Origin of the sequence: uncultured Microbacterium sp. (genome assembly GCF_947489255.1) — a bacterium.
GTDB classification, from domain to species: domain Bacteria; phylum Actinomycetota; class Actinomycetes; order Actinomycetales; family Microbacteriaceae; genus Microbacterium; species Microbacterium phycohabitans.
The window spans coordinates 620,085-665,198 of record NZ_CANLCY010000003.1 but is presented as its reverse complement, the minus strand read 5'-3'; the positions used below and the strand labels follow the sequence as shown (position 1 = coordinate 665,198).

Here is a 45,114-nt window from a genome sequence, read left to right as displayed (position 1 = left end):
ACCCTGTGGGAGAGTAGGACACCGCCGGACTTCCTTTAACGAAATGGCCACCCAACGCTGGGTGGCCATTTCGCATTTATGGGCAGTTTTTCCGGGGAGGACGATCATGTCGACGGACGATTCCAACGAGCGCAGGAGCAACGAGGGGCGTTCGGGCGACCGTGCGTTCGACCGTGGCCGGCCGTCGCGCGGTGATGGTTCTTCGTCGCGCGCAGATCGGCCTGCCCGCCGCGACGGCGAGAACGCCGGACGTCCTCGGCGCGATGGGGATCGTCCGTTCCGCCGCGATGGTGACCGCCCGGTTCGTCGCGATGGGGATCGCCCGGTTCGTCGGGACGGGGACCGCCCGGTTCGTCGGGATGGGGATTCGCGTCCCTTCCGTCAGGATGGTGATCGTCCGTTCCGCCGCGATGGTGACCGCCCGGTTCGTCGCGATGGTGAGCGCCCGGTTCGTCGGGACGGGGACCGTCCCGTGCGTCGGGATGGGGATTCGCGTCCGTACCGTCAGGATGGTGATCGTCCGTTCCGTCGCGATGGTGACCGTCCGGTTCGTCGGGATGGGGACCGTCCCGTGCGTCGGGATGGGGAGTCGCGTCCGTACCGTCAGGATGGCGATCGCCCGTTCCGTCGGGACGGAGACCGCCCCGTGCGTCGGGACGGGGAGTCGCGTCCGTACCGTAAGGGCGGTGACCGCCCGGCGCGTCGTGATGGTGAGCGCCCCGTGCGTCGGGACGGGGAATCGCGTCCCTACCGTCAGGACGGGGACCGCCCGTTCCGTCGCGACGGCGACCGTCCGTCGTACCGGGGTGGCGATAGCCGCCCGGAGCGTCGCGACGGCGGAGAACGTGGTTTCACCGGCAGCGATCGGCGTCCCTCGCGGGACAGTCGTCCCGGCGCCGGCGCTCCGCGCCGCTTCGACCGGGACGACGCGCGTGCGACGCGTCCGCCGCAGGATCGGCGCGAGCGGGGACCGGAGTTGCCCGAAGACGTCACCGCCTTCGACCTGCCCGGCGCGGCACGTAACGAGCTCAAGACCCTGAGCAAGGACAACGCCGACAACGTCGCCCGGCACCTGGCCATGGCGGCTCGCGTGATCGATGAGGACCCCGCCCTCGCCCACCAGCACGCTCTGGCCGCCTCACGCAGCGCTGGCCGCGTCGGCGTCGTGCGCGAGACCGTCGCGATCACCGCCTATGCGGTCGGTGATTTCGCGCTCGCGCTGCGCGAGCTGCGCACGCATCGCCGCATCACGGGATCCGACGAGCAGCTGCCGTTGATCGTCGACAGCGAGCGCGGGGTTGGTCGCCCCGACCGCGCCCTCGAGGAAGGCCGTGCGGTCGACCGCTCGACCCTGTCGGTGCCCGTGCGCGTCCAGCTCGCCATCGCCATGTCGGGCGCGCGTCTCGACCTCGGTCAGACCGACCGTGCCCTGCAGGAGCTGGAGATCCCCGAGGCGGATCCCGACCGTGCGTTCGAGTGGAGCCCGGCGCTCTTCTCGGCGCGCGCGGCTGTGCTGGAGGAGCTGGGACGCGACGCGGAGGCCGCCGAATGGCAGCGCCGCGCGGACATCGCCGCGGAGGCGCTCGACGCTGCCGCAGGTGTCGCCGACCGGGAGGTGATCGTCGTCGAGGAGATCGACCTGATCGACGACGAGGGCGGGGTGGATGTGGCATCCGGTGTCATTCCCGTCGACGACGTCGACGAGGACGACGTCGCGGACGAATCCGACGAACCGGTCGACGACGCGGGCGATGGGGATGTCGATCCGGCGGAGCCGGACGCGGGCGCGGATCTCTCGGACGAAGAGGCCTCCGTCTCGGACGAGGACGCGGCTGACCCGGACGCACGTGAGACGGCGTCGGACGACGAAGTCGAGGGGTCGCGATGATCTTCCGTCGGACGGCGGCGCAGCCGACGCCGCTGGACGGGGTGGACGTCGTGCTCTCCGACCTCGACGGGGTGGTCTACGCGGGTCCGGGGGCGCTTCCGCACGCGGTCGACAGCCTCAACCGGGCGCAGTCCGAGGGCCGGCGCCTCGGGTACATCACCAACAACGCCTCTCGCACCGACGCATCGGTGGCCGAACACCTGAGCTCGCTCGGACTGACGGTGGCGGCGGACGACGTGACCACGAGTCCGCAAGCCGCGATGCGGTTGATGAAGGATCTCGTCCCGGCGGGCTCCAAGCTCCTCGTGATCGGTGGCGAGGGCCTCGTCGTCGAGGTCGAGAAGGCCGGCTTCGTCGTCACCCGCAGTGCCGACGACTCCCCGGCCGCGGTCGTGCAGGGTTTCGCACCGGACGTGGGTTGGAAGCATCTCGCTGAGGCCGCCTACGCTCTGGCGACCCCGATCGAGGAGGGTGGCATCCCCTGGGTCGCCACGAACACCGACTGGACCATTCCCCAGGCGCGGGGCATCGCCCCGGGCAACGGCACGCTCGTCTCGGCCGTCCACACGGCGGTGGGGCGCCTCGCGACCATCGCCGGGAAGCCGGAGCGGCCCATCTTCGACGAGGCTGTGACGCGCACGGGTGCGAGCTCGCCGTTGTTCATCGGCGATCGGCTCGACACCGACATCCAGGGTGCGCGCACCGCCGAGATGCCGTCGGTGCTCGTGCTCACCGGCATCGACCGGCCGAAGCAGGTGCTCGCGGCGCCGCCGTCGCAGCGTCCCGACTACATCGTCGAGGATCTGCGTCAGCTGTTCGAGCCGTACCCCGCGACCGTCGTCAAGGGCGACCGCACGCGGGTCGGCGACGCGATCGTCGAGATCGACGGTGTCGACCTGCGCATCGTGGCCGCCGGCGACCGGCAGATCGACCTCTTGCGTGCCGGCGCCGCCGCGATCTGGAACTCGGGCCGCGCCATCTTCGGCTTCCGCGTGCCGGAGCGTCTGTACGCGGACCCGTTCCGAGTGCGCTGACGTCGGTAGCATGGCATCCATGTCGGACAGTGCCGCCCCGGATGCCCCGACCGATCTGATCGATCGGCTGCGCCTCATCGAGGAGCAGCCCCTCGACGCGCGCGCGGATGCCTACGCCGCCGTGCACGAAGAACTGGCGCAGCGCCTCGCGTCGGCCCCGACCGATCCGTCGCCGACCTCGCGCCCGTGACGACCCGCCTCGATGCCGAGCTCGCCGCCCGCGGACTCGCCCGCTCCCGCTCGCACGCCTCGCAGCTGATCGCCTCGGGCGTCGTGAGCGTCGACGGCCGGCCGGTGGTCAAACCGTCGACGCCGGTCGCAGCGGAGAGCGAGATCTCGGTGGCCGGCGCCGACCACTACGTCAGCCGGGCGGCGCACAAGCTGATCGCGGGCCTCGACGCCTTCCAGATCGGGGTGGAGGGGCGCACCGCCCTCGACCTCGGGGCGTCGACGGGAGGATTCACGCAGGTGCTGCGCGAACGCGGTGCCCGACCCGTCATGGCGGTCGACGTGGGGCACGGTCAGTTGTCCACCGTTGTGGCGACCGACCCCGGCGTGGTGTCGGTCGAGGGGTATAACGTGCGGTTCATGACCGCCGACTCCCTCGCCGCCGCGACGGGTGTCGACGAGCGCCCGCGCGTGGTGACCGGTGATCTGTCGTTCATCTCGCTGCACCACGTGATCCCGGCTATCGCCGAGACCGCGGCAGCCGACGCCGACGTCGTTCTGCTGATCAAACCGCAGTTCGAGGTGGGTCGTACCGCGGTGAAGGGTGGTCTGGTGACCGATCCCGCGCTGCGCTCGGACGCCGTGCACGGTGTCCTCTGGGCGGCGTGGGACACGGGGCTGCGCACGGCCGGACTCATCGCCTCGCCCCTCGTCGGAACGCACGGCAACCAGGAGTATGTCGCGTGGTTCTCGGCCGTCCGGGGCGGTGACCCCTCAGAATGGGAGAGCACCGTGACCGAATTGACCGGAAGCCGATGACCCCCAGCGATCGCCGAATCCTCCTCGTCGTGCACGCACGCCGTGACGACACCGTCCACGCCGCCGAACGCATCCTCACCGCGGTCCGCGCGGCGGGAGCGACGCCCGTGGTGTCGGCCGAGGATCGTCCGGAGCTCGCCGAGCGGCTGTCGCTCGAGGGGGTTGGGACCTTGGGCGTCGACGTCGACGTCGCCGACGTCGAGCTCGCGATCGTCCTCGGTGGCGACGGGACGATCCTGCGCGCGGCCGAGACCGTGCGCGGGGGGACGGCGCCCATCCTCGGCATCAACATGGGCCACGTCGGCTTCCTCGCGGAGATCGAACGCGACGACATGGACGACGCGGTGCGCCGCGTGATCGCCCGCGACTACACCGTCGAGGAGCGTCTCGCCCTCGCCGTGCGGGTCTTGGACGCCGATGACAGCGTCATCTTCGAGACCTGGGCCCTGAACGAGGCGACCGTCGAGAAGGCCAGTCGCGAGCGCATGCTCGAGGTGGTCATGGAGGTCGACGGACGCCCGCTGTCGTCGTTCGGATGCGACGGCGTCGTCGTCGCCTCGCCCACCGGCTCGACGGCGTACAACTTCTCGGCCGGCGGGCCGGTGATCTGGCCCACCGTCGAGGCGATCGCGGTGGTGCCGCTGTCGGCGCACGCCCTCTTCGCGCGCCCCCTCGTGGTGAGCCCCGACGCCACGGTCGCCGTCGAGGTGCTCGAGCGCACGAGCGGGAGCGGCATCCTGTGGTGCGACGGTCGCCGTTCGCACGAGCTGCCGCCCGGAGCGAGGGTCGTGGTGCGCCGTTCGTCGCGGCCGGTGCGCCTCGCCCGCCTGCACCCGGCGGCGTTCACGGATCGGCTGGTGCGCAAGTTCCGCCTCCCCGTGACCGGATGGCGCGGGGCGACGGGAGGTGCCGTGTGATCGAGGAGATGCGGCTCAAGGACCTCGGCGTGATCGCCGACGCGACCCTGCCCATCGGGCGGGGATTCACCGCGATCACCGGCGAGACCGGCGCCGGCAAGACGATGGTCGTGACCGGTCTGGGACTGCTCCTCGGGCAGCGGGCGGACTCGGGCGCCGTGCGCTCGGGAGCCGCGCAGGCGGCGGTCGAGGGCGTGTGGCTCGTGCCGGAGGACGGACCCGTCGCCGCGCGCGTGCGCGAGGCGGGCGGCGACGTCGAGCCCGTCGGCGAGGGGGCGGCGGAGTTGTACCTCGCCCGCACCGTGTCGAGCGAGGGACGCGGTCGCGCCACGGTGGGCGGCCGCACCGCTCCCGCGGGAGTCCTCGCCGATCTCGCCGACGATCTCGTGGTCGTTCACGGGCAGTCCGACCAGTTGCGTCTGCGTTCGGCGTCGGCGCAGCGCGATGCGCTCGACCGCTTCGGCGGCGACGCGGTGTCCACGGCCCGGACGACGTATCGCGCCGCGTGGGACGCCTGGCGCGCCCTCGACGGCGAGCTGTCGACACTCACCGGTGACCGCGACGAACGGGCCCGCGAAGCCGAGCAGCTGCGCGCAGCGATCGCCGAGATCGAGGCGGCCGCACCCCTCGCCGGCGAGGAGGACGAGCTCGCGCGGCGCGCGGAGCGTCTGGCGAACGCCGAGGAACTGCGCGTCGCCGCGGTGACCGCGCACGCGGCCCTGTCGGACGAGGACGGGGGCCCCGATGTCGTGTCGCTCCTGGCCGAGGCCCGGCGCGCCCTGGAACGCATCTCGGGCAGCGACGCCGCCCTCGCCGCCATCGGCGAGCAGGTCGCCGACCTGGGCTACCGCGCGACCGACGTCTCTGTCGCGCTCTCGGGCTACCTGGCCGACCTCGACGAGTCCGGCCCCCACGAGCTGGCCGCCGTCGACGAGCGTCGGGGCGTCCTCGCCGCCCTGGCCCGCACGCACGGCTCGGTGGACGCCGCCCTCGACCTGCTGGCGACCGGATCGGCGCGCCTCGTCGAGCTGGACGACGACGACGATCGCGTCGAACGCCTCACCGCTGAACGCGACGACGCGGCGCGCGCGCTCGACGCGGCCGCCGACGCCCTGACCGCGGCCCGTCGCGATGCGGCGGAGCGGCTCGGAGCCGCGGTCACCGAGGAGCTGCACGCCCTCGCCCTCCTCGACGCGCGGCTGACGGTCGACGTGGCCCCCGCCCCTGCCGCCGCGCACGGGCGCGACGACGTGTCGATCCTGCTCGCCCCCCACCCCGGGGCCGACCCGCGGCCGGTCTCGCGCGGTGCGTCGGGCGGAGAGCTCAGCCGCGTGATGCTCGCCATCGAGGTGGTCATCGCCGGCGTCGACCCGGTGCCGACGTTCGTCTTCGACGAGGTGGATGCCGGGATCGGCGGCGCCGCGGCCATCGAGGTCGGCCGACGCCTGGCACGCCTCGCCGAGTCGTCGCAGGTGATCGCGGTCACGCACCTCGCGCAGGTCGCCGCTTTCGCGGGGAACCATCTCACGGTCGTCAAGGGCAACGACGGCTCGGTCACGGCATCCAGCGTCCGCCGGCTCGACGGAGCGGAGCGCGAGGCGGAGATGGCGCGGCTGCTGTCGGGACTGAGCGATTCGGATGCCGCTCTCACGCACGCGCGAGAGCTGCTCGAGACCGGCCGGGCGCGCTGACGCGACCGCTCGGACCCTGTTCGACACGCGGGCGTGACGTGGATGTCGGACGGGGCTGTCAGACTCTGAGGCGAACCCCCACACCCGACTGATAGGATCGAAGCCCGTGATGCAGACTTCGGACGCGGGACATTCAGACAGCACGACCTTCACGACGAAGCACATCTTCGTGACCGGAGGAGTCGTCTCCTCCCTGGGCAAAGGCCTGACGGCGGCAAGCCTCGGCAACCTCCTCACGGCCCGCGGACTCCGCGTGGTCATGCAGAAGCTCGATCCCTACCTCAACGTGGATCCGGGCACCATGAACCCGTTCCAGCACGGTGAGGTCTTCGTGACCGACGACGGCGCCGAGACCGACCTCGACATCGGTCACTACGAGCGCTTCCTCGACATCGAGCTCAGCCAGGCCGCCAATGTCACCACGGGCCAGATCTACTCGCAGGTCATCGCGCGCGAGCGTCGCGGCGAGTACCTCGGCGACACCGTGCAGGTCATCCCGCACATCACCGACGAGATCAAGCGCCGCATGCGCCTGCAGGCGAGCGAGAGCCCGCAGCCCGACGTCATCATCACCGAGATCGGCGGAACGGTCGGCGACATCGAGTCGCAGCCCTTCATCGAGTCGGCGCGTCAGATCCGTCACGAACTCGGACGCAAGAACGTCTTCTTCGTTCACGTGTCGCTCGTGCCCTTCATGGGCGCCTCGGGCGAGCAGAAGACCAAGCCCACGCAGCACTCCGTCGCGACGCTGCGCTCCATCGGCATCCAGCCCGACGCCCTCGTGCTGCGCAGCGACCGGCCCGTCACCGAGTCGAACAAGCGCAAGATCGCGCTCATGTGCGACGTCGACGAGGACGCGGTCGTCAACGCCATCGACGTGCCGAGCATCTACGACATCCCCTCGATGATGCACGACCAGGGTCTCGACGCCTACATCGTCGACGCGCTCGAGATCAGCAAGGCCGCAGACGTCGACTGGACGCGCTGGAACCGCGTGCTTCAGGCGGTGCACAACCCCAAGCACGAGGTCACGATCGGACTCGTCGGCAAGTACATCGACCTCCCCGACGCCTACCTGTCGGTCACCGAGGCCATCAAGGCCGGTGGCTTCGGTCAGGAGACGCACGTCACGATCACCTGGATCCCCTCCGACCTGTGCGAGACGCCCGAGGGGGCGGCCAAGGCCCTCGGAGCGGTCGACGGCATCATCGTGCCCGGCGGGTTCGGCATCCGCGGTATCGAGGGCAAGCTCGGCGCGCTGCGCTTCGCCCGCGAGCAGGGTATCCCCACCCTCGGCATCTGCCTCGGCCTGCAGTGCATGGTCATCGAGTACGCGCGCACCGTCGCCGGGCTCGAGGGCGCGTCGTCGAGCGAGTTCGACCCCGACACGGCGCACCCGGTCGTGGCGACGATGGCCGAGCAGGTCGACATCCTCGAAAGCGGCGACCTGGGCGGAACGATGCGTCTGGGGCTGTACCCGGCCGCACTCGCGGAGGGCTCTCTCGCGGCGGAGGTGTACGGCGCGAACAGCATCTCGGAGCGCCACCGTCACCGCTACGAGGTCAACAACGCCTACCGCCAGCAGCTCAGCGATGCAGGGCTCGTGTTCTCGGGGCTGAACCCCGACCTCGACCTGGTCGAGTTCGTCGAACTGCCGCGCGACGTGCACCCGTACTACATCGCCACGCAGGCGCACCCCGAGCTGCGCTCGCGTCCGACCGAGCCGCACCCCCTGTTCCGCGGGCTCGTCGGCGCGGCCCTCGAGCGGCACCGTTCGAGCGAGCTGTTCGACGTCGAGGAGGACTGAGGTGGAGCAGCTGCGCGACGAGCCGGTCGACCTCGAGGTCGTCTCCACCGAGGTGGTCTACGAGGGCGCCGTCTGGGACGTCCGCAGCGACACCGTCCGCTACGGCGACGGTGAGATGACGCGCCAGTACGTCGAGCACCCGGGGGCGGCGGCCGTCGTGGCGATCGACGACGACGAGCGGGTGGTGCTCATCCAGCAGTACCGCCACCCCATCAAGGAGCGCGACTGGGAGATCCCGGCGGGGCTGCTCGACGTCGCGGGCGAGCCACCGCTGGAGACTGCGAAGCGCGAGCTGACCGAGGAGGTCGACCTCGAAGCCGACCGCTGGCAGCACCTCCTGTCGATGCGCACCACGCCGGGGGGCAACGACGAGATCGTGCACCTCTTCCTCGCGCGCGGTCTGCGCGCGGTCGAGACCGACTACGAGCGCGAGCACGAGGAGTCCGACATGCGGGTGGAGCGCGTCGCGCTCGCCGAGGTGATCGACGGGGTCATCGCCGGGCGCCTGCGCAACGGCATCCTGGCAGTGGGAGCGCTCGCCGCCGCCGAGGTGCTGCGCCGCGAGGCCGCGTCGGCCTGACGTGGAGCTCGAGCGCGCCGTCGAGACGTATCTGCGCCACGTCGCGCTCGAGCGGGGCCTCTCGGAGCACACCGTCGCCGCGTACCGCCGCGATCTCGACGTGTACGTCGAGTGGCTGCGCGCGCGGGGGATCGTGGATGCCGAGGCGGTGACGCCCGAACTGGTCGCCGACTTCGGGGCGGAGCGCGCCTCGGCCGAGCCTCCTCCCGCGGCGTCGTCCCTGGCGCGGATGCAGTCGTCCGTGCGGGGGCTCCACCGCTTCCTCGTGCGTGAAGGGCGGGCCGAGACCGACCCGAGCGGGCGCCTGCGTCCGCCGAAGACGCCCCGCCGTCTGCCGAAGGCACTGACGATCGCCCAGGTCGACGACCTCCTCGATGCCGCGGGGCCGGCGCCGGGGTCCGAAGACGCGTCGGCGGCGGAACCGGCATCCGTTCGCGATCGGGCGCTGCTCGAGCTGCTCTACGCCACGGGGGCACGCGTATCGGAGATCGTGCAGCTCGACGTCGACGACGTCGCGCAGGGCGATCTGCTGCGGGTCCGCGGCAAGGGCGACAAGGAACGCGTCGTGCCCGTGGGCTCGTACGCCCGAGCCGCCCTCGATGCGTACCTGACGCGCGTGCGCCCGGCCCTCGCGGCGAAGGGACGCGCCACGCCGCGGCTCTTCCTCGGCGTGCGCGGTGCCCCGCTTTCGCGGCAGAGCACCTGGCTCATCATCCAGGCCGCGGCCGAGGGTGCGGGGCTCACCGCCCACGTCTCGCCGCACACCCTGCGGCACTCGTTCGCGACGCATCTGCTGCAGGGCGGTGCCGACGTGCGCGTCGTGCAGGAACTCCTGGGCCACGCCTCGGTCGCGACGACCCAGATCTATACGCACGTCTCGGTCGACGCCTTGCGCGACGTCTACGCGACCTCTCATCCGCGCGCGCGGTGAGGCGCGGAGCGACAGAACGGACGATCGTCCGGCGATCGGCCTGAGAAACTAGGGGGATGACCGCCACCCTCGTCGCTCAGAACCTCGCCGGGGGCTACGGCCACCGCACGCTCTTCGAGGGCGTCGACCTCACGGTCGCGCCGGGCGACGTCGTCGGGCTCGTCGGCGCCAACGGCGCCGGGAAGTCGACCCTGCTGCGACTGCTCGCCGGGGCCGACGAGCCCCTGTCCGGGACCGTCAACCTGGCGCCCGCGGACGCGTTCGTGGGGTGGCTGCCGCAGGAGCACGAGCGCGTGGCGGGAGAGACCGTCGCGCAGTACATCGCGCGGCGGACGGGGTGCGCCGACGCGACCCGCGAGATGGATGCCACGGCCGCGGCCCTCGGCGACCCCACGGCCGTGGGCGCCGACGACGCCTATGCCACGGCCCTAGAACGGTGGCTCGCGAGCGGCGCAGCCGACCTCGACGAGCGGATGCCGCAGGTGCTGGCCGACCTCGGGCTCGAGGTGGGACCGGATGCCGAGATGACCGGACTCTCGGGGGGCCAGGCGGCCCGCGTGGGGCTCGCGGCGCTGCTGCTGTCGCGGTTCGACATCGCCCTGCTGGACGAGCCGACGAACGATCTGGATCTGGACGGTCTCGAGCGGCTCGAGACCTTCGTGCGGGGTCTTCGCGGTGGGGTGGTGCTGGTCAGCCACGATCGCGAGTTCCTCGCGCGCGCGGTGACCCGGGTGCTCGAGCTCGACCTGGCGCAGAACACGCATCGCGTCTACGGCGGCGGGTACGACGCCTACCTCGAGGAGCGCGCGACGCTGCGGCGTCAGGCGCGGGAGAAGTACGAGGAATACGCGGACACCAAGGCCGATCTCGTGTCGCGCGCGCGGACCCAGCGCGAGTGGTCGAGCCAGGGCGTGCGCAACGCGATGAAGAAGTCGCCCGACAACGACAAGATCCGCCGCAAGGCCGCCACCGAGTCGAGCGAGAAGCAGGCGCAGAAGGTCCGGCAGATGGAGAGCCGCATCGCGCGCCTCGAGGAGGTCGAGGAGCCCCGCAAGGAGTGGCAGCTCGAATTCACGATCGGCTCGGCGCCGCGGTCGAGCTCCGTCGTGTCGACTCTGTCCGGCGCCGTGTTCCGGCAGGGCGGTTTCGCGCTGGGTCCGGTCTCGCTGCAGGTCAATGCGGGCGAGCGCATCGGCATCACGGGTCCGAACGGTGCCGGGAAGTCGACGCTGCTGCGCGGCATCCTGGGCCGTCAGGCGCCGGACGAGGGCACCGCTTCGCTCGGGACGAGCGTCGCGATCGGCGAGATCGATCAGGCCCGGTCGCTGTTGGTGGGGGAGCGCCCGCTGGCCGAGACGTTCGAGGGCTTCGTGCCGGAGATGAACGCGGGCGAGGTGCGCACGCTGCTGGCCAAGTTCGGTCTCAAGGCCGACCACGTCACGCGCGCGGTGGACGCGCTGTCGCCGGGGGAGCGGACGCGCGCGGGGCTCGCATTGCTGCAGGCGCGCGGGGTCAACGTGCTCGTGCTCGACGAGCCGACGAACCACCTCGATCTTCCCGCGATCGAGCAGCTCGAGCAGGCGCTGGGCTCGTACACCGGGACGCTGCTGCTGGTCACCCACGACCGGCGCATGCTCGCGGCCGTGGAGACCGACCGGCGCTGGCAGGTCGAGGCCGGGGTCGTGACCGAGCTGTAGCCGCAGCGCTGTAGCCGCAGCGCTCGAGGGCGCGCCGCGCGGACGCGCTCAGGTGCGAGAAACGCTGATCCTGCCGAGACTCGCTCCGGTGCAGCGAGTTTCGGCACGATGAGCGTTTATCGCGGGGCAGGGAGACCGCATCGGGGTACGGGTCAGCGCCCCTGGCGCTTCTTGTAGGGCTTCGGCTCGCCCTTCACGATCGGGGCGCGCCCCTTGCCCTTGTTGGCCTTCGCCTTGCCGCCGCCGGGGGCCTTCTGCCGGGGTGCGGGCGGGGGCGCGTCCGCGATGCGGTGGTGCGCCTCTTCGAGCAGCAGGCGACCTGCCGGGGTGAGGTGCGTCGGCGGGGTCCGCGAGATCAGCGACTGCCCCACCTCCTCCTCGAGCTTGTCGACGGTGGTGTACAACGACGCGAGGGGGATGCGCAGCTTCTCGGCCGAGCGCGGGAAATGCAGCTCCTCGGCGAGGACGGCGAACCGGCGGAGATGCTCGAGCTTCATGGCATCCATTCTCCCGTGTCGAGCGGCATCCGGTTGAGTGTCCACGACACGCCGCCGCGCGCGGGGTGCGAACGGTATGTCGTGGACACTCGACGGAGAGGGGGACCGCGGTGAGGTCGCCTCGCCCGGAAGGTCAGTACTCCTGAGCGGGGAGCAACTCGGCCTGCCACACCTGGAAAGCGGGCACGGTCGTGTTCCCACCGATCTGCGTGTCGTAGGAGAAGCTGCCGAGCACGGTGACCCAGAGCTTCACGTGATCGCCCTGGACGAGCGGGTCGAACACGGGACAGGTCGATGCCGCATCCCCTGACGTGGCGAAGGAGTTCTGCTCGTAGTCGTACGAATTCTCCTTCTGGTCGTTCGCGATCGAGATGAGCGCGTTGCACGGCCCCGTTGCGGAGTCGAGCTGCGAGATGCTGCCGAACACGATGAGGTTCTGTCCGACGTTGTTGTCGGGTTCTTTTGCGATCAGCGCGAGAGTTCGCTCGTCGACCGTCCCGAAGCTCGACAGATCGGGGGCCGTGGGCGGCTCAGGCGTTGCGGTCACCGCGGCCTGCGGCGACGGCGACACGGGGGACGGAAGTGCTTCCGCGGTGTCGGCCGCAGGCCCCTCGGCCGTCGTGCTGACGACCGGAACCGGCCGTGCGCTCGTCGGCGAGTTGAGGAACGCGATGAGACCGATGGAGGAGATCAGCCCGGCGAGCAGGGCGAGCGATCCCGCGACGATGGCCACGATTCCCACCCATGCCGGCCTCTTGCGAACCAGGGCGACAATGCCGAGGACGACCGCGGCGACGCCCAGCGCGACCCCGAGGAAAGGAACAAGCCCGAGGAGGAAGGCGATGCAGCCGACCCCCAACGCCACCCAGCCGAGGACACCGATCGGCGTCCCGCGGCGAGCGGTGGAGCGCTCTCCAAGGGGTGGAGAATCCATCGTCGGACTTTCAGGAGATTCATAGGACACCTCGCGATGGTACAGCGGAGGCGGCCAGGTCGAACTACGACACGGTCTCGCCCTCCCGGGATGCTGACGTGGCGAGGCCCGCGCTCGGCCGGGCGGGAGAGCGCGGCCGAGCGGCGCGGTCAGGCGGCGGCGGAGGCCAGGAAGCGGTCGGCGGTGCGGAGCGAGAGCGCCATGATCGTCAGCGCCGGGTTCGCGGCGATCGCCGAGGGGAAGACGGAGTTGTCGCAGATCCACAGGTTGGGGATCTCGTGGGAGCGGCCGTCGGCGTCCACCACGCCGTCCGAGGGGTCGGTCGACATGCGGCAGGTTCCGATCGTGTGGGCCGTGCGGGCCAAGACGATCGTCTCCCGCGCACCGGCCGCCTCCATCACCCGCAGCATGAACGCCGTCGCGTGCTTGTCGATCGCCTTCTCGTTCTCGCCGGCGGTGAAGGTGACGCGCGCCCGGGCGATGCCGAACTCGTCGGTCTCGTCGCTCAGCACGAGCCGGTTGTCGTCGGAGGGGAGGCAGTCGGCGTTGATGCCGATTCCCGCCATGAACCGCGCCTGATCGAGGCGCTGCATGAGCTCGGGGCCCCAGAGGCCTCCGCCGCGCACGAGCGTCGTCGAGTAGGTGAGGGGCATGACGCCGAGGCTCTGGAGGAGGTATCCGCCGGCGAAGTCCGCGTCGGCGGGGCGCATCATGTCTTCGGAGATCAGCGACGAGGGGTAGCCGCGGTGCCCGCGCACCGGCTCGTCGAAGCGACCCCATACCTGCGTCGCCCCGTGAGCGAGGAAGTTGCGACCCACCTGGCCGCTGTCGTTCGCCAGACCCGTGTGCAGGAGCAGGCGGGGCGTCTCGACGCCCCCGCCGGCGAGCACGAGAGCGCGGCAGCGCTGTCGGCGGTCCACGCCGTCCTTGCGGTAGACGACGGCGGCGACGTGGCCGCGATCGTCGAGCTCGATGCCGTGCACCATCGACTCGCTGCGGATCTCGGCACCGGCCGCGACCGCCGCCGGCAGATAGGTGTTGGCGGTGGAGGCCTTGGCATCCACTCGGCACCCCTGGTGGCATTCGCCGCAGTTGACGCACGCGCCGCGCTCGCCGTGGTGATCCTGCAGGCGGGCACGCGTAAGCACCGCGGCCGGGGCGTCGGCCCAGCGCACGCCGAGGGCGTCGCAGCCCTTGGCCACGAGGTTCGCCGGAGCGTTGCGCTTCGCCGGGGCGTAGGCGTAGGTGCGGGTGGGATCCCACGGGTAGGGGGTCGGGCCCGAGACGCCGATGTCGCCCTCGACGCGCTCGACGTACGACAGCAGTTCGTCGGGATCGACCGGCCAGTCGCGGCCCACGCCCGACTCCGTGCGGATGGCGAGGTCGCGGCGATCGGGGCGCGGCGTGAAGGCGCCCCAGTGCAGCATCGAACCGCCGACGCCGCGTCCGCTGTTGTTCGGCCCGAACGCCGTGGGGTCGTCGCCGCCGCTCAGGCGCTCCGACATCCAGTTGATCTCGACCGCCTCGGTCTCGTCGGGGGTCAGGTCGTCGAGGGCGAAGTGGCGCCCGGCCTCGAGGGCGACGACGCTGAGACCCTTGCGGGCGAGTTCGGCCGTCAGCGGCGCCCCTCCGGCTCCGGTTCCGACGACGACGACGTCGACCGTCTCGTCGTCGGCGAAGGTGCGCATGGCTTCGAGGTTCATGCGGCGTCTCCCGTCGCGATTGTGCCGCCGACTCCGGACGGCTCCCAGTCTTCTCGGCGCCCCAGCCGCAGTTCCACGTAGCCCCGCATGGGCGATCCGCCGGTGGCGAACCCGTCGTAGCCGACGCGCGCCATGCTCGCGGGGTGCGCGAGCCACTGGCGAACGAGGTCGTTGCGGACGTCTTCCAGCCAGGCCTTCATCCGCTCGGCGTCGAACGCCCCCTCGGCGGTGCTCTCACCCTCGATCGCCGCGCGCAGGATGCGGTCGCGATCAGCGGGATCGGTCGCCCAGACGCCGGCGAGGGTGTCGAGCCCGGCGCGATAGGCCTCGGGATCGGGCGGAAGATCGGCGTTTCGCCATCCGTCGCCCTCGCCGCGGGCCAACTGCGCGTCGACGCGGGCGGCGATGTCGATCGCGCGTCCCTCCTGCGGAACCACCAGGTCCGCGATCTCGCGCAGCAGGGTCAGCTGGGCCAGGTCGAGCGCCGCGGGCGCATAGCCGCGGTCGTCGGGCAGCGCACGACGGGCCAGGATGCCGCGCACCCGGTCGTCGACGCGATCGCCCGCGATGAGGCGCGCCCACTCGTCGGGGACGACGGGTCCCACCCGCACCTCCTCGTCGACGAAGCGGGCGATCGCCTCCGCGGCCTCCGCGTCGCGCTCGAGCGGAATGAGGTGCCCCGTGTCGGGCAGGGCGACGAAGCGGGCGCGCGGGTACACCGCGGCCAGCAGGCCCGGCTGAGCCGCCGCGCCGAGGTCGGCATCGTCTTCGCCGGCCAGCACGAGCGCGGGCAGATCGAGCAGGCCCACCTCGGCCGTGGCGTCGACCGTGCTGCCCGTCTCGAGCCAGGCGCGCCAGACCGCGGGCGACGTGCGGCGCAGGCCGTCGAGCGCCACCGCATGCGCCTCGGCGTCGAGCGGCTCCGCCACGTTCTGGGCGACGAAGGTCTCGGCATCCTCGTCGGAGAGCGGACCATCGGCCACCCACGACAGCATGCGCTCGCGGCGCTCTTCGTCCATCGGCTCGGGTCTCGGCGGCGAGGGCGCCATGAGCACGACCCCTGCCAGACCGAACAGGGCTGCCTCGCCACGGAGGACACGGGATGCCACGAGCGCGGTGACCTTGCCGCCCATGCTGTGACCGCCGAGCAGCCACGGTCCGCCGTCGTGCGCGGCGAGGACGCGCTCGACATGCGCGACGGTGCGGGTCAGGTCGGTCTCGGTGGCGTCGGCCTCGGACCCGAACCCGGGGAGGTCGATGCCCACGACACGGACGCGTCCGGCCAGCCGATCCGCCAGGCGGTCGAACGACCGGGCGCTCGCGCCGAGCGCGTGCAGCAGGTATAGGGTGAGGGGCGCCTCGTCGGGAACGGAGGCGGTGTCTTCGGACATGTCCTCACCGTTTCGCACCGCGCGCTCGAGAGAGGGTCGGTTGCGGATCGGGGCGATTTACGCAAGCGAGCACGGCGCGCGGTGAACACGACGCAGGGGGCGTGCGCGACGAACGCCCCGACCCGAGGGACGGGGCGTTCGCGGAGCAGGGGTCAGGGGGTGACCATGCCGCCGTTGACGTTGAGCGTCTCGCCCGAGACGTAGCTGGATTCGGCGGAGGCCAGGAAGACGAACGCCGGCGCGATCTCGGCGGGCTGCCCCGCGCGCTGATAGGTGCTCTCGTCGTCGAAGTGCTCCATCTGGTCGTCGGAGACCCCCTGGCTCACCTGCAGAGCCGACCAGGTGGGTCCGGGCGCCACGACGTTGACGCGGATGCCACGGGAGGCGAGCTGCTGGGCGAGGCCCTTCGACAGGTTGTTGATGGCCGCCTTCGTCGCGGCGTAGTCGAGACGGTCGGGCGCCGGCACGTAGGCCTCGAGGGAGGCGGTGTTGATGATCGTGCCGCCCTCCGGAAGGTGGGCCAGCGCGGCTTTGGTGATCCAGAACGGCGCGAAGACGTTGGTGCGGAACGTCTGCTCGAACTGCTCGTCGGACAGGTCGTCGACCTTTTCGACCATGACCTGCTTCCCGGCGTTGTTCACGACGATGTCCAGGCCGCCGAGGGCCTCGGCCGCGTGGGCGACGAGGTCGCGGCACGCGCCCGGGTCGGTGATGTCGGTCGCGATCGAGACGCCGGTGCGGCCGGCATCCCGGATCTGGTCGAGGATGTGGTCGGCGTCGCGCTGCTCGTCGGGGAGGTGCACGATCGCGACGTCGGCGCCCTCGCGCGCGAAGGCGATCGCGACGGCCCCGCCGATCCCCGAGTCGCCGCCGGTGATGAGGGCCTTGCGGCCCGTGAGGCGTCCGAGACCGCGGTACGTCTTCTCGCCGAGGTCGGGCACGGGGGTCATGTCGGCCTGCACGCCCGGCTCGGGCTGGTGCTGGAGGGGCGGTTCGACGCGGGCGTAGCGCGTGACCGGGTTGTCGAAAGTGAACTGGTCGCGATCGTGGCTCATGCAGCGACGGTAGACACGCGCGTCGCCGGACGACCGAGCCTTGACGGCGAGGCCATCGTCCCGCAGGGTGCGTCACCCGCCGTTTCGCCGAGCGGATCGGACATGACGACCTCTCCGCTCGGCTCTACCTTCTCGGGGTGTCTGCATCGAACGGTTCCTCTCGCCCTCCTCGTGTCGTGCTCCACCTCGTCGACCGCAGTACCGGCGGCGTCCCCGTCGCCGTCCGGGGATACATCGCGAACACGCCGCCGGGGTTCTCGCACGTCGTCGCTTCGCCGCACGTCGGCGGCACTCCCGCTCCCGTCTGGCGGGAGGGCGACGGAAAGGCGGAGATCCATCATGTCGCCTGGGAGGTCTCGACTCCGCTGCGCGCCGTGCGGTCGCTGCGCGGGATTCTTCGACAGGTGGACCCCGATGTCGTGCACGCTCACTCGAGCTTCCCCGGCGCCTATGCTCGGCTCCTCGGCGCGGGAGACGCGCGTCTGGTGTACACGCCCCACTGCTTCGCGTTCGAGCGACGGGATATCGGTGCGGCGCCCCGGGCGGTCTATCGGGCGATCGAGCGGGCCCTTCGAGGTCGTGCCGATGTGCTGGCGTCGGGCGGGCCGGGCGAAGCGGTCGCCGCTCGCGGGCTGGGGTACCCGGAAGACCGGCTCCGCGTCATCCCCAACGTGCCGTCGGTGCATCGACCGGCGTCCGCTCGACGCCCCGCCGTGCGCCCCACGAGAACCCTGACCGTGGGGATGCTGGGGCGTTGGGCCCCTCAGAAGGATCCGGCCGCGTTCATCTCCCTGGTCCGGCGACTGCGCAGCGAGCTCCCGGGGGTGACCGTGCGGGCTAAGTGGATCGGTGGGGGCGATGGCGCCGAGGGGGCGCCGGACGACATCGACGTCACCGGATGGCAGACGCCGGATGGCGTCGCCACCGAACTCGCGAGCCTTGACGTCTACCTGCACACGGCGGCGTGGGAAGCGGCGGTGGCGATCGCCATCCTCGACGCGTGGGAATGCGGCATCCCCATCCTCGCGCGCCCCATTCCGGCGATGCCCGGGCTGCCGCCGATGGTCGGCGTGGACGATGGGCTGAGCGGACTCGTCGAGGCCGTGCGCTCGGGTCGTCTGCAGGACTGGGCCGACGACAACCGGGCGCGATGGGGCGGCTACCTGGACGGGCGGTTCACCCCGCAGTCGCAGCGCACCGCCCTGGGCCGCGTGTGGGGGTGAGGTGGGGATCTCAGCTCGGGGCCGCCGAGACCCGATCGATGAGATCGGAGATCCGCTCAGCGGATGTCTGCCAGGAGAATCGGGCCTCGTTCTCGCGTCCACGGCGGGTGAGGTCGGCGCGGAGGGCGGGATCGCGGTCGAGTTCCTCGAGGCCGCGGCGGATGTCGTCGACGTCGGCCGGGTCGATCCAGTGTGCGCTGTCGCCCAGGACTTCGGGAAGTGCGCTCGATCGGGCCGCCAGGACCGGTGCGCCCATGCGTTGGGCTTCGAGCGGGGGGATGCCGAATCCCTCGTACAGCGAAGGGAAGACGAATGCCGTGGCCCCACGGTAGAGCCGCATCAGCTCGTCGTCGTCGACGCGCCCGAGCGCGCGCGTACGAGGGGACGCCGTCGTCGATCGGGAATGGAACGCCCGGGCTTGATGGCCCACGATGAGCAGCCGCTGGATGTGGTTGAGGTCGGCGGCCTCGAACGCGGCGACGAGGGCGTCGAAGTTCTTGTGGCGATTGGGAGAGGAAACGGCCAGCGCATAGGGAACGCCCTCGTCGTGAGCAGGGCCGTCGGCCGCGAAAGCGGATGAGACGGCGTTGGAGACCACGGTGATGCGTGCGGGGTCCACTCCGAACTCGTGGGCGATCTCGCGAGCGGAGAAGCTGCTCACCGTGAGCACGCCGACGCTGCGCCGTAGCAGGATCGGCGTCATCGCCGCGTAGAGCAGACGGAACGATCGGGCGAAGCTCTCCGGGTGACGCACCCAGATGATGTCGTGACACGTCACGAGTTGAGGTCCGTAGGAGACGGGACCGGTGTTCGCCCACCCCAACAGCAGGGGAGAACCCGAACGACGCAGGTGGCGGGGGAGGCTGACCTGTTCCCAGGCGTGGCCGCCCAGCCGACCTACTTGCACGATGTCGGCGCCGATGTCGGTGTCGATGAGGTCTCCGGGTGGTGCGACGACCGTGAGGGGCCGGATCTGCGCGAGCGCTCGCGTGATCTCTCGCGCGAAGCGTTGGACTCCCGTGGGCGTGTGCGTCAGGAATCGCCCGTTGACGACGACGGCGCGGTTCGCGTTCATGATGTCTTCTTCCTCTGGATCGAACCGAGCCGACCGGCGGGTGATCGGCGGGGTCGAGCGGCTGTGCACGGGCGGTCGAGAGGGAGTCACGAGATCGCCGACGGCGGCGTTCGGGTTCACGATCCCGCTTCGTCGCGTTCGACACCGGCGCGGGAAGGTAAGCTCCGCGCGACGTCGCGGAACCCCCTTTTCAGGCGTCGGAAACGGGCGCGGAGGGCGTTCGTCGTCGGGTCTCCCCATCGCCGCGCAGAGGCGAGCGCGACGTCGTCGGGTGCCCAGATGGAGCGCATCGCGCAGCGCAGCAGCACGAGCGGAGGTTCGTCGCGCAGAGCGACCCAGTACGCGCGAGCCCGAGTCGGCTGACTCCGCCACTCCCAGTCCCTCGGCGTGCCGAGGGCGTCTTCGGAGAAGTCCGCATGAGGATCGACTTCCTGCAGCACCTCGAGCAGGGCGGGCACGGCACCCATCTCGCGGGCCATGTCGACCGATCCCGCCGCGCGGGAGAGGAGATCGACGGCTGCGGCCCGCCCGGCATCCGTGAGCGGCGGCCGTCCGATCTCGGGGCGGACGGCGTGCAGTGCCGCCAGAACGGCATGTGCATCGGCGCGCGGCACGAGCGCATCGAAGCCGGCGAACCGCGCGGGCGCGGCGTGTTCGTACAGGGAGGCGAAGGCGGCGGCATCGTCGAAGGTCAGCCCGGGCATGCGACGGTGGACGTCGATCTCGCAGCCCCAACCCGTCGGTTTCATCGTGATGGTGTGGTGAGCTTGCGCGCCCTGCCACGGATGAGGTTCACGACTCCATCCCCACTCGCGCAGCGCCTCTGCGAGATGCTCCCATCGATCGGGTGCGCACCACAGGTCCACGTCGCCGGAATGCTCGCGATTCCGCAGGCCCTGCTGGAAGAGCGTCGGACCCTTGATGAACACGCACGCGATGTCGTTCTGCGCGGCTACGTGGGCGACCAGCGCGTAGACCAGCTCATGAAAGGGAGACGAGAGCGTCGGCCGTTCGATCCGATGGACGCGGGCACGATGACCCGCATCGCGGGCGACGATCGCGCTCTGCTCCATCTCTGTCAGCAGCTCTCGCTCCGCCGGGGTCACTCGGTGGTCTTCGAGAGGTCCATCCCTTACGAGGCGTCGCCACAACGAGGCGCCGATCGACGTGAGGCACAACGCCTCCGCGGGCCGCGCGGGTAGGACCATGATTTCGGCCGCGGGCTCGAAGAACGGCAGACCGTGGACGTCGAGCACCCCGGCGGCGATCGCCGTCCAGGTGATGGCGGGTGGGGCGACGGACGGCATGCTGCTCCGGGGAAGGGACGGGAAACACCACTGTGGCGTCGTCGACGCGTCGTCCGACGCGCGGAGGCGGCGGGGCAGGCGTCATACGGGAGCAACTTCACCCGTCATGTGGCCCGGCGCTCGACGACGATCAGCTGCGCCTCTCGCGGCGTCGGAGCCCTTCGGTGATGGTGCGGAGATCGTGTCGTGCGGTGAGCAGCGCCAGTGATGTCACGACGATCGACCAGAGGGCGGTGATCGCCACCAGCCGGAGGACGGGGATCAGTGGGGCGAAGAACGCGGCGTCGGCGGTAACCGCGACCCCCAACGCGGCGGCGAAGATCGCGACGGGGCGGAGCCCGGCGCGAACGAGCGGCCACGACGGGACCCCCGTGCGCGGCAGGAAGACGACGGCGGCGGCGAGCCACAGCAGGAACTGCCCCACCGCGACAGCGGCGGCCACCGCGAGAGGGCCGAGCGGTGCGAGTCCGATCGCGAGCGCGATCATCGCGACGCGTCCCACCGCCTCGGAGGCCAGAAGCATCGCGGAGCGTCCGGTGGATACGAAGGCCCAGTACTGGGGGTAGCCGAGTGTCTGGAAGAGCGCGCCCAGGGCCAGGACCGGGACGAAGGCGGCCGCCGGGGCCCAGGCTTCCCCCAACACCACCTCGAGAGCCGGGCGCGCGGCGGCGACGAAGAGGCTGAGGTAGGCGAACGCGGGGTAGCAGAGCACGACCTGGAATCGAGACAAGCGCGCGCTCAGGTCGGACGCCGACGCGGCGACCGCCAGGTGGGGGATGACGACGCGCGTGAGAGGGGTGATGAGCTGATCGATGGGAAGATTCACGAGCTGGGTCGCCCTGTTGTAAAGACCGACCACCTGATCCGAGGCGGCTCGGGCGATCATGAGGGTGCCGACGTTGGTGGAGGCGTAATTCAAGGCGTGGACGACGAAGGTGTTCCCGCCGAAGGTCAGCAGGCTGCGCAGGTGCGAGCCGCGGCGGGGGAGTCCGGGGCGCCAGGAGGCGCACGCGAAAGCGATGACCAGTGTGACAGCGGCGGACAGCGTGCCCTGGATCGCGAGCGCGAGATAGCCGCCCCCCAGCGCTGCCAGCACGATGGCGCCGATGAGCCCCGACACGTCGCCGGCGAGCTCCGACCCCGCCAGTCGTCCCAGGCGTCCCGACCGGTTGAGCTCGACTCGCAACTGCGCGCTCGCTGAGCGCAGGAGGAAAGCGGGCGCCAGCAGCAGCAAGACCACGATCAGCCGCGCGTCGTCGAACGCGGTGGCCATAGCCGGGGCGATGCCCGCGACGATCCCCGCGGCCGCCGTCCCCACGCCGGTGTTGATCCAGAACAGATTCGTCTGCTGCTGATCGGTCAGCGAGGGCGCGCGCAGCGCGGCCATGCTGAGACCGAAATCCCCCAGCACCGCCGCCAGTCCGGCGACCGATGCGCCCAGCGCGACGATGCCGAAGTCGGCGGGGCCGACGAGCCGGGCCAGGATGACGATGCCGAGCACCTGGGAGACGTACCGGCCCCACTGCGCCCCGAGCAGCAGAAGGGCCCCTTTCCTTCGGGGGGCGACGACGTCGGTGGTGGTCACGGGGGTCTCCTTGCGCAGTACGGTGACGGCTGTGAGCACGCTAGACACGCCGCGGACATCTTCGCGGGGCACTGATTCTCCGCCGCGCGGGTTAGCCGGCTCCACCGGGGTGCGCCGGACGATGGTGATCGTGGTGTGGATCTACTCCATCGCCTCGCCCATCGTCGAGACGCTCCTGAGCGACCGACGGCACTACATGGAGGGAAAGACCACGACGGTTCCGTTGGCGGAGGCCCTCAATGATCTGGGCGCCGTCGTCGTGCCCGCGGTCGCCATCGCGGCGACCTTCTTCGTCATGCTGTACTGGAGAGTTCCGGGGCCGAGCGTGATGATCGCGGTGCTGCCGGGGATAGTGCTCGCGGCGAACGAGTTCGCACACGGCCGTCCGCCGACGCTCGGCCTCCTCCTCACCTCGGCGGTAGGGGCACTGCTGGTGAGCGTGCGGGTGAAGATGTCGGAATTGACCATCCTCGCCTACCTCGGCGCAGCCGTGGCCGGTGCGTCCCTGCTCGCGTTCTTCTTCGAACCGTCGAAGGTGCTCGTCTCCGGCGGAATCGGAACGTTCGACAAGTCCCTCACCGGCGCCCCCCTGCTGGCCGGGATCTTCTCGCACTCGAACACCTTCGGTATGTTCCTGGCGCTCTCGCTGCCCTGCGCGTTCCTCGTCCGTCGGTGGTTCGTCCGGTTGCTCCTCGTGGCGGTGCTGTGTGCGGCGCTCGTTCTCTCGTCGTCGCGGACCGCGCTCGCCGGGGCGGCTGCGGTGCTGGCCGTCATGATCTTGGCGCGGCTGCTCCCCCGACCGGCGTTCCTCTCCGTGGCCGTGGCCGGCTTCATCGCGTCGATCGTCGCGCTCTTCTGGCTCCCTCTCACGGAGACCGACCCCGAGGCCTACACGTTCCGTGGCGCGATCTGGATCTTCGACCGCGAGCAGCTCGGCGGGCACTGGATGTTCGGTCTCGGTGCGCACTGGTTCGCCGACAACTACGCGTTGTTGCGCGACGCGCTCTCGAGCGCCGCCAGCCACGCCCACAATCTCGCGCTGACGACCCTGGTGCAGGGCGGTGCCGTGGTGCTCGCCGCCGTGGGAGCGCTGGTCGTCGCCGGCTTCGTCTCGGCCCTGCGGCATCCATCGGCTCGGGAGCGTGCGGTCGGCATCGCCTTCGTCATCGGGCTTCTGGTGATCGGCGCGACGGAGACGCCGATCTCCCTGGTCGGGTGGTCTCCGTTGTCTGCGTCGGTGATGATCCCGCTCGTGGCTCTGGCCGGTCGGCCGTGGATCGAACGGGAGGAAGAGATGTTCGCACGGGCCACGGCGAATGATGCACCGGTCGTCCCGCTGACCCGCGCGGCGCTCCGGCAGCGCACCCGCTGAGCGGACTCGCGCCGAGCCGACCCTCGGCGGTTCTCAGCGCACGCCGCCGCGGTCGACCAGGTGCGTCGGCACGAGATGAGTGTGCGAGCCGGTCGCGGGGGCGTTCCGGCGCGCGAGCAGTGTTTCGGCGGCGAGGCGGCCGAGGCCGGCGATGTCGTAGTCGACGATACGGATGCGCCGCGGAAGCAGGTGGGACAGCTCGAAGTCGTCGAACCCCGCGAGGGCGATGTCGGCGCCACGCGGGAGGATGGCCTCGAGAACGCCGATGGTGACGCGGTTGTTGGCGCAGAACACGGCGGTCGGCGGGGCGTCGGACTCGAGCAGGCGCAGCATGGCGTCGCGGGCCACGGCCGGGGTGTGGAGTCCGTCGACCACCAGGGCGGGATCGGGTTCGCGCCCGGCGGCGGCGAAGGCCTCTTCGACGCCGGCCCAGCGCTCGGCCATCGTGTAGATGCTCCGCGCGTCGAGAAGCACCGCGATGCGACGGTGCCCCGCCTCGAGCAGCTCGGCGACCGCCGCTCGGGCGCCGCCGCGGTTGTCGAGGAGGATCGCATCGGCGGGGATGCCGCTGCCGGGGCGGTCGAGGAACACCACGGGAGTGCCGAGCTCGACCTCGCGCTGCAGGTAGGAGTGGTCGTCGGCGGTCGGGACCACGACGAGTCCGCCGACCTGGCGCTGGCACAGGTCGAGGGTGAGGGCGCGTTCGGTCGCGGCATCCTCCTCGCTGGATGCCATGACCAGGTGCATGCGCTCGCGGGAGACCGCCGACGACACGGCGGCGGCGATGGCCATGTAGAACGTGTTCGACAGGTCGGCGGCGATGAATCCGATCGTGTCGCGATCGCCGGAGCGCAAGCTCGCGGCAAGGGCGTTGCGGTGATAGCCGAGGCGATCGACCGCCGCGAGGACGCGCTCCGCCATCGCGGGGTCGACGTTCGGCTGGCCGTTGATGACGCGCGAGACGGTCTTGAAGCTGACGCCCGCCTCGGCGGCGACGTCGACCATCGTCGGTCGGCCGGACTTGCGCATGCGTCTCCTCGGGTGATGCCGTCGGGGGCGGCATCCTTCGAGCATAGGGATCGGCGGGGACGCGGTGCCATCCGGGCACGGGACGCGCGCGGCGGCCCGCGCGTCGATCGCTGCGTCCCGGCCGGCTCCCGGAACGACGAGTGTCCACGACACCCCGCGTCCCGCGAAGAGGAGGCGGCGTGTCGTGGACACTCGAGAGGGGTCAGACGGCGGGGGCGACCAGCGTGCCCGTCTCGTGCGAGGCGATGGCCGCGGCGAACAGGCGGTGGGTCAGAGCCGCCTCCTCGGGGCGCACGCAGCCGAACCCGTCACCGAGCTCGCCCAGGTACTCGGCGAGGAAGGCCGCCCACATCTGGAGGATGGCATCCGAGAATCCCGACTCGAAGTTGGGGCCGGTCACCGTCGGCCAGACCGACTGGCTGCCCGCATCGATGCTCTGCCAGCTCTGCTCGCGGCCCACCCCGGGAACGTCGATGACGGCGAACACCTCGACCTGCTTGGGGTTCTTCGTGCTGAAGCGGACGCCGCCCGACATGCCCACGGCCTCGAACTCCCACGTGTTCTTCTGCCCCGGCGCGATCCGCTTGGTCTCGGTCGTGAGAGGGAAGGGCGCGCCGTCGTGCCGCGCCCAGGAGTGGATCACGGCATTGTCCCACGTGTCGCACGGCTGAGGCGAGCCGTCGGGGCCGGGGCGCTCGGTGACGATGTCCTGCAGGATGCCGACGACCTTCTCCGGCGTCCAGCCCAGGCGCAGCGGCACGTGCCAGGTGTGCATACCGAGGTCGTTGAGGACTCCCGCGTCGCCGCAGAACTGCTTCTGCCGCTTCCAGTTCAGCGGCTTGTGCACGTCGATGTCACTGGAGTGCAGGAAGGTGCATTTCGCCTCGACGATGCGGCCGAGGGCGCCGGATCGCACGTAGTCGACGGCCCACTGCGCGCCGGGGAAGAACGGCATCTCGCTCGAGACGCGCACGAACGACCCGGTCGTCTCGTCGATGGCGGCGACGACCGCGTCGGCGGCGGCGCGGTCGATGCCGAACGGCTTCTCGGCCAGGAGGGCCTTTCCGGCGCGGATGGTGTCGACGTACAGGCGCTCGTGCAGGTCGTGGCGCACGGCGATGTAGACGACGTCGACGCGCGGATCGGCGAGAAGCTCGTGGTGGTCGGTCGTGGTCAGCTGCACCGTGTCGATGCGCTCGAAGAATTCCAGAGCCGCCGGGTTGATGTCGCACACGGCGACGAGCTCGGGCTCGGCGGGGTGGTCGATGAGCGCGGGCCAGCGGCGCAGGGCCGCCGCGATCTCGCGACCCATGAGGCCGCCGCCGATGATGCCGACGCCGATCTTCTTGCCGGTCATGCCTGGTCTCCTTCGCGGGAGGCGGGGGTCGTGGTGGGCGCGTCGGCGAGGACGCTGCGGGGTTCCGCGGCCGCGAGCGCGGTCATTCCGCACCGCCGATCAGGGCGAGGGCCTCGTCGACCGACGCGTTCTCGTGCACGACGGCCATGAGGGCGGCGGTGATACCGGCCGGGTCGCGGTGCTGGATGACGTTGCGGCCGTAGACGATGCCGCGGGCGCCCTGCTCGAGCACCGCCTGGGTGCGCTCCAGGAGCGTGCGGTCGTCGACGCGTCCGCCCCCGCGAACGAGCACCGGGGTGTCGCCGGCGGCCTGGATGACGCGGTGGTAGTCGCCGATGTCGTCGGTGGGGTCGGCCTTGATGAGGTCGGCGCCGAGCTCGCGCGCCTGCCGCACGAGGGTCACGACCTTGGCGGTGTCGCCGTCGACGCCGTAGCCGCCGCTGCCGGGCTTGGTCTGCATGACGAGGGGCTCGATCATGAGCGGCATCCCGTACTTCTCGGCGTCGGTGCGCAGCGCCAGGATCGAGCGGATGCACTGCTCGCGCACCTGCGACTCGCCGGGGAGGTCGAGGAGGTTCACGCACACCGCCACCGCGTCGAGGCGGACGGCGACCTCGATGGCATCCGGGACGTGGATGCTGTGCAGGTGCGACTCGAGCGGGTCGTTGTAGACGTTCGCGATGTCGGTGCGCAGCACCAGGCCGGGCTTCTGCTTGCCCGGGACGGACTGCAGTAGCGGGGCCTGGCCGAGCGTGAGCTGAACGGCGTCGGGGCCGGCGTCGACGAGGGTGGCGACGGTCTTCGCCATGTCTTCGATGCCGGTGAGGAACGAGGGCTCGTGGAACGCGCCGTGGTCGACGGCGACGTCGAACGCGCGACCGGAGCGCGCGTTGAAGAGGCGGTTGAGGCGGGGTTTCGACATGGGGTGTGGGTCTCCGAAGCGTCGTGTCGGGGCGCGGCTCTGCGCTCGACGGTCAGTATGCGGGCGCAAGACAACGTTGTCAATCGCTGCTACCGTGAGGCACACCACGGCGAGGAAGGCGGGGCTCATGGGCGAGCTGTACGGACGATCGATCGACGAAGCGCGCCGACGCGCGGGCTCGATGGCGCAGATCGCGACGGTGGAGCAATCGCTGCGCACCGACGGACCGGATGCCGGCACTCGACGACTGCGGATCGTCGCCGGAGACCTCGACGTCGAGCTGCTGCCCGACCGCGGGCTCGATTTCGGCCAGGTGCGCCATCGCGGCGTCCCTCTCGCGTGGGTGTCGCCCACGGGGTGGCCCCGGCCCGGGGTGAGCGGATTCGGGGCGGCGTTCGGGGGAGGGCTTGTCACCACGTGCGGCCTGCTCTCGTTCGGTCCGCCGTCGTCGGACGCCGAGGGCGACCACCCGCAGCACGGCCGTTACAGCGGGCTCGCGGCATCCGTCCGTCGGGCGGAGGTCGAGGATGACGCCGTCGTCGTCGAGGCGACGGTGGTGGAGGCGACCGTGCTCGGAGCGCACCTCGAGCTGCGGCGGCGGGTTCGCGTGCCCCTCGGTGACGCGCGCATCGAGGTGCGCGACGAGATCGTCAACCGTGGCCCGCGTCCCGTGGAGCCCATGGTGCTGTATCACGTGAACCTCGGGTGGCCGCTGGTCGACTCCGGCACGACGCTGCACTCGCCGGCGGTCCGCGCGCAGCCGCGCGACGCCGCCGCCGAGGCCGGGGCGGCGACCTGGGCGGAGTTCCCCGCGCCGGTGGCCGACTACCCCGAGCAGGTGTTCCGGCACGAGCTGCCGACGGATCGGCGCGTGAGCGCGGAGGTCGTCGCGACGTCGGGCCTCGGCATCCGCCTCTCGTTCGACACCGCGGTGCTGCCCGCGATGTTCCAGTGGCGGGTGGCGCAGGACGACGGTCTGGTGCTGGGGGTGGAGCCGGCGACGGCCGCGACGATCCTCGGTCGTGCCGACGCGCGCGACGCGGGGCTGCTGCGGGCGCTGGCTCCCGGGGCCTCATGGGAGCTCGGGCTCGACATCGATGTCATCCGTGATTGATCCGATACTTGACAACGTTGTCCGCGGGTCGCAGGATGACTCCATCGAAGCCCGAGCCCGGGCTTCACCGCCAGATGACAACGATGTCGGAGACGCGATGACGCACGACGAGACGATGACCGCCCGCGCGGTCGGCGAGGTCGCCGCGGCCCGCCCGCGCGCTCGCCTCATCGACGTCGCCACCGCCGCGGGGGTGAGCCCCAAGACCGTGTCGCGCGTCATCAACGACGAGCCGGGCGTCCTGCCGCAGACCCGCGACCGCGTGCTGCAGACGGTGCGCGCGCTCGGGTTCGTCCCCGACCGCAGCGCCCGGGAGCTCAAGCGGCGCGCGGCCGACACCATCGGCATCCTGATCGATGCGATCTCCGACCCGTTCTTCGCCGCCTTCGTCAGCGTCGTCGAGGAGCTCGCGGTCGCCGAGGGCCTGAGCGTCATCTTCGCCAGCACCGGGTACGACGCGGCGCGCGAGCGCACGCAGCTGGACCGTCTGACCGGTCATCGCCTGGCGGGTCTCATCGTCGCCCCGGTGGCGGTGGAGGCCTCGACGCTCGCGGGGCTCGGCGCGCGCTTCCCCGTCGTGACGATAGACCGCGCGAGAGAGGGCATCGACGCGGTCGTCATCGACGACTTCGGAGCGGCCGTGGACGCTACCGCCGCCCTCCTCGCGCACGGACACCGTCGCGTGGCCTTCATGGGGGAGGACGTGCCCTACCCCACGGTGAGCGACCGGCTCGCCGGCTATCGCGCGGCGCTGGAGACCGCGGGTGTCGCCTTCGACCCCTCGCTCGTGGTGACGCACGAGCGCTTCGGCGCCGGTGAAGCCGTCGCCGCCCCGCTGCTTCTCGAGCGCGACGACGCCCCGACCGCGCTGCTGTGCGCGACGAGCCTCGCGGCCATCGGCACGGTGCGCGCGATCCGCGCGCGAGGCCTGCGCATGCCGGCGCTCGTCTCGTTCGGCGACTTCACCCTCGCCGAGGTGCTCGAGCCCGGCATCACCTACGTCGACCACGACCCGCGCCTGCTCGGGGCGGCCGCCTTCCGGCGTCTGCGCGAGCGGGCGGAGCGGCCCGGCGAGGGTCCCGTGCGGATCGTCGTCCCGACGCGGCTCGTGCCGCGGGGATCGGGCGAGGTCGCACCGGCGGCCGGGGCCGCGGTGGACCCTTCGACAGGCTCAGGGGCCGCCGCTGGCGCCGTGGTGGGGTCGGCGGGTACGGGGGGCGGCGCTGTCGGAGCCGCTCCCGCCCTGGTCGAACCCGTCGCCGCCCTCGCTGCGACCGCCCTCGCCCTCGTCCACACCCCGCCCACCGACGCCGCCGAGGTGTCGGCCACCGTCCTCTCCCGCACCCGCCCCGAGCCCAGCGGCGACGCCGCCGCTGCGGCCTCCGAACCGATCGGAGCCCCGTGATGAAGCCCGTCCTCCTGCCGCCCAACCCCGTGCAGCACTTCTACCGCGGCGGCGATCGCATCGCCGCCCTCCGCGGCATCGTGCCCGAGACCGATCGACAGCCCGAGGAGTGGCTCGCATCGACCGTGTCGCGCTTCGGCTCCGACGAGATCGGTCTCGCCGTGACCGACGAGGGCGATTTCCTGCGCGACCTCGTCACGGGCGATCGCGCCGCGTGGGTGGGGGCGCGCGGGGGACGGGATGCCGGGGATCTCGGCATCCTGGTCAAGCTCCTCGATGCGCGTCAGCGCCTTCCCGTGCACGTGCACCCCGACCGCGGCTTCGCCGGCGCGCACCTCGACTGCCCGTACGGCAAGACCGAGGCCTGGTACGTGCTCGAGACCGAGGACGACTGCGCCGTGCACGTCGGCTGGAACGAGGACGTCGACCGCGACGAGCTCGACCGCCGCCGCGACGCGCAGGACAGCGATTGGATGCTGTCGCGCATGAACCGCGTGGTCGTGCGCCCCGGCATGGGAGTTCTCGTTCCCGCCGGGACCGTGCACGCCATCGACGGCGGCATCTTCGTCGCCGAGGTGCAGGAGCCCACCGACTTCTCGATCCTGCTGGAGTGGTCGGTGACCACCTCCACCCGCGAGGAGTCGCACCTCGACCTCGGATTCGACGCCGTCATGCCCGCGGTCTCGACCGCGAAGCTGGATGCCGAGGCCCTCGCCGCCCTGATCAGCACGGCCGGGACGACCCCGGCGGGGGCGGACTTCCGCTCGCTGCTCCCGGCCGCCGCCGATCCGTACTTCCGCCTGTTCGACGCCGCGGGCGAGACCGCGGCGCGCGAGGCCGGGTTCGCGGTCGTGCTGGTGCGGGAGGGGTCCGGGGCGCTGGTGTCTGACGCGGGGTCGATCGACGTCGAGCGCGGTCAGGTCTACGCCGTTCCGCACGCCTTCGGTGCCTGGCGTCTCGCCGGGTCCGCCGAGGTGCTCGTGGCCGCGCCCGGCGCCGGCTGGCCCGGAACCCTGCGCGGGGGTGGAGTGCGATGAGCGAGTACGTCGTCGGCGTCGACATGGGCTCGACCAGCACCAAGCTGCTGGTCGCCACCCCAGACGGACGTCAGGTGCTCGTGCTGAGCCGCCGGTCGCCGTGGACGAACCTCGACCACGGGCAGGCCGAGATGACCGCCGCCCAGGCGATCGCCGTGGTGCGCGAGCTCGCGGCCGAGGCCGACCGGCGCCTCGACGCGGGGTACCGCATCGTCGCCCTGGGGGTGTCGGGCATGGCCGAGGCGGGCGTGCTGCTGGATGCCGAGGGCACCGCGCTCGCACCGATCATGGCCTGGTTCGACCCGCGTGGAGGCGCGCAGATCGGGGCGACGCCCGACGCGTTCCGCGCCGAGTTCCTCGGCCGTACCGGGTTGCCGGTGGGGCCGTTGGCATCCGTCTCGAAGCTCCTGTACCTGCGCGACCAGGGGATCGCGCTCGGGGGCACGACGTTCCTGAACGTGCCCGAGTACGTCGTGCACGCTCTCGGCGGGCCGCGGGTGGCGGAGTATTCGCTCGTCTCGCGCACCGGTCTCATCGACCAGGACGACAGCACGCCGTGGCAGGCGGCCCTGGACGTGCTGGGCGTCGACGAGTCGATCCTCGGAACGCTTGTGAGCGCGGGCGAGGCGGTCGGGACGATCGCCGATCCGCTGCTGCCCGCGGGCTTCCAGGGCGCGGCGCTCACCGTCGCGGGCCACGACCACCTCGTCTCCGCCGTCGCCGTCGGCGCCACCCACACGGGGCAGCTCTACGACTCGATGGGCACCGCCGAAGCCCTCGTGCGCGTGCTCGACGACACCCTCCCCTTCGACGCCCGCGAGCGTCTCGCGCTGGCGGGCATCAACTGCGTGCGCCACGTCATCCCGGGCAAGTTCGTGCTGCTGGCCGGCACCAAGTCCGGATTGCTCATGCGCCGCGTGCTGCAGCTTCTCGGGATCGCGGATGCCGTGGGGCGTGCGCGCATCGACGAGGAGACCATGGCGTTCCCCGTCGAGGGGAACGTGTCGGATGCGGGACTCGCCGTCTCGGGCGCCCGCAACGACGACGGCGTGCTGAAGATCGTCGCGCAGAGCGACGGGCTCAGCCCCGCCGAGCTATTCGCGGCCTCGCTCCGTCACGGGAACGACATGCTCGCCGAATGCATGGCCGTGATGGACCGCGAGGTGCCCCCGCCCACCTCGACCGTGCTCACCGGCGGCTGGTCGTCGATGGCATCCGTGGTGCGCTCCCGCTCCGCGCTGCTGCCCGCGGTCACGGTCTCCACTCACGACGAGGGCACCGCGTACGGTGCCGCCCTCTTCGCCGCCTTCGCGGTGGACTCCCGTTCTTTCGAGGACGTCGCCGAGACGTTCCTGTCCTCCCCTCTTCTCACCACGGAAAGGAGCTGACGATGTCGTCAGTCACCACGGCGGTCCCGGTGCTCCAAGCACGCGGCCTGTCGCGTCAGTTCGGTCATGTCCGCGCCCTCAGCAACGTCGATTTCGAGGTCTATCCCGGAGAGGTCACGGCTCTCATCGGTGACAACGGCGCCGGCAAGTCGACCCTCGTGAAGGCCCTCTCGGGCAACCTCGCGGTCGACGAGGGCGAGATCCTCTTCGACGGCAAGCCGATCGAGATGTCGAACCCCCAGGTCGCGTCATCGCTCGGCATCGAGACGGTGTACCAGGACCTCGCGCTGGCACCGCACCTCGACCCGGTGCAGAACATGTACCTGGGTCGCGAGATCCGCCGCCCGGGACTGGCGGGGGCGCTCGGGTTCATGAAGACCAAGGAGATGGCCGTCGCCTCCCGAGCCGCGTTCGACGAGCTCGGCGCGACCGTCCGCTCGCTCACCTCACCGGTGGGGGAGATGTCGGGCGGTCAGCGCCAGGCCATCGCCATCGCCCGCGCGGTGCACTGGGCCGGGCGCCTGGTGTTCCTCGACGAACCGACCGCGGCGCTCGGCGTGCGCCAGACGAAGAACGTGCTCGAGACCATCCGTCGCGTGCGCGACAAGGGCATCGCGGTCGTGCTGATCTCGCACTCCATGCCGCACGTGATGGAGGTCTGCGACCGCGTCCAGGTGCTGCGTCTGGGCACGCGCGTCGCCAACGTCCCCGCGAAGGACACCTCCATGGAAGAACTCGTCGGACTCATGACCGGCGCCGTCACGAAGGACGACCAGAAGTGAGCCTCAAGACCCCTCCCACCGAGACCGTCGCGATCGGCACTCTCGAGGAGAACAAGCCGAACTTCTTCGTCGGGCTGCTCAAGGCGCAGGCCTTCCAGATCCTCATCATCCTCATCGTCATCGTGCTGATCTTCAGCGCGCTGGCGCCGGAGTCGTTCGCCCAGTGGTCGAACTTCCGCCTCATCATCCAGAACGCGTCGATCCTCGCCGTCCTCGGTGTGGGGATGACCTACATCATCATCACCTCGGGCATCGACCTCTCGATCGGGTCGGTCCTGGTGTTCTCGGGCGTCGTGGCCGCCATGACGATGCGCGCGCTCGGCGGGGAGGGCTGGGGCGTGGCGACCATCGGCATCCTCGTCTCGATCCTGAGCGGCGTCTGCTGGGGGCTGCTGAACGGCTTCCTCATCGCCAAGGCGAAGATCCCGCCGCTCATCGTCACGCTCGGCTCGCTCGGCATGGCACTGGGCCTCGCGCAGATCCTGACCGGCGGCGTCGACATCCGCGACGTGCCCACGGTGCTGACCGTGTCGATCGGCTACGGCAACGTCTTCGGGTCGCTGCCCATCATCAGTGTCATCGCGCTGGTCGTCGTCGTGATCGGCGCGGTGGTGCTGCACTTCACCCGCTTCGGGCTGTACACCTACGCGGTGGGGTCGAGTGAGCTCGCCGCCCGTCGCGTGGGTGTCAAGGTCGATCGCCACCTCATCGCCGTGTACACGCTGTCGGGAGCGCTCGCGGGGCTCGCCGGCATCCTGGCCCTGTCGCAGTTCTCGACCACGGCGATCGCGGGGCAGTCGCAGACGAACCTGAACGTCATCGCGGCCGTGGTGATCGGCGGAACGTCGCTGTTCGGCGGCGTGGGAACGATCTTCGGCACGGTGGTCGGCCTCTTCATCCCCGCGGTGCTGCAGAACGGCTTCGTCATCACCGGCGTGCAGCCCTTCTGGCAGCAGGTCGCCGTCGGCGCGGTCCTCATCACCGCCGTCTACGTCGACCAGGTGCGCCGCACCGCCGCGACCCGCGGCAACAACCAGAGCCTCTGGCGCAAGTTCGTCAGCGGAGGACGCCGCGGCTGAGGCCCGGCATCCGACACCCCCAAGAGAGAACGGTCAATCACAATGCAGTGGAACAAGAAGGTTCTCGCGTTCGCCACCCTCGGCGCCGCAGCCACCCTCGTCCTCGCCGGGTGCTCCGGCGGCTCGTCGTCGGGATCCGCCTCGGGCGGCGCCGACGGCGGCTACAAGATCGCGTTCGTGCAGGGCGTCGCCGGAGATGAGTTCTACATCTCCATGCAGTGCGGCATCGAAGCCGAAGCCGAGGCCCAGGGCGCCACCGTCACCACCCAGGGCCCCGAGAAGTTCGACCCCACGCTTCAGAAGCCGATCGTCGATGCCGTCGTCGCCTCCCAGCCCGACGCGCTGCTGATCGCCCCGACCGACGTCTCGGCCATGCAGGCGCCGATCGCGGCCGCCGAAGCCGCCGGTATCAAGGTCGTGCTCGTCGACACCACCCTGGAAGACCCCTCCGGTGCGGTGTCGCAGATCTCCTCCGACAACGAAGGCGGCGGAGCGGCCGCGTTCGAGGCCATTCAGAAGGCCAACCCCAACGGCGGCAAGGTCCTCGTCGTCTCCACCGACCCCGGCGTCTCCACCACCGACGCGCGCGCCCAGGGCTTCGAGGACGCCGTCGCCAAGGACAGCAAGTTCGAATCCGTCGGGGTGCAGTACTCGCACAACGAGCCCTCCACCGCCGCCGAGATCGTCACGGCCGCCCTGCAGAAGGACCCCGACATCGTCGGCATCTTCGCCGCCAACCTCTTCGCCGCCGAAGGTTCCGCCACCGGCGTCCAGCAGGCCGGCAAGCAGGGCCAGGTCACCATCGTCGGCTTCGACGCCGGCCCCGCCCAGGTGAAGGCCCTCGAGGCCGGCACCGTCCAGGCCCTCGTCGCCCAGGAGCCCGCCAGCATCGGCTCCGACGGCGTGAAGCAGGCCATCGCCGCCCTCAAGGGCGAGGCCACGGAAGCCAAGATCCAGACCGGCTTCACCATCCTCACCAAGGACAACATCGACGGCGACGGCAAGGACGCGGTCTACAAGTCCTCCTGCTGATGACTCCGGATGCCGGGACCCTCGCGTGATGCCTGGGTCCCGGCATCCACCCCCGCCCGGAGGCTTCGACAGGCTCAGCCACCGGGCTCGCGCCAACGCAAGGTCCCTGAGCCTGTCGAAGGGACCGGGAGACACCCTCCCGCCCGGAGGCTTCGACGGGCTCAGCCGCCGGGCTCGCGCGAACGCGAGGTTCCTGAGCTTGTCGAAGGGACCGGGACACATCCTCCCGCCCGGAGGCTTCGACAGGCTCAGCCGCCGGGCTCGCGCAATCGCGAGGTTCCTGATCCTGTCGAAGGGACCGGGAGACCCCCTCCCGCCCGGAGGCTTCCCCCGACATAGAGAAAGACACCACCGTGCCGCTGGCCGACATGCCCACGATCCTCGCCGCGCATCGCGCGGTCGGGGCCTTCAATTTCATCACCCTCGAGGTCGCCGAGGCCATCGTCGCCGGGGCCGAGGCCGCCGAGACGGGCGTGATCCTGCAGCTGTCGCAGAACGCCATCGCCTTCCACGGCGGTATCGCGCCCGCGGCGTCCGCCGCCCTCCGGCTCGCCGAGGGAGCCCGCGTCGACGTCGCGGTGCACCTCGACCACGCGACCGACGAGCCGCTCGTCGACGAGGCGCTCGCCGTCGGCATCCGCTCGGTGATGTTCGACGCCGCTCACCTGACCGATGCCGAGAACATCGAGCGCACCGCCGCCGTCGCCACCCGCGTTCACGCCGCCGGAGCCTGGATCGAGGCCGAGCTCGGCGAGATCGGCGGCAAGGGCGCCCATGCCCCGGGCGTGCGCACCGACGTCGCCGAGGCCGTGCATTTCGTGCGCGAGACGGGCGTCGACGCCCTGGCCGTGGCGGTCGGCAGCGAGCACGCCATGCGGGAGCGCAGCGCGAGGCTCGACGATCGCCTCATCGCGGAGCTCGCCGCCGCCGTCCCCGTGCCGCTCGTGCTGCACGGGTCGAGCGGGGTCGCCGACGCCGGGATCGACGGCGCCGTACGCGCCGGGATGCGCAAGATCAACATCGGCACGCATCTGAACACCGTGCTGACGACGGCCGTGCGCACCGAGCTCGACCGGGACCCGGATGCCATCGACCCCCGCCGCTGGCTCACCCCCGGCCGCGCCGCGGTCGCCGACGAGGTGCGCCGCTTGCTGGACGTCATCTCGGGGCGCAGCGCCGCCGGGATCGGGACCCACGCATGACGGGCTTCGTCACCCTCACCGCGGCCGGCGCGATCGACGCCACCTACCGCGTCGGTGCCCTGCGTCGCGGCACCTTCACCCGCGCCGACAGCTACACGCGCGAGGTGAGCGGCAAGGGGGTGAACGTCTCGGCCGCCCTCTCCGCGGGCGGGGCCGATACCGCCGCGGTCGTCGTCCTCGGCGCCGATGACGTGCGCTTCGCGCGGTGCGGTCTCACCGCTCCGCTGCTGCGCATCGTCGAGGTGCCCGGCGCGACGCGAGTGAACACCTCGATCATCGACGCGGAAGGCGCCACGACGAAGGTCAACGCCCCCACTCCGCCCCTGTCGGCGGAGGCGTGGGATGCCACGATCGCGGCGCTGCGCGCGGAACTCGCCGCCCGCACCGCGCCCTGGCTGGTCATCTCGGGCAGCTTTCCGGAACTCGCCGGCGCGGGCAGGCTCGTCGACCTCGACGCGGTGGGCGCGGTGGCGCGTGAAAGCGGCGCGCGTGTCGCGGTCGACACCAGCGGAGCGGCCCTCGACGCGGTGCTCGCCGACCCGGCCGGCGTCGACCTGCTCACCCCCAACGCGGAGGAGCTCTCGGCGGCGGTGGGACGCCCCCTCGGCACCCTGGGTGACGTCGTCGCCGCCGCGCGGGAGCTCATCGCACGCGGGGTCGGCACGGTCGTCGCGAGCCTCGGCGCCGACGGCCTCGTCACGGTGACGGCCGACCGAGCGGTCTTCGCCCGCGCCGACGCCCCCGTCGTCGCCAACACCGCCGGGGCCGGGGATGCCGCCCTCGCGGGGTTCCTCCTCGGCTTCACGCGCGATTCCGCCGCGGGCGCCGACCCGCTCGCCGCCGCCGCGGCATCGGCCGCCGTGTGGGGAGCGCACGCGGTCGCGCACGCCTCGACCCTCGTCTCGGGGCGGCCGCACGGCATCCGGGCGCTGGTCGACGCCGAGCCCGACCTGACGCGGGTTCTCACGCCGGAGGGCGAGGCGTGACCCCTCGCCCGCCTCGATCGAAGGACGACGCATGACCCTCACCGCGACCGAGATCGCTCCCGAGATCGCCGCCGCCGTCTCCGACGTCTCGCGCATCCGCACGCGCGCGATCGACCGCGTCGCCTACGCCAACGACGCCTCGCACTATCTCCTCACTCCGGAGGCCGTGGTGATCGCCGCCGACGCCGTCGAGGTCGCCCGCGTCTTGCGGGGGGCCACGGCATCCGGAACCCCCGTCACCTTCCGCTCGGGTGGGACGAGCCTGTCGGGGCAGTCGTCGGGGGCGGGGCTGCTCGTCGATGTGCGCCAGGGCTTCGGACGCATCGACGTGCTCGACGGCGGCCGGCGCGTGCGTTCGCAGCCGGGGGCGACCGTGCGGCAGGTCAACGCGCGACTCGCCCGGCACGGCCACCGCCTCGGCCCCGATCCCGCGAGCGAGGCCGCGTGCACGATCGGCGGGGTCGTCGCGAACAATTCCAGCGGCATGGCGTGCGGCACGGCGGAGAACTCGTACCGCACGCTCGAGTCGCTCGTGCTGGTGCTGGCATCCGGGACCGTCGTCGACACCGCGGACCCCGACGCCGATCGGCTGCTCGCCCAGCGCGAGCCCGCGCTCGTCGACGAGCTGATGCGCCTGCGCTCCCGCGTTGTCGGCGATCCCGCGAGCGTCGCGCTCATCGAGCGGCAGTTCGCGATGAAGAACACGATGGGGTACGCCCTCAACGCGTTCCTCGACTTCGACACCCCCGCAGCCCTGCTCGCCCACCTCGTCGTGGGATCGGAGGGGACGCTCGCCTTCGTCGCCGAGGCGACGTTCCGCACGGTGCCCATCCGCCCCGCGATCGCGACGACGCTCGCGGTGTTCCCGACGCTCGACGCAGCGACGCGCTCCCTGCCGGCTCTGGTGTCCACGGGCGCCGCGACGCTGGAGTTGATGGATGCCACGTCCTTGCGCGTCGGCCAGCGTCTGGCCGGCACTCCCGCCGCCATCCACGGCTTCGAGGCCACGACGCAGGCGGCGCTGCTCGTGGAGTATCACGCGGACGACGCTCCGACGCTGGGCGAGCTCGCCGCGGCGGGCGCGCGGGTGCTCGCGGAACAGAACCTCCGCGAGACCGCCGCGTTCTCGAGCGACCCCGCCCAGCGTGCCGCCGCGTGGACCTTCCGCAAGGGCCTCTACGCCTCGGTCGCCGGTGTCCGGCCGAGCGGCACGACGGCGCTGCTCGAAGACGTCGTCGTTCCGGTGGAGCGCCTCGCCGACACGTGCGAGGGGTTGCAGGAGCTGTTCGCACGGTTCGGCTACGCCGACAGCGTGATCTTCGGCCACGCCAAGGACGGCAACATCCACTTCATGCTCACCGACCGGTTCGAGGGGGCGAGGGCCCTGGGCCGGTTCGAGGGCTTCACCGACGCGATGGTCGACCTCGTGCTCGACGCGGGCGGCAACCTCAAGGCCGAGCACGGCACCGGACGCGCGATGGCTCCCTACGTGCGACGGCAGTACGGCGACGAGCTGTACGACGTGATGGTGCGGCTCAAGCGTCTGCTCGACCCGAGCGGCATCCTGAATCCCGGGGTGATCATCGACGACGACCCCGGGGCGCACATGCGCCACCTGAAGGCGCCCGTGTCGATCGAGCCCGAGGCCGACCGGTGCGTGGAGTGCGGATACTGCGAGCCGGTGTGCCCGAGCAGGTCGCTCACCCTCACCCCGCGGCAGCGCATCGTCGTGCGCCGGGCGTCGACGGCGGCGCGCGAGCGCGGCGACGGAGCCCTCGTCGCCGAGCTGGAGAAGGACTACGACTACGACGGCGTGCAGACCTGCGCCGTCGATGGCATGTGCCAGACGGCGTGCCCCGTGCTCATCAACACCGGGACGCTGATGAAGCGCTTCCGTCGGGAGGACGCCCACCCGGTGCTGGCCGCCGGCTGGTCGGCCGCGGCGACCGGGTGGGGTGCGGTGACGCGGGCGGGGTCGGCGGCTCTCTCCGCGGCCTCGGCCGTTCCGATGCCCGTCGTGCGGACGGTGACGGATGCCGCCCGCGCGGTTCTCGGCACCGACACGGTGCCGCAGTACTCGGCGGAGCTGCCGTCGGGTGGGGCGTCTCGTCGCTCGCTCGGATCGCGGGTCGGCGCGCCGGGCGTCGAGCCGGTGGCGGTGTTCCTGCCCGCGTGCGTGGGCAGCATGTTCGGCCCCGCCGACGGAATCGGCGCGACCGTGGCGTTCGTGCGACTGCTCGAGCGCGCCGGGGTGGCGGCGGTGGTGCCCGACGGCATCGACGCGCTGTGCTGCGGCACCCCGTGGTCGTCGAAGGGGTACGCGAAGGGCCACGCCACGATGACCGCCCGCGTGCGCGCGGCCGTGCGCTCGGCTTCGCGTGATGGTGCGTTGCCGGTCGTCTGCGACGCGTCGAGCTGCACCGAGGGGTTCGCGGCGACGCTGCGGGAGGAGGGAGTGGAGGTCGTGGATGCCGTGGCCTTCGCGGCATCCATTCTGCTTCCGGCCCTGAGCCCGACGACGGTGGCGGAGCTGCTGGCCCTTCACCCGACCTGTTCGTCGAAGCAGCTGGGCATCGACCCGGCGCTTCGCGCGGTGGGGGAGGCCGTTGCGACCGAGGTGCGCGTCCCCGACGCGTGGGGCTGCTGCGCCTACGCGGGTGACCGCGGGATGCTGCACCCCGAGCTGACCGCGGCCGCGACCGCGCCCGAGGCGGCCGAGGTCGCCGGGCTCGGCGCCGATGCCTTCGCATCCTGCAACCGCACGTGCGAGCTCGGGATGACGAAGGCGACGGGGGAGTCGTACGTGCACGTGCTGGAGTTGTTGGAGCGGGCGACGCGGTGAGGGGATGCGTCCTCACGGGCGCGTCCCCGTCGCGCGTCGGCGTCGCCGGTCACCGGGAAACGAAGACGAGCACCATCGCCATCAGGGGTTGGCCGGCTGCACGGCGGCAGCGCCGACGGCGGTTCAGACGTCCACGGCATCCGCTCCCACGGCTGTCGCCGAGCCGGTGACGGGAGCGACAACGGCGCCGCAATCGGCGAGTGCGCACGATCCAGCCGGAGCAGGTGCTCTGGCTTACCCCCGACCCCGGCGCTCCTTGGGTGCCGTACTTCGGACCCGATGACGCGCCCGCCGGATTCGAACAGATTCCGTACCAGCAGGCGATCGAGTCAGCGGGAAAGGCAGTGGATGCCGGTGACGTGGACACCGTGCAAGCCGTCTGGAACGACACCCTCAGAGGCATGTTCGTGAATGAGAACACCATCGACGCGGTCCAGAAGGTCGTCGACTCCGGCGATCTCGACGCGCTCCGTCAGCTCTTCTCCTGACGCTGCCGGTGTAGCGCTGTTCCACCGGTGGATGGCTCGGCCAATCGGGACCTGCACCCGGTGGAGGCGTTGGTGAAGGCGACCCGCTGAGGGGACGCGCCTGAGCGGACGCGTCCCCTCTCATCGCTCACTGCGAGGCGGGCAGGTCCGCGGCGCCGTCGCGGTCGGCATCCAGGGTGCTGTTGTCGATCACGAAGCGGAAGCGGATGTCGTTGGCGACCATCTCGTCGAAGGCCTCGTTGACCTGCTGCACGGAGATGACCTTCACCTCGGCGGCGATTCCGTGCTCGGCGGCGAAGTCGAGCACCTCCTGCGTCTCGGCGATGCTGCCGATGAGCGAACCGGCGATCGTGATGCGGTTCATCGACACGAAGCCGAAGTCGATGCCCTCCTCGTGGATCGGCTCGAGCATGCCGACCGTCACCAGCGCACCGTCGTGGCGGATGAGCGAGAGGTAGGGCTTCATGTCGAACGGCGTCGGGATGGTGGACAGCACGAAATCGATGCTCGAAGCGTGCGCCTCTACGGCATCCTCGTCGGTCATGTCGAGCACCTCGTCGGCCCCGAGGGCCCGGACGGCATCGGCCTTGTCGGGACTGGTGGTCAGCGCGATCACGCGGTCAGCGCCGCGGGCCTTCGCCAACTGCACGGCGAGGTGGCCGAGTCCGCCGAGACCGGCGACGGCGACGACGCTGCCGGGACCGATGTTCCAGTGCGCCAGCGGCGACCACGTCGTGACCCCCGCACACAGCAGCGGAGCCGCCTGCTCGAGCGGGATGGCGTCGGGGATGCGCAGCACGAAGTGCTCGTTGACGACGATCTCGTCGGAGTATCCCCCGAGGGTGACGTCTCCGGTGTCGGGATCCTGACCGTTGTAGGTGAAGATCGCGGGCGGGTTCTGGTACTGCTCCTCGCTCACGCCGCGCTGCGACTCGTCGCCCCAGTACACGAGGCAGCCGACGCCCACGCGGTCACCGACGGCGTAGCGGGTCACCTCAGAACCCACCTCGGCCACGGTGCCGGCGATCTCGTGGCCCGGGAGGCAGGGCCACAGCGTCGCCAGGGCGCCGCCGAACTCGTCGCGGGCCTGGTGCACGTCGGAGTGGCAGACGCCGCAGTAGGCGATGTCGATGCGCACGTCTTCAGGGCCCACCTCGCGGCGGTCGAAGGCGAAGGGCGCGAGGGGGGTGTTCTTGTCGGGGGTGGCGTAGCCGATGTTGCGGGACATGGTCTTCCTCAAGTCAGGACGAGTGCGTCCCAGAACGGTAGGAAAGGCTCCTCACGAGAGACGGCCCCTGGTGTTTTCGAGGGATGCCGGTATCATTCGCGACCGGGCGGCGTGGGCGGGGACAGCAACCCCGGAACCCGCGATCAGGACGGCCGCCGCAGCGACGATCGAATTTCGGACGTTAGCGCGTGAAAACAACGACATGACGATCCCCCAGCGGGAGCACGGTGCTCCCATCGGTTTTGACCCTAGGGGGGCGATGTCGTCGACGGCCACGTGCTGTGGAACTGGCTGCGAGACAAAGGTCGGGTGTACCGGTCATTACTCGCGTCGCGCGTTCGTGTGTCCTTATCTGCGGCGGTCGAGGGGTGGATATCGACGCGGATATGGTGACATTCGTGAGCTCTTCTTTCTCTCGCGTCGCACAGTCGGCGGCTGCACTCGCTCTCATGGCCACAACCACGCTGGGGGTGACAGCATGTGTGCCCGTATCCAGCCCGACAGAAGAGACGGAGGTGTCGGCCGCGCCGTCCCCGGCCAACTCCCCTTCGCTCAGCCCCTCAACCTCTGCCAGTGCTGACGATCGCCTGACCGCTCCCGCTTCTGCCCGCGTATCGGCGACGTGCGAGAACATCATGGACCCGTCGTCGAATGTGACGGTGGCTCCGCTGGTGCTGCCCGAAGGGGCAGTCCAGCTCCCGCCGATGCCCGTCCTGGCACAGGGGGCGAATTGCATTGCCGGACAAGATTCCGACAACTTCTACGACTGGTCGCCAGCTTCACGGGCGGACTGGGACGCCTTGGTCGCTGAGTTCACCGCCGACGGCGCCTGGTTCACAGAGGACGGCCCGCGTGGAACCTATCTGACGTACAAGATCGACGGCCGCTACCGCCAGACATTCCTCTTCACGGGCGACGCGGTGATCCTCGCACCGACCAAAGCCGCGACGGACGCCGTCATCGGCCCGCCGCTCGCCTGACCTCCTCACGCGGCGCCGGGTAGTGGCGCCCCACCGTGTGTTGACCTTCTCGGCGAGACAGACAGGCCGTGGAATCCGTGGGTCCTCACCGGATAGTCGTAGGGACCGTTTGGCGGATCAGCGCGGACACGTCGCGGTCGGACGTGGGGCGAAACCGATCGGTTTCGCACCACCAGTGGCGGGCACGTATCACCCCTTTCGATCCTGGCGGTCGCTTTTTGTCCAGGTGTCGAAATCAAGGTGAGGTAGACGTCTATAGGGTGAGCGGACCACCAGGGGCCGCAGACAGGATCGACCATGCCTCAGTACCTCCTTAGCAATGTCACCCCTTCCGGTCGCCGGCTGGAGCCGGGGCAGCTGCAGACGGTGATCGCGGATGTCACCGCGCTCACGCAGCAGATGCAGTCGGAGGGCGTGTGGGTGTTCGCGATGCCGTTGACCCAGCCGACCTCTGCAACGGTCGTGCGACGTGGACCCTCCGGCGTTGTTCTCGCGGACGGGCCGTTCGCGGAAACGAAGGAGTACGTCGGCGGTTTCACCGTCATCGACGTCTCTGACCTCGACGCCGCTCTCCACTGGGCGCGACTGACCTCGGAAGCGACCGGGCTCTACGTGGAGGTCCGCCCGGCTATGACCTTCGGTGGCTGATTCCCTCGACGGGGCCGCGCGTGCTGCCGTCGCTCGGGCGTTCCGGGCCGAGCACGGTCGCACGGTCGCGATCTTGATGCGAACCTTTCACGACTTCGATCTCGTGGAGGAGGCGGTACAGGACGCGTTCGCGAGTGCAGCAGCCACCTGGCCTTCCGGCGGTGTGCCGCCGAGTCCGCATGCGTGGATCGTGACCGCCGCCAAACGATCCGCGATTGACCGCCTCCGACGCGCTGCCACCTCTCGCCGGCATGCCTCGTGCCTTGAACCACTACTCGCTGCCGCGCCCGGTGACAGCCTCCTCGATGACGAGCTGCGCCTCATCCTTCTGTACGCTCACCCGAGCCTGTCGACCGAGCAGCAGATCGCCCTCACCCTGCGATTCGTGGGAGGTCTGACGGTGTTGGAGATCGCCCGTCTGTTCCGCGCCCGCCCCGCGACGATCAGTCAGCGGCTCGCTCGTGCGAAGACGAAGATCCGCGAGGCCACCATCACAATGCGCCTACCGGAACCCGACCACTGGGCCGACAGGATCGACGCGGCCCTCGCAGTCGTCTACGGCATCTACAACGAGGGATATCTCCCCACCACCGGCGCGCTCGTTCGATCCGAACTGACACGCGAGGGCATCCGCCTCGCCCGACGACTCCTCAAACTCGCTCCCCAGCACAACGAAGCTCGCGGGCTCGTCGCACTCCTCCTTCTCATCGATGCACGCTTCGCAGCCCGCGTCGATGGTGATGGCTCCCTGATCCCTCTACCCCAGCAAGACCGCACAAGATGGGACCGTCAGCTAATCACCGAAGGCCAAGGCCTCCTACGCCAGTGTCTCCGCCACCATCGGCCCGGGCCCTACCAACTCCAAGCCGCAATCAAGCGGTGCACTCCGACGCAGCGACCGACGCTGACACGGATTGGACGCAGATTCTTCGCCTTTACGACGACCTGTTGACCATCCACCCCGCCGAAAGCGCACGAACCGCACGCGTAGTTGCTCTCTCGAAAGTCCACGGACCAGCCGAAGGCCTCGATGCCCTCGACGGCTTGCCCGAGGATCACTACGTTCTCGCGATCCGCGCGGACCTTCTTACTCAGCTCGGACGCCACGCCGAAGCGCTTGAAGCACTCACCCGAGCCTCCGCACAGACCGAGAACACCGCGGAACGCGCCCATCTCGAAGGCAAAGTCGCAGCAGTCTCTCCTGACGGCTAGCAATGTCCTGAGTGGCGGTCTCGTAGCCTCGGCGGTCCAAGCGAGCGCGGTAATGCTTCCGCCGGTCGCGAAGGCCTGCCGGTGCGAACCCGATCGGTTTTGCACCGTTCATCTGCTGACTTTTGGTTAACGGAGTTCAGCGCTGGTTGGAGGATTCGCGCCTGAGCGGGATGTTGTAACTCCCGCGACCCGCGCCGCCCACTGCCCAATTGCGTGGAGCGATGGTTCGTCGACGAGCATCCCGTTTGACGCACCCAGCCCCTGCCGGTGAGCCTCGTCGAGGATCGCGCCCATCGCGGAATCGCCCGCGCCGATCGTGTCGGCGACCACGATGCTTTCGGCGGGCACGGTGACGCGCGCGACGGAGGAGGCGAGCAGCAGCCCTTCGCCTCCGCGCGTAACCACTGCGAGCTGCGCGCCGAGCTCAAGCAGTCGGGCTAGCACGCCGTCGACGTGCATTGTCGGGTACAGCCATTCGGCGTCCTCGTCACTGAGCTTGACGATCTCGCAGGACGCCGCGACCCGCTCGAAACGCGCGAGCGCGTCTCTCTGCCCGCCCACGAGAGCCGGGCGGATGTTCGCGTCTACGCTCGCGGTAACTCCCGCCGGCAAGGCCTCGAGTAACTCGAGCACGGCAGAGCCGCCCGGCTCGAGGTAGATGGCGATGGAGCCCGTGTGCACGTGGGTGACGTCACTCAGGTCGGCGGTC

General features: G+C 70.9%; 39 protein-coding genes (1 of these 39 cut by a window edge). 26 read left to right on the top strand and 13 right to left on the bottom strand.

Annotated elements, in window-relative coordinates; translation table 11 throughout:
• The first annotated feature begins 106 nt into the window (after positions 1-106).
• The 10 genes from Q0818_RS10490 to Q0818_RS10445 all read left to right on the top strand — a co-directional run bounded on the left by Q0818_RS10490 (position 107) and on the right by Q0818_RS10445 (position 11,532).
• A complete protein-coding gene (locus tag Q0818_RS10490; protein WP_298874207.1) occupies positions 107-1,888 on the top strand; it encodes a primosomal protein in 1,782 nt (593 codons plus the stop codon).
• Complete coding sequence (locus Q0818_RS10485; RefSeq protein WP_298874206.1) at positions 1,885-2,922, top strand: HAD-IIA family hydrolase; 1,038 nt, start codon at positions 1,885-1,887, stop codon at positions 2,920-2,922. Before Q0818_RS10490 ends, Q0818_RS10485 begins: the two co-directional genes overlap by 4 nt.
• A 19-nt stretch (positions 2,923-2,941) precedes the next feature.
• Positions 2,942-3,112: a hypothetical protein gene (locus Q0818_RS10480; RefSeq protein WP_298874204.1), complete on the top strand. Its 171-nt coding sequence runs from the start codon at positions 2,942-2,944 to the stop codon at positions 3,110-3,112.
• Entirely contained in the window at positions 3,109-3,909 is an 801-nt protein-coding gene (locus tag Q0818_RS10475) for a TlyA family RNA methyltransferase (RefSeq protein WP_298874202.1), read from the top strand. Before Q0818_RS10480 ends, Q0818_RS10475 begins: the two co-directional genes overlap by 4 nt.
• Positions 3,906-4,826 carry an NAD kinase gene (locus tag Q0818_RS10470; RefSeq protein WP_298874200.1) on the top strand — a complete coding sequence of 307 codons (921 nt, stop codon included), beginning with the start codon at positions 3,906-3,908 and terminating at the stop codon, positions 4,824-4,826. The genes Q0818_RS10475 and Q0818_RS10470 overlap by 4 nt, the downstream gene beginning before the upstream one ends.
• Positions 4,823-6,517, top strand: coding sequence for a DNA repair protein RecN (recN, locus tag Q0818_RS10465; RefSeq protein WP_298874198.1), 1,695 nt, complete (start codon positions 4,823-4,825; stop codon positions 6,515-6,517). Before Q0818_RS10470 ends, recN begins: the two co-directional genes overlap by 4 nt.
• Before the next feature lie 109 nt (positions 6,518-6,626).
• On the top strand, positions 6,627-8,324 hold the full coding sequence (locus tag Q0818_RS10460) for a CTP synthase (protein WP_298874268.1): 1,698 nt from the start codon (positions 6,627-6,629) through the stop codon (positions 8,322-8,324).
• Position 8,325: 1 nt separating this feature from the next.
• Positions 8,326-8,904, top strand: a complete 579-nt coding sequence (locus Q0818_RS10455) for an NUDIX hydrolase (RefSeq protein ID WP_298874196.1) — start codon at positions 8,326-8,328, stop codon at positions 8,902-8,904.
• Between the two features lies 1 nt (position 8,905).
• Positions 8,906-9,835: a site-specific tyrosine recombinase XerD gene (gene xerD / locus Q0818_RS10450; protein WP_298874194.1), complete on the top strand. Its 930-nt coding sequence runs from the start codon at positions 8,906-8,908 to the stop codon at positions 9,833-9,835.
• A gap of 56 nt (positions 9,836-9,891) precedes the next feature.
• Entirely contained in the window at positions 9,892-11,532 is a 1,641-nt protein-coding gene (locus Q0818_RS10445) for an ABC-F family ATP-binding cassette domain-containing protein (protein WP_298874192.1), read from the top strand.
• 152 nt (positions 11,533-11,684) lie between these two features.
• On the opposite strand, the gene Q0818_RS10440 is transcribed toward Q0818_RS10445, so the two are convergent.
• The 5 genes from Q0818_RS10440 to Q0818_RS10420 form a co-directional block, all read right to left on the bottom strand.
• Positions 11,685-12,029 (bottom strand): LysR family transcriptional regulator, encoded by a 345-nt coding sequence (locus Q0818_RS10440; RefSeq protein WP_298874190.1) that lies wholly within the window; start codon positions 12,027-12,029, stop codon positions 11,685-11,687.
• A 133-nt stretch (positions 12,030-12,162) separates the two neighbouring features.
• On the bottom strand, positions 12,163-12,963 hold the full coding sequence (locus Q0818_RS10435; protein ID WP_298874188.1) for a hypothetical protein: 801 nt from the start codon (positions 12,961-12,963) through the stop codon (positions 12,163-12,165).
• Positions 12,964-13,112: 149 nt separating this feature from the next.
• Complete coding sequence (locus tag Q0818_RS10430) at positions 13,113-14,666, bottom strand: GMC family oxidoreductase (RefSeq protein WP_298874186.1); 1,554 nt, start codon at positions 14,664-14,666, stop codon at positions 13,113-13,115.
• Complete coding sequence (locus Q0818_RS10425) at positions 14,663-16,057, bottom strand: alpha/beta fold hydrolase (protein ID WP_298874184.1); 1,395 nt, start codon at positions 16,055-16,057, stop codon at positions 14,663-14,665. The genes Q0818_RS10430 and Q0818_RS10425 overlap by 4 nt, the downstream gene beginning before the upstream one ends.
• Positions 16,058-16,209: 152 nt before the next feature.
• A complete protein-coding gene (locus tag Q0818_RS10420) occupies positions 16,210-17,112 on the bottom strand; it encodes an SDR family oxidoreductase (RefSeq protein WP_298874183.1) in 903 nt (300 codons plus the stop codon).
• Positions 17,113-17,249: 137 nt separating this feature from the next.
• On the opposite strand from Q0818_RS10420, the gene Q0818_RS10415 reads away from it, so the two are divergent.
• Complete coding sequence (locus Q0818_RS10415) at positions 17,250-18,335, top strand: glycosyltransferase family 4 protein (protein WP_298874182.1); 1,086 nt, start codon at positions 17,250-17,252, stop codon at positions 18,333-18,335.
• A gap of 10 nt (positions 18,336-18,345) precedes the next feature.
• Here Q0818_RS10415 and Q0818_RS10410 read toward each other — a convergent pair whose 3' ends face one another.
• The 3 genes from Q0818_RS10410 to Q0818_RS10400 all read right to left on the bottom strand — a co-directional run bounded on the left by Q0818_RS10410 (position 18,346) and on the right by Q0818_RS10400 (position 22,302).
• Positions 18,346-19,410 (bottom strand): glycosyltransferase family 1 protein, encoded by a 1,065-nt coding sequence (locus Q0818_RS10410; RefSeq protein ID WP_298874181.1) that lies wholly within the window; start codon positions 19,408-19,410, stop codon positions 18,346-18,348.
• A gap of 116 nt (positions 19,411-19,526) precedes the next feature.
• Positions 19,527-20,717, bottom strand: a complete 1,191-nt coding sequence (locus Q0818_RS10405) for a nucleotidyltransferase family protein (RefSeq protein WP_298874180.1) — start codon at positions 20,715-20,717, stop codon at positions 19,527-19,529.
• 130 nt (positions 20,718-20,847) lie between these two features.
• Positions 20,848-22,302, bottom strand: a complete 1,455-nt coding sequence (locus Q0818_RS10400; protein ID WP_298874179.1) for an oligosaccharide flippase family protein — start codon at positions 22,300-22,302, stop codon at positions 20,848-20,850.
• 121 nt (positions 22,303-22,423) lie between these two features.
• Here Q0818_RS10400 and Q0818_RS10395 point away from each other — a divergent pair, with 121 nt between their 5' ends.
• On the top strand, positions 22,424-23,674 hold the full coding sequence (locus Q0818_RS10395) for an O-antigen ligase family protein (protein ID WP_298874178.1): 1,251 nt from the start codon (positions 22,424-22,426) through the stop codon (positions 23,672-23,674).
• Between the two features lie 33 nt (positions 23,675-23,707).
• On the opposite strand, the gene Q0818_RS10390 is transcribed toward Q0818_RS10395, so the two are convergent.
• From Q0818_RS10390 to Q0818_RS10380, 3 genes are all read right to left on the bottom strand, one after another.
• Positions 23,708-24,703, bottom strand: coding sequence for a LacI family DNA-binding transcriptional regulator (locus Q0818_RS10390; RefSeq protein WP_298874176.1), 996 nt, complete (start codon positions 24,701-24,703; stop codon positions 23,708-23,710).
• A 202-nt stretch (positions 24,704-24,905) separates the two neighbouring features.
• On the bottom strand, positions 24,906-26,060 hold the full coding sequence (locus Q0818_RS10385) for a Gfo/Idh/MocA family oxidoreductase (protein ID WP_298874174.1): 1,155 nt from the start codon (positions 26,058-26,060) through the stop codon (positions 24,906-24,908).
• 82 nt (positions 26,061-26,142) lie between these two features.
• Positions 26,143-26,982 (bottom strand): aldolase, encoded by an 840-nt coding sequence (locus Q0818_RS10380; RefSeq protein WP_298874173.1) that lies wholly within the window; start codon positions 26,980-26,982, stop codon positions 26,143-26,145.
• Between the two features lie 94 nt (positions 26,983-27,076).
• Here Q0818_RS10380 and Q0818_RS10375 point away from each other — a divergent pair, with 94 nt between their 5' ends.
• The 11 genes from Q0818_RS10375 to Q0818_RS10325 all read left to right on the top strand — a co-directional run bounded on the left by Q0818_RS10375 (position 27,077) and on the right by Q0818_RS10325 (position 40,337).
• A complete protein-coding gene (locus tag Q0818_RS10375; RefSeq protein WP_298874171.1) occupies positions 27,077-28,096 on the top strand; it encodes a DUF4432 family protein in 1,020 nt (339 codons plus the stop codon).
• Positions 28,097-28,193: 97 nt separating this feature from the next.
• A complete protein-coding gene (locus Q0818_RS10370) occupies positions 28,194-29,501 on the top strand; it encodes a LacI family DNA-binding transcriptional regulator (protein WP_298874169.1) in 1,308 nt (435 codons plus the stop codon).
• Positions 29,501-30,538, top strand: coding sequence for a hypothetical protein (locus Q0818_RS10365; RefSeq protein ID WP_298874167.1), 1,038 nt, complete (start codon positions 29,501-29,503; stop codon positions 30,536-30,538). The genes Q0818_RS10370 and Q0818_RS10365 overlap by 1 nt, the downstream gene beginning before the upstream one ends.
• Positions 30,535-31,926, top strand: a complete 1,392-nt coding sequence (locus Q0818_RS10360) for an FGGY family carbohydrate kinase (protein WP_298874165.1) — start codon at positions 30,535-30,537, stop codon at positions 31,924-31,926. Before Q0818_RS10365 ends, Q0818_RS10360 begins: the two co-directional genes overlap by 4 nt.
• Before the next feature lie 2 nt (positions 31,927-31,928).
• The gene (locus tag Q0818_RS10355; RefSeq protein ID WP_298874163.1) at positions 31,929-32,708 is read left to right on the top strand and encodes an ATP-binding cassette domain-containing protein; all 780 of its coding nucleotides are present in this window, start codon (positions 31,929-31,931) and stop codon (positions 32,706-32,708) included.
• Complete coding sequence (locus Q0818_RS10350; protein ID WP_298874161.1) at positions 32,705-33,787, top strand: ABC transporter permease; 1,083 nt, start codon at positions 32,705-32,707, stop codon at positions 33,785-33,787. The genes Q0818_RS10355 and Q0818_RS10350 overlap by 4 nt, the downstream gene beginning before the upstream one ends.
• Positions 33,788-33,829: 42 nt before the next feature.
• The gene (locus tag Q0818_RS10345) at positions 33,830-34,819 is read left to right on the top strand and encodes an ABC transporter substrate-binding protein (RefSeq protein ID WP_298874159.1); all 990 of its coding nucleotides are present in this window, start codon (positions 33,830-33,832) and stop codon (positions 34,817-34,819) included.
• A 353-nt stretch (positions 34,820-35,172) separates the two neighbouring features.
• A complete protein-coding gene (locus Q0818_RS10340; RefSeq protein WP_298874157.1) occupies positions 35,173-36,021 on the top strand; it encodes a class II fructose-bisphosphate aldolase in 849 nt (282 codons plus the stop codon).
• Positions 36,018-37,007, top strand: coding sequence for a PfkB family carbohydrate kinase (locus tag Q0818_RS10335; protein WP_298874155.1), 990 nt, complete (start codon positions 36,018-36,020; stop codon positions 37,005-37,007). Before Q0818_RS10340 ends, Q0818_RS10335 begins: the two co-directional genes overlap by 4 nt.
• A 31-nt stretch (positions 37,008-37,038) precedes the next feature.
• Positions 37,039-39,849, top strand: a complete 2,811-nt coding sequence (locus Q0818_RS10330) for an FAD-binding and (Fe-S)-binding domain-containing protein (protein WP_298874153.1) — start codon at positions 37,039-37,041, stop codon at positions 39,847-39,849.
• A gap of 200 nt (positions 39,850-40,049) precedes the next feature.
• Entirely contained in the window at positions 40,050-40,337 is a 288-nt protein-coding gene (locus Q0818_RS10325) for a hypothetical protein (protein ID WP_298874151.1), read from the top strand.
• Between the two features lie 127 nt (positions 40,338-40,464).
• On the opposite strand, the gene Q0818_RS10320 is transcribed toward Q0818_RS10325, so the two are convergent.
• A complete protein-coding gene (locus Q0818_RS10320; RefSeq protein WP_298874149.1) occupies positions 40,465-41,565 on the bottom strand; it encodes an NAD(P)-dependent alcohol dehydrogenase in 1,101 nt (366 codons plus the stop codon).
• Positions 41,566-42,014: 449 nt separating this feature from the next.
• Between Q0818_RS10320 and Q0818_RS10315 the strand changes: the two genes are divergently transcribed.
• The 3 genes from Q0818_RS10315 (at position 42,015) to Q0818_RS10305 (ending at position 44,145) form a co-directional block, all read left to right on the top strand.
• Positions 42,015-42,545: a hypothetical protein gene (locus tag Q0818_RS10315; protein ID WP_298874147.1), complete on the top strand. Its 531-nt coding sequence runs from the start codon at positions 42,015-42,017 to the stop codon at positions 42,543-42,545.
• A 297-nt stretch (positions 42,546-42,842) separates the two neighbouring features.
• On the top strand, positions 42,843-43,193 hold the full coding sequence (locus Q0818_RS10310; protein WP_298874145.1) for a YciI family protein: 351 nt from the start codon (positions 42,843-42,845) through the stop codon (positions 43,191-43,193).
• A complete protein-coding gene (locus Q0818_RS10305; protein ID WP_298874143.1) occupies positions 43,186-44,145 on the top strand; it encodes a sigma-70 family RNA polymerase sigma factor in 960 nt (319 codons plus the stop codon). The genes Q0818_RS10310 and Q0818_RS10305 overlap by 8 nt, the downstream gene beginning before the upstream one ends.
• A 386-nt stretch (positions 44,146-44,531) precedes the next feature.
• On the opposite strand, the gene Q0818_RS10300 is transcribed toward Q0818_RS10305, so the two are convergent.
• Positions 44,532-45,114, bottom strand: the 3' portion of a protein-coding gene (locus Q0818_RS10300; RefSeq protein WP_298874141.1) for a carbohydrate kinase. 359 nt of this gene lie beyond the right edge of the window; only the last 583 of its 942 coding nucleotides appear in the window; its start codon lies off the right edge, out of view — the gene reads right to left on this strand; the stop codon is at positions 44,532-44,534.

Bases quoted from the DNA above. Each gene is read 5' to 3' on its own strand.
- Q0818_RS10365 (WP_298874167.1), top strand. From the start codon at position 29,501: ATGAAGCCCGTCCTCCTGCCGCCCAACCCCGTGCAGCACTTCTACCGC.
- Q0818_RS10360 (WP_298874165.1), top strand. From the start codon at position 30,535: ATGAGCGAGTACGTCGTCGGCGTCGACATGGGCTCGACCAGCACCAAG.
- Q0818_RS10445 (WP_298874192.1), top strand. From the start codon at position 9,892: ATGACCGCCACCCTCGTCGCTCAGAACCTCGCCGGGGGCTACGGCCAC.
- Q0818_RS10405 (WP_298874180.1), bottom strand. From the start codon at position 20,717: ATGCCGTCCGTCGCCCCACCCGCCATCACCTGGACGGCGATCGCCGCC.
- Q0818_RS10320 (WP_298874149.1), bottom strand. From the start codon at position 41,565: ATGTCCCGCAACATCGGCTACGCCACCCCCGACAAGAACACCCCCCTC.
- Q0818_RS10385 (WP_298874174.1), bottom strand. From the start codon at position 26,060: ATGACCGGCAAGAAGATCGGCGTCGGCATCATCGGCGGCGGCCTCATG.
- Q0818_RS10335 (WP_298874155.1), top strand. From the start codon at position 36,018: ATGACGGGCTTCGTCACCCTCACCGCGGCCGGCGCGATCGACGCCACC.
- Q0818_RS10410 (WP_298874181.1), bottom strand. From the start codon at position 19,410: ATGAACGCGAACCGCGCCGTCGTCGTCAACGGGCGATTCCTGACGCAC.
- Q0818_RS10490 (WP_298874207.1), top strand. From the start codon at position 107: ATGTCGACGGACGATTCCAACGAGCGCAGGAGCAACGAGGGGCGTTCG.
- Q0818_RS10435 (WP_298874188.1), bottom strand. From the start codon at position 12,963: ATGGATTCTCCACCCCTTGGAGAGCGCTCCACCGCTCGCCGCGGGACG.
- Q0818_RS10370 (WP_298874169.1), top strand. From the start codon at position 28,194: ATGACGCACGACGAGACGATGACCGCCCGCGCGGTCGGCGAGGTCGCC.
- Q0818_RS10330 (WP_298874153.1), top strand. From the start codon at position 37,039: ATGACCCTCACCGCGACCGAGATCGCTCCCGAGATCGCCGCCGCCGTC.
- Q0818_RS10390 (WP_298874176.1), bottom strand. From the start codon at position 24,703: ATGCGCAAGTCCGGCCGACCGACGATGGTCGACGTCGCCGCCGAGGCG.
- Q0818_RS10315 (WP_298874147.1), top strand. From the start codon at position 42,015: ATGGCCACAACCACGCTGGGGGTGACAGCATGTGTGCCCGTATCCAGC.
- Q0818_RS10420 (WP_298874183.1), bottom strand. From the start codon at position 17,112: ATGAGCCACGATCGCGACCAGTTCACTTTCGACAACCCGGTCACGCGC.
- Q0818_RS10460 (WP_298874268.1), top strand. From the start codon at position 6,627: ATGCAGACTTCGGACGCGGGACATTCAGACAGCACGACCTTCACGACG.
- Q0818_RS10430 (WP_298874186.1), bottom strand. From the start codon at position 14,666: ATGAACCTCGAAGCCATGCGCACCTTCGCCGACGACGAGACGGTCGAC.
- Q0818_RS10345 (WP_298874159.1), top strand. From the start codon at position 33,830: ATGCAGTGGAACAAGAAGGTTCTCGCGTTCGCCACCCTCGGCGCCGCA.
- Q0818_RS10310 (WP_298874145.1), top strand. From the start codon at position 42,843: ATGCCTCAGTACCTCCTTAGCAATGTCACCCCTTCCGGTCGCCGGCTG.
- Q0818_RS10470 (WP_298874200.1), top strand. From the start codon at position 3,906: ATGACCCCCAGCGATCGCCGAATCCTCCTCGTCGTGCACGCACGCCGT.
- Q0818_RS10425 (WP_298874184.1), bottom strand. From the start codon at position 16,057: ATGTCCGAAGACACCGCCTCCGTTCCCGACGAGGCGCCCCTCACCCTA.
- Q0818_RS10395 (WP_298874178.1), top strand. From the start codon at position 22,424: ATGGTGATCGTGGTGTGGATCTACTCCATCGCCTCGCCCATCGTCGAG.
- Q0818_RS10380 (WP_298874173.1), bottom strand. From the start codon at position 26,982: ATGTCGAAACCCCGCCTCAACCGCCTCTTCAACGCGCGCTCCGGTCGC.
- Q0818_RS10480 (WP_298874204.1), top strand. From the start codon at position 2,942: ATGTCGGACAGTGCCGCCCCGGATGCCCCGACCGATCTGATCGATCGG.
- Q0818_RS10355 (WP_298874163.1), top strand. From the start codon at position 31,929: ATGTCGTCAGTCACCACGGCGGTCCCGGTGCTCCAAGCACGCGGCCTG.
- Q0818_RS10440 (WP_298874190.1), bottom strand. From the start codon at position 12,029: ATGAAGCTCGAGCATCTCCGCCGGTTCGCCGTCCTCGCCGAGGAGCTG.
- Q0818_RS10485 (WP_298874206.1), top strand. From the start codon at position 1,885: ATGATCTTCCGTCGGACGGCGGCGCAGCCGACGCCGCTGGACGGGGTG.